Origin of the sequence: Saccharopolyspora indica (assembly GCF_027853965.1) — a bacterium.
In the GTDB taxonomy this organism is placed as follows: Bacteria; Actinomycetota; Actinomycetes; order Mycobacteriales; family Pseudonocardiaceae; genus Saccharopolyspora; species Saccharopolyspora indica.
Genome location: NZ_JAQGLB010000011.1, coordinates 230687 through 277967 on the forward strand (window position 1 = coordinate 230687; position 47281 = coordinate 277967).

Annotated in this window: 46 protein-coding genes (1 of these 46 only partly in view); 15 read left to right on the forward strand and 31 right to left on the reverse strand. The window is 71.9% G+C overall.

Features of this window, described 5'->3' with window-relative positions; translation table 11 throughout:
• The 6 genes from OU416_RS24135 to OU416_RS24160 all read right to left on the reverse strand — a co-directional run.
• Window positions 1-569: the 5' portion of a GTP-binding protein gene (locus OU416_RS24135; RefSeq protein WP_270929304.1), read on the reverse strand. Its footprint begins 4 nt before the window's first position; 569 of the gene's 573 nt are visible here — the first part of the coding sequence; the start codon lies at window positions 567-569; its stop codon lies off the left edge, out of view.
• Window positions 550-909 carry a DUF742 domain-containing protein gene (locus tag OU416_RS24140; protein WP_270929305.1) on the reverse strand — a complete coding sequence of 120 codons (360 nt, stop codon included), beginning with the start codon at window positions 907-909 and terminating at the stop codon, window positions 550-552. The genes OU416_RS24135 and OU416_RS24140 overlap by 20 nt, the downstream gene beginning before the upstream one ends.
• Window positions 910-911: 2 nt before the next feature.
• The gene (locus tag OU416_RS24145) at window positions 912-1349 is read right to left on the reverse strand and encodes a roadblock/LC7 domain-containing protein (RefSeq protein ID WP_270929306.1); all 438 of its coding nucleotides are present in this window, start codon (window positions 1347-1349) and stop codon (window positions 912-914) included.
• Between the two features lie 44 nt (window positions 1350-1393).
• Entirely contained in the window at window positions 1394-3304 is a 1911-nt protein-coding gene (locus tag OU416_RS24150) for a sensor histidine kinase (RefSeq protein ID WP_270929307.1), read from the reverse strand.
• Between the two features lie 402 nt (window positions 3305-3706).
• On the reverse strand, window positions 3707-4642 hold the full coding sequence (locus tag OU416_RS24155) for an ABC transporter permease (protein ID WP_372907166.1): 936 nt from the start codon (window positions 4640-4642) through the stop codon (window positions 3707-3709).
• On the reverse strand, window positions 4639-7443 hold the full coding sequence (locus tag OU416_RS24160; RefSeq protein ID WP_372907165.1) for an alpha/beta fold hydrolase: 2805 nt from the start codon (window positions 7441-7443) through the stop codon (window positions 4639-4641). The genes OU416_RS24155 and OU416_RS24160 overlap by 4 nt, the downstream gene beginning before the upstream one ends.
• Window positions 7444-7910: 467 nt before the next feature.
• Between OU416_RS24160 and OU416_RS24165 the strand changes: the two genes are divergently transcribed.
• On the forward strand, window positions 7911-8948 hold the full coding sequence (locus OU416_RS24165; protein WP_270929308.1) for a TerC family protein: 1038 nt from the start codon (window positions 7911-7913) through the stop codon (window positions 8946-8948).
• An 84-nt stretch (window positions 8949-9032) separates the two neighbouring features.
• On the opposite strand, the gene OU416_RS24170 is transcribed toward OU416_RS24165, so the two are convergent.
• The 3 genes from OU416_RS24170 to OU416_RS24180 form a co-directional block, all read right to left on the reverse strand.
• Complete coding sequence (locus OU416_RS24170; protein WP_177242028.1) at window positions 9033-9689, reverse strand: RES family NAD+ phosphorylase; 657 nt, start codon at window positions 9687-9689, stop codon at window positions 9033-9035.
• Between the two features lie 40 nt (window positions 9690-9729).
• Window positions 9730-10314, reverse strand: coding sequence for a DNA-binding protein (locus OU416_RS24175; protein WP_270929309.1), 585 nt, complete (start codon window positions 10312-10314; stop codon window positions 9730-9732).
• Window positions 10315-10481: 167 nt separating this feature from the next.
• A complete protein-coding gene (locus OU416_RS24180) occupies window positions 10482-11462 on the reverse strand; it encodes a chitinase (RefSeq protein WP_270929310.1) in 981 nt (326 codons plus the stop codon).
• Window positions 11463-11672: 210 nt separating this feature from the next.
• Here OU416_RS24180 and OU416_RS24185 point away from each other — a divergent pair, with 210 nt between their 5' ends.
• The 3 genes from OU416_RS24185 (at window position 11673) to OU416_RS24195 (ending at window position 13881) form a co-directional block, all read left to right on the forward strand.
• Entirely contained in the window at window positions 11673-12428 is a 756-nt protein-coding gene (locus OU416_RS24185; protein ID WP_270929311.1) for an SDR family oxidoreductase, read from the forward strand.
• A complete protein-coding gene (locus OU416_RS24190; RefSeq protein ID WP_270929312.1) occupies window positions 12421-13194 on the forward strand; it encodes an SDR family oxidoreductase in 774 nt (257 codons plus the stop codon). The genes OU416_RS24185 and OU416_RS24190 overlap by 8 nt, the downstream gene beginning before the upstream one ends.
• Before the next feature lie 69 nt (window positions 13195-13263).
• Entirely contained in the window at window positions 13264-13881 is a 618-nt protein-coding gene (locus OU416_RS24195) for a TetR/AcrR family transcriptional regulator (RefSeq protein ID WP_270929313.1), read from the forward strand.
• A 97-nt stretch (window positions 13882-13978) separates the two neighbouring features.
• Here the strand turns inward: OU416_RS24195 and OU416_RS24200 are convergent, their stop codons facing one another.
• The gene (locus OU416_RS24200; RefSeq protein ID WP_270929314.1) at window positions 13979-14383 is read right to left on the reverse strand and encodes an SSI family serine proteinase inhibitor; all 405 of its coding nucleotides are present in this window, start codon (window positions 14381-14383) and stop codon (window positions 13979-13981) included.
• Between the two features lie 479 nt (window positions 14384-14862).
• Between OU416_RS24200 and OU416_RS24205 the strand changes: the two genes are divergently transcribed.
• The 4 genes from OU416_RS24205 (at window position 14863) to OU416_RS24220 (ending at window position 20071) form a co-directional block, all read left to right on the forward strand.
• The gene (locus tag OU416_RS24205) at window positions 14863-15642 is read left to right on the forward strand and encodes a polysaccharide lyase family 7 protein (RefSeq protein ID WP_270929315.1); all 780 of its coding nucleotides are present in this window, start codon (window positions 14863-14865) and stop codon (window positions 15640-15642) included.
• 183 nt (window positions 15643-15825) lie between these two features.
• Window positions 15826-17208 (forward strand): type VII secretion integral membrane protein EccD, encoded by a 1383-nt coding sequence (gene eccD, locus OU416_RS24210; RefSeq protein WP_270929316.1) that lies wholly within the window; start codon window positions 15826-15828, stop codon window positions 17206-17208.
• 1 nt (window position 17209) lies between these two features.
• Window positions 17210-18625 (forward strand): type VII secretion protein EccB, encoded by a 1416-nt coding sequence (eccB, locus tag OU416_RS24215; protein ID WP_270929317.1) that lies wholly within the window; start codon window positions 17210-17212, stop codon window positions 18623-18625.
• Window positions 18626-18673: 48 nt separating this feature from the next.
• Complete coding sequence (locus OU416_RS24220) at window positions 18674-20071, forward strand: serine/threonine protein kinase (protein ID WP_270929318.1); 1398 nt, start codon at window positions 18674-18676, stop codon at window positions 20069-20071.
• Here the strand turns inward: OU416_RS24220 and OU416_RS24225 are convergent.
• From OU416_RS24225 to OU416_RS24250, 6 genes are all read right to left on the reverse strand, one after another.
• Window positions 20068-22188 (reverse strand): transglutaminase-like domain-containing protein, encoded by a 2121-nt coding sequence (locus OU416_RS24225; protein WP_270929319.1) that lies wholly within the window; start codon window positions 22186-22188, stop codon window positions 20068-20070. The two genes, OU416_RS24220 and OU416_RS24225, sit on opposite strands and share 4 nt — an antisense overlap.
• Window positions 22185-23327 carry a DUF58 domain-containing protein gene (locus OU416_RS24230; RefSeq protein ID WP_270929353.1) on the reverse strand — a complete coding sequence of 381 codons (1143 nt, stop codon included), beginning with the start codon at window positions 23325-23327 and terminating at the stop codon, window positions 22185-22187. Before OU416_RS24230 ends, OU416_RS24225 begins: the two co-directional genes overlap by 4 nt.
• A 10-nt stretch (window positions 23328-23337) precedes the next feature.
• Window positions 23338-24309, reverse strand: coding sequence for an AAA family ATPase (locus OU416_RS24235; protein ID WP_334270936.1), 972 nt, complete (start codon window positions 24307-24309; stop codon window positions 23338-23340).
• Window positions 24294-26105 carry a fibronectin type III domain-containing protein gene (locus tag OU416_RS24240; RefSeq protein ID WP_270929321.1) on the reverse strand — a complete coding sequence of 604 codons (1812 nt, stop codon included), beginning with the start codon at window positions 26103-26105 and terminating at the stop codon, window positions 24294-24296. The genes OU416_RS24235 and OU416_RS24240 overlap by 16 nt, the downstream gene beginning before the upstream one ends.
• Before the next feature lie 146 nt (window positions 26106-26251).
• Window positions 26252-27499, reverse strand: a complete 1248-nt coding sequence (locus OU416_RS24245) for a sensor histidine kinase (RefSeq protein ID WP_270929322.1) — start codon at window positions 27497-27499, stop codon at window positions 26252-26254.
• A complete protein-coding gene (locus OU416_RS24250) occupies window positions 27496-28182 on the reverse strand; it encodes a response regulator transcription factor (RefSeq protein ID WP_270929323.1) in 687 nt (228 codons plus the stop codon). Before OU416_RS24250 ends, OU416_RS24245 begins: the two co-directional genes overlap by 4 nt.
• A 75-nt stretch (window positions 28183-28257) precedes the next feature.
• Here OU416_RS24250 and OU416_RS24255 point away from each other — a divergent pair, with 75 nt between their 5' ends.
• Window positions 28258-29034: an AfsR/SARP family transcriptional regulator gene (locus OU416_RS24255; protein ID WP_270929324.1), complete on the forward strand. Its 777-nt coding sequence runs from the start codon at window positions 28258-28260 to the stop codon at window positions 29032-29034.
• A 29-nt stretch (window positions 29035-29063) separates the two neighbouring features.
• Window positions 29064-29726: a response regulator transcription factor gene (locus OU416_RS24260; RefSeq protein WP_270929325.1), complete on the forward strand. Its 663-nt coding sequence runs from the start codon at window positions 29064-29066 to the stop codon at window positions 29724-29726.
• Between the two features lie 200 nt (window positions 29727-29926).
• Here OU416_RS24260 and OU416_RS24265 read toward each other — a convergent pair whose 3' ends face one another.
• Genes OU416_RS24265 through eccCa form a run of 3 tightly spaced genes read right to left on the reverse strand, consistent with a single transcriptional unit; the run spans window position 29927 to window position 35488 of the window.
• A complete protein-coding gene (locus tag OU416_RS24265; protein WP_270929326.1) occupies window positions 29927-31204 on the reverse strand; it encodes a hypothetical protein in 1278 nt (425 codons plus the stop codon).
• A gap of 1 nt (window position 31205) precedes the next feature.
• On the reverse strand, window positions 31206-31508 hold the full coding sequence (locus tag OU416_RS24270) for a hypothetical protein (protein WP_270929327.1): 303 nt from the start codon (window positions 31506-31508) through the stop codon (window positions 31206-31208).
• Window positions 31509-31534: 26 nt separating this feature from the next.
• Window positions 31535-35488 carry a type VII secretion protein EccCa gene (gene eccCa / locus OU416_RS24275; RefSeq protein ID WP_270929328.1) on the reverse strand — a complete coding sequence of 1318 codons (3954 nt, stop codon included), beginning with the start codon at window positions 35486-35488 and terminating at the stop codon, window positions 31535-31537.
• A gap of 174 nt (window positions 35489-35662) precedes the next feature.
• Between eccCa and OU416_RS24280 the strand changes: the two genes are divergently transcribed.
• Complete coding sequence (locus OU416_RS24280) at window positions 35663-36001, forward strand: WXG100 family type VII secretion target (RefSeq protein ID WP_270929329.1); 339 nt, start codon at window positions 35663-35665, stop codon at window positions 35999-36001.
• A 28-nt stretch (window positions 36002-36029) separates the two neighbouring features.
• Complete coding sequence (locus OU416_RS24285) at window positions 36030-36326, forward strand: WXG100 family type VII secretion target (RefSeq protein WP_270929330.1); 297 nt, start codon at window positions 36030-36032, stop codon at window positions 36324-36326.
• 70 nt (window positions 36327-36396) lie between these two features.
• Here OU416_RS24285 and OU416_RS24290 read toward each other — a convergent pair whose 3' ends face one another.
• The 10 genes from OU416_RS24290 to OU416_RS24335 form a co-directional block, all read right to left on the reverse strand.
• The gene (locus tag OU416_RS24290) at window positions 36397-36774 is read right to left on the reverse strand and encodes an SCO4402 family protein (protein WP_270929331.1); all 378 of its coding nucleotides are present in this window, start codon (window positions 36772-36774) and stop codon (window positions 36397-36399) included.
• Window positions 36771-37673 carry a WXG100-like domain-containing protein gene (locus tag OU416_RS24295; RefSeq protein WP_270929332.1) on the reverse strand — a complete coding sequence of 301 codons (903 nt, stop codon included), beginning with the start codon at window positions 37671-37673 and terminating at the stop codon, window positions 36771-36773. Before OU416_RS24295 ends, OU416_RS24290 begins: the two co-directional genes overlap by 4 nt.
• Window positions 37674-37681: 8 nt before the next feature.
• Complete coding sequence (locus OU416_RS24300; protein WP_270929333.1) at window positions 37682-38008, reverse strand: hypothetical protein; 327 nt, start codon at window positions 38006-38008, stop codon at window positions 37682-37684.
• Window positions 38005-38307, reverse strand: a complete 303-nt coding sequence (locus OU416_RS24305; protein ID WP_270929334.1) for a YbaB/EbfC family nucleoid-associated protein — start codon at window positions 38305-38307, stop codon at window positions 38005-38007. The genes OU416_RS24300 and OU416_RS24305 overlap by 4 nt, the downstream gene beginning before the upstream one ends.
• A 15-nt stretch (window positions 38308-38322) precedes the next feature.
• Window positions 38323-38655, reverse strand: a complete 333-nt coding sequence (locus OU416_RS24310) for a YbaB/EbfC family nucleoid-associated protein (RefSeq protein ID WP_270929335.1) — start codon at window positions 38653-38655, stop codon at window positions 38323-38325.
• Window positions 38656-38731: 76 nt separating this feature from the next.
• Complete coding sequence (gene mycP / locus OU416_RS24315; RefSeq protein ID WP_270929336.1) at window positions 38732-40027, reverse strand: type VII secretion-associated serine protease mycosin; 1296 nt, start codon at window positions 40025-40027, stop codon at window positions 38732-38734.
• Window positions 40024-40662 (reverse strand): hypothetical protein, encoded by a 639-nt coding sequence (locus tag OU416_RS24320; RefSeq protein WP_270929337.1) that lies wholly within the window; start codon window positions 40660-40662, stop codon window positions 40024-40026. Before OU416_RS24320 ends, mycP begins: the two co-directional genes overlap by 4 nt.
• 5 nt (window positions 40663-40667) lie before the next feature.
• On the reverse strand, window positions 40668-41681 hold the full coding sequence (locus OU416_RS24325) for a WXG100-like domain-containing protein (RefSeq protein WP_270929338.1): 1014 nt from the start codon (window positions 41679-41681) through the stop codon (window positions 40668-40670).
• A gap of 6 nt (window positions 41682-41687) precedes the next feature.
• Entirely contained in the window at window positions 41688-41993 is a 306-nt protein-coding gene (locus tag OU416_RS24330) for a hypothetical protein (protein WP_270929339.1), read from the reverse strand.
• Window positions 41990-42370: a YbaB/EbfC family nucleoid-associated protein gene (locus OU416_RS24335; protein WP_270929340.1), complete on the reverse strand. Its 381-nt coding sequence runs from the start codon at window positions 42368-42370 to the stop codon at window positions 41990-41992. Before OU416_RS24335 ends, OU416_RS24330 begins: the two co-directional genes overlap by 4 nt.
• Before the next feature lie 179 nt (window positions 42371-42549).
• Between OU416_RS24335 and OU416_RS24340 the strand changes: the two genes are divergently transcribed.
• Complete coding sequence (locus OU416_RS24340) at window positions 42550-43644, forward strand: type VII secretion protein EccE (protein ID WP_270929341.1); 1095 nt, start codon at window positions 42550-42552, stop codon at window positions 43642-43644.
• A complete protein-coding gene (locus OU416_RS24345) occupies window positions 43641-44309 on the forward strand; it encodes a helix-turn-helix transcriptional regulator (RefSeq protein WP_270929342.1) in 669 nt (222 codons plus the stop codon). Before OU416_RS24340 ends, OU416_RS24345 begins: the two co-directional genes overlap by 4 nt.
• 12 nt (window positions 44310-44321) lie before the next feature.
• Here OU416_RS24345 and OU416_RS24350 read toward each other — a convergent pair whose 3' ends face one another.
• Window positions 44322-45011: a type 1 glutamine amidotransferase domain-containing protein gene (locus OU416_RS24350; protein WP_270929343.1), complete on the reverse strand. Its 690-nt coding sequence runs from the start codon at window positions 45009-45011 to the stop codon at window positions 44322-44324.
• Between the two features lie 223 nt (window positions 45012-45234).
• Here OU416_RS24350 and OU416_RS24355 point away from each other — a divergent pair, with 223 nt between their 5' ends.
• Window positions 45235-46665 (forward strand): AbgT family transporter, encoded by a 1431-nt coding sequence (locus tag OU416_RS24355; protein ID WP_270929344.1) that lies wholly within the window; start codon window positions 45235-45237, stop codon window positions 46663-46665.
• A 118-nt stretch (window positions 46666-46783) separates the two neighbouring features.
• On the opposite strand, the gene OU416_RS24360 is transcribed toward OU416_RS24355, so the two are convergent.
• On the reverse strand, window positions 46784-47236 hold the full coding sequence (locus OU416_RS24360) for a MaoC family dehydratase (RefSeq protein ID WP_270929354.1): 453 nt from the start codon (window positions 47234-47236) through the stop codon (window positions 46784-46786).
• Between the last annotated feature and the right edge of the window lie 45 nt (window positions 47237-47281).

Genomic DNA, 47281 nt, shown 5'->3' on the forward strand with positions numbered 1-47281 from the left:
AGTGGACGGGCGGTCAGCACGTGCTCGGTGAGCTTCACCAGCACCGACGCCGCCGAGCGCCGGTCGCGCGCGTCGCAGGCCACCACCGGCACGTGCGGTTTGATGTCCAGCGCTTCGCGCACCTCCTCGGGCTGGTAGTGGAACCCGCCCTCGAAGTGGTTGAGCGCGACCACGAATTCGATGCCGCGCGATTCGAAGAACTCGACCGCGGCGAAGCAGTCCTCCAGCCGCCGGGTGTCGGCCAGGACCACCGCGCCGAGCGCACCGCGAACCAGGTCCTCCCACATGAACCAGAACCGGTCCTGGCCGGGCGTGCCGAACAGGAACAGCACGATGTTCTGCGGATCGAACGTGATGCGCCCGAAGTCCATGGCGACGGTGGTCGTGGTCTTCTCGCCGACACCGGTCAGGTCATCGGTGCCGATGCTGGCGACGGTGAGGGTCTCCTCGGTGGTGAGCGGTTCGATCTCGCTGACCGACCGGACGAACGTGGTCTTCCCGACGCCGAATCCGCCCGCGACTAGGAACTTGAACGCGGTCGGGAACAGCTCAGAGCTGTCGGAGACCATGCAGCAACGCCTCCAGTTGTTCTCGGTCCGGCATATCGGTGGGCACGCGCGTGGTGACGGCGCCCCAGTCGATGAGGTCGGACAGCAGTACCTTCGTGACCACCGCGGGCTGGCGCAGGTGGGCGGAGACCTCGGCGACCGAGGTGGCGAACCGGCACAGCTCCAGCATCCTGGCGTGCGTCGGCTCGACCCGGTCCGGGGCGAGACGGCCGGTCGACCGCACCAGCGACTGCAGCGACAGCGTCGCGGACGGTTTGGTCCGGCCGTTGGTGAGCGAGTACGGCCGCAGCAGGGGGCCGGCCTCGTTGTCCAGCCACATCTTCTCCGGAGGTCCCGACATCGTCACCTGCCCAGTTCGCCGACGCCTCGCGCGGCGGCCGGTTGCCGGGATGCGGTGCTCAGGTGCGCGGGCACCCGCTTGACGAGCTGGGCGATCTCGTAGCCCAGCACGGACGCGTCGGCCTCCGGGGTGGCGAGCACGACGAGCACCGCGCCCTGGCCGGCGGCGGAGACGAAGAAGATCACGTCGTCGAACTCCGCCACCACCTGCCGGACACCGCCGCCGGCACCGAAGCGGTAGCCGCCGTTGCGGGCCAGCGAGCACTGCGCGGCGGCCCAGGCGGCCAGCGCGTCGGCCTCGTCGGAATCCAGTCCGTGGTGGTATCGGCGCAGTCCGTCCGAGGAGGCCAGCAGGGCGCAGCGGGTGTGCGGAACCCGGCGCATCAGATCGGCGAGCAGCCAGCTCAGGTCGGATGCGGAGCCGGGCACGTCATTGGCCATCGGTAGAGAACTCCTTGGGTCAGAACGGGGGAGGAGTTAGCGGGTCAGCCCGACTGGTCATCGGGTCGTCGGTCGGCGACACCGCCTTCGACGCCTTGCCGGAAGGACGCCCACAAGCCGGGGTTGGGACCGCCGCGCGGGGTGTCGTCGGTCCGGGGACCGCCGGCGAGCTCCGGTGCGACGTAGCTCTTCGTTCGATCGCGCCGCGGCAGCGGCGGCCGCTTCTCGTCGATGAGCACCTTCTCTCCGGGGAACTGCCCGGTCGGGGTCGGCTCGCTCGGGAGCTGCGTTCTGGGGAACTGCGTGGTCGCGTCCGAGGCGTTCGGCCGGTCCGTGGGCACCACACCGGTGTGGCGTCCGTAGATCGATCCCGAATTCCCGTTGGAACCACCCGACATGCTCTCGACGGGAGCGCGGTGCACGCCGCGTCGAGTGCCGTTCTCGGGTGCGTGGACGGGCTCGGGCGGCGCGGGCCAGGCCTCGATCCGCTCCTGCCTGATCGCGGGCTCCGGCTTGGCGGCCGGCTCGGGCGCGGCGGCCGGCTCCGGCCTGGCAGCGGGCACCGGCCGGGAGGCCGGCTCCGGCCTGGGCGCGGGCTCGGGCCTGGGCGGCTCCGGCGCGGCGGCCGGTTCCAGCGCTGCGGCCAGACCCGACTGGGGAGCCGGTTCCGGTGCCACGATGGCGTCCACCGGGGAGCTCTCCGGCTCCTCGTCCTCCTCGACCTCGCCGAGCAGCTTGGTCGGGATCACCACGTGGGCGTCCGTGCCGCCGTACATGTTGTTCTCCAGCTCGACGGCGACCTCGTGCCGCTGACCGATCTGGGCGACCACGTACAGCCCGATCCGGCCGTCCTTGAGCCGCTCGTCGCGGTCCACGGCGCCGGGGTTGGCGAGCAGGTCGTTGAGCTGGGTGCGGTCGGCCGGGCTCATGCCCAGCCCGCGGTCGCGGATGTCGATCGCCACGCCCGCGGTGACCCGCTGGACGCTCACCGTGACCTGGGTGTCGGGCTCGGAGAACGAGGTCGCGTTCTCGACGAGCTCGGCCACCAGGTGGATGACGTCGGCGACCGCGTGCCCGTGCAGCGTGCCGTCGACCGGCGGGATCACCTTGACCCGGGCGTAGTGCTCGACCTCGGCGACCGCCGAGCGCAGCACTGTGTACATCGCGACCGGCTGGCTCCACTGGCGCCGCGGCATCGAGCCGCCGAGCACCGCGAGGCTCTCCGCCTGCCTGCGGACGCCGGTGACCAGGTGGTCGACGGCGAACAGGCCCTTGAGCAGGTCCGGGTCCTCGACGCGCTGCTCGAGGTCGTCGAGCCGCTGGATGGCGCGGTGCGCCAGCGACTGCACGCGGCGGGCGATGTTGGCGAACACCGCGACGCTCGGGTCGACGGCCGCACCGCTCTCGGTGAACTGCTGCATGCGGACCACGGCGAACTCGGCGGCGGCCTGCGCCTGCCGGATCTCGTAGGACAGCAGCTCGAAGGGGTCGCTGGACGCGCCGGGCTCACCGGTGGGCCACCTCGGCGCGGGCTGTTCGCCGGCCTGGACGCGTTCCACCAGCTGGGGAAGTTCTTCCCGGCCCTGGACGATCTCCTTGCGCAGGGTGTCGATCCACTGCCGCTCGCGGCGCGCGGTGTCGACGAGGGAGCGCTGCGCGTCCTTCGACGAGTCCTCGGTGCGCTCGTTGATCTCGGTGGCGGTGGCGGTGGCCTTGCGGAACCCGATGAGGAGGACGGCTATGCAGCCGAGCCCTCCGACCCCGAGCGCTGCGTAGCGCAGCTCGACGGGCGTGTCCAGGGCCAGCACCACGGCCACGGCGACGCCCAGCAGGGCCACCACCACCAGCGGGAGCATGACCAGTCGCTGCAGCTCGGGCCGCAGGTCTTCATCCGCGTCGGGCGACGACGCGGGTAACCGCTCGGGCTCCGATGCGGCTAAAGGGAACTCAGACATCAGCGTCCTTGGTCGGGGGAGACGGCGACGGGCGCACGAGGCGCCGGGGGGTCGGGGGCGTCACCGCGGGACTACTGGTGTTTCACTTGTTGATCAACTCATCACCGGAGTGATCCTAGCGACCCTAGTGGAGAATCAGTAGCGAGGGTGTTGACCTTCGGAAACGCTTGAATTAAGCCCGCAACGGGCGATGACGTGCGGGAAGTGCCCGAGCGCCCGCCCGAACCGGTCCGCGCCGGGCGATTCCGGGCGGGATCGGTCCAGTGCCGCGCGCCGGGCGATCCCGCTCCTCCGGAGCGTTGGGCTGACCTGTGCGAACGGGTCTCCTCTAGCACCCGAACGCGATCTTGAGGTCGTCCGTTCGGGTGATTCTTGTGACGGCGGACACGCGTGGTGCCCGGGTCAACTGGTGATGTCCTTGCGCTGGAAGCGCCAGATCGCCAGGACGGTGAACACCATCGCGTAGGCCAGCGCGGAGAAGGTGCCGTGCGCGACGTCGGTCCAGTCGGCCTCGGCGCCGAGCAGGTCGGCGTAAGCGGTCGAGTAGTGCGTCGGCAGGTAGGAGCGCAGGCTCCCGAGTGCGTTGATCTGGTCCAGGATCTCGGACAGGATCGACACCACGACCGCGCCGCCGACCGCGCCCAGCGGGGCGTCGGTGCTCACGCTGAGCAGCAGCGCGAGACCGGCGATCCAGGTCAGGTGCACGGCCAGGTAAGCGGTGGCCGCGGCCAGGCTCACCAGCCCGGCCGGGAACGGCACCGCCTCGCCGGTGATCGTCACCAGGTTCCCGGTGCCGTACCACAGCACGCCCACGCCCAGCGAGATCGCGGTCAGCAGCACCAGCCCGAAGACCGAGAGCATCCCGGCCACGATGGCCTTCTGCCGGAGCAGCCGGACGCGCGGGACCGGCGCCGCCAGCAGGTACTTCAGGCTCGACCAGGAGGATTCGCTGGCCACCGTGTCGCCGAAGAACAGCGCCACCACCACGACCAGCAGGAAGCCGGTCGAGACGAACAGCGTGAACACGGTGAAGTTCAGCCCGCTCTGGGTGGCCATGTCGGCCAGCGTCCGCCCGCGCCCGCCCGCGTCGCCGATCTCGAACGACAGCAGCAGCAGGACCGGCAGCACCACCAGGAAGCCCAGGGTCAGCCGGGTGCGGCGGCGGCGCAGCTGGCGGGCCAGCTCCACCCGCACCGGCAGCGTCCGCCGCGCCCGGTAGCCCTCGATGCCGCCGTCCGGCTGCGCCGGGTGGCTGCGCCCCGAGAGCACCAGCGCGGTTTCGGTGGTGTCCAGCTTCCCGACCTTCGGGGGCTCGCTGAACTGCGGCTCGTCGGTCACCTGCTCTCCTCTCCGACCAGCTGCAGGAAGGCGTCCTCCAGCCGTCGCCGCGGCCCGACCTGGTGCACCGAGATCCCGGAGTCCACCAGCACGTTGACCGCCACGGCCGCCTTGTGCCCGGACAGGTCGGCGTGCACCAGGTCGCCGTCGACCTCCACCTGACCCAGCCCTTCGATCGTGCGCAGCGCCGCGGCGGCCTGCTGCGGTTCGTCGACCCGGAAGGTCGCCGCGCCGTCGACCGCCACGATGTCGGCCACGCTGCCGGTGGTCACCAGCCGGCCGTTGTGCATCACGACCACGTGGGTGCAGGTCTGCTCGACCTCGGCGAGCAGGTGGCTGGAGACCAGCACCGACCGCCCGGTGGCGGCGTAGCGGCGCAGGATCTCGCGCATCTGGTGGATCTGCGGCGGGTCCAGCCCGTTGGTCGGCTCGTCGAGCACCAGCAGCTCGGGCAGCCCGAGCATCGCCTGGGCGATCGCCAGCCGCTGCTTCATGCCCTGGCTGTAGCCGCGGACGCGGCGGTGCGCGGCGCTGCCCAGCCCGGCGATCTGCAGCACCTCGTCGAACCGGGCCTGCAGCATCGGACGCCCGGTCGCGGCCCAGTAGTACCGCAGGTTGTCCACACCGGACAGGTGCGGCAGGAAGCCCGGGGTCTCCACCAGCGCGCCCACCCGGGACAGCACCGGAGCACCGGGCACCAGCCGGTGGCCGAACAGCCGGATCTGCCCGGAGCTGGGCTGCAGCAGCCCCAGCATCATCCGCAGCGTGGTCGTCTTGCCCGCCCCGTTCGGGCCGAGCAGGCCGACGATCTGGCCGCGCTCGACCCGGATCGACAGGTCCTGCACGGCGGCGGGCTTGTCCGGGTAGGACTTGGTCAGCCCGGCGATCACCAGGGGCGTGTCGGCCAGCATCGGGTCCAGGTCGTCGCTGCTCTTGCGGCGGATCCGCGAGATCACCCACGCGATCAGCGCCAGCCCGGCGAGGATCCCGGTGCCCAGCAGCGGGGCGGTCGGCACGGCGTCGGCGCTGCTGGTCGTCCCGCGCACCGACGGGATCGACACCGTGCCGTCGCCTGCCAGGCCGACCAGGTGCACGGCGGGTTCCTTCGGCAGCGAGTAGGCCTGGTCGGTGGTCGTCACCGCCAGCTCCAGCCGGTGACCGGTCTCCAGCGGGTGCACCACGCCGGGCAGCGCCACGTCGACCTCGACCGGGCTGCCGTCGGGCGGCAGGTCCGTCACGTGCAGCGGGGCGACCGCGTTGCCGATCAAGGTGCGCTTCTGCTCGGCGTCGACGTCGTAGAGCTTGGCGAACAGCACCGCGCTGCCGGTGCTGGGCTGGCCGGGCACCGAGGCCACCGACAACCGGGTCCGCGGTGTGCCGGAGATCAGCAGCTGGCTGTCCAGCGGATCGGTGCGGAACACCGCGGTCTGGCCGGGCAGGTCGCGCGCCAGCGACTGGCCGAGGCTGCCCGCCGCGTCGAGCACCTGCCCGGCGCCGGGCAGCGAGCTCGTCGCCGCCGGGCTGCCGCCGGGCGGGTTGACCACTTCGGCGGGCGATCCGCGCAGCTCCAGGGCGAAGCGCGGAACCCGCTCCTGGCCGCCCACGCCCGGGTAGGCGTCGGCGGTGACGGTGCGGACCGGGATCTCGCCGTTGCGCTGCGGGCGCCCGGCGATGTCGAAGGCGAAGGTGGTGCCGGGGTCGAGCCCCGGTTCGACCCCGCCGAGGTGGTGGGCGAACCAGTCGGCGATCTGCCGGCGCAGTTCGGGCCCGGGTTCGCCGCCGTCGTGACCGCCCGCGAACCAGATCGTCTTGACCGGCGTGCCCGCCGCGCTGATCTGCCGGGCGTTGGCATCGGCCTGGTCCAGCCCGAACAGGGTGTCCCGCTCGCCCTGCACCAGCAGCGTCGGCGCCTTGATCCGCGAGGTGACCGACTTCGGCGAGACCCGGTCGAGCAGGTCCAGCGCGGCCTGCCCGGCGCGCCCGGTCTGCGCCACCTCGCTGTAGGCGGCGCACACCTGCTCGGTGAAGTTCCCGCAGGTCAGCGACTGATCTTGCAGGCTGGTGGAGGTGTTCGGGGCGCCCCCGTCCGGCTGCTCGCCGGGTCGCGGCGCGCTCCCGGCGGCGAACAGCAGCCCGGCCCACGCCTGCTTGAACACGCCGTGGTCGTTGTCCGAGCTGCCCGCCGGGGTGGTGGCGGGACCCGCCTGCCGGGCGGCGTTGTTGGGCAGCAGCGCCTGGCCGAGGTCGTTGTAGGTCATCACCGGGGCGATGACGTCGACCCGCGGGTCCTGCCCGGCCAGCAGCAGGCTCAGCGCGCCTCCGTAGGACGTGCCGGTGACGCCGACCTTCGGGTCGCCGTCGCCGTTGCGGGCCACCTCGGGCTGGCGGGCGAGCCAGTCGAGCAGCTGCTGGGCGTCCTTGACCTCGTAGTCGGGGTCGTTGAGGGCGATCTGGCCGGTGCTGCGGCCGAATCCGCGGGAGGAGTAGGTGAGCACCGTGAAGCCGCGCAGCGCCAGTTCGCGCGCCTGCGCGGCGGTGTCGTCCTTGCTGCCGCCGAAGCCGTGCGCGAGCAGGATCGTCGGCGCCGGGGTCTCCTCCGGCTTGTAGAGGGTGACGTCGAGCTGGATCCGCTGGTCGTCGTCGGGTCCGTCCAGCACGTCGACCATCGCCTCGCGGGGAGGTTCCGGTGCGGTGCGGCGCGGCTGCTCGCCGGACCACAGGAGCGTGGTGAGCACCACCACGGCGATGCAGGACAGCGCGGCCAGCGCGAGGCGCGTGCGGCGGCGACGGGATGCGGACACGTTTTCGACAGTAGGGGAAGACGGAGGCACCGGTTCGTATCCAGACGAGTGCGAAGACAAGAAGCTATGAACCAGAGACCAAACAGCAACCGGACACCTCGTCGTGCCCGCTGCCGGGTCGTCGCCGCATCCCCGCGTGCGACCGGGTGCCGGTGATCATAACGGTGATCGGCAGCGGTGCAATGCCCGCTTCGGCCGCCGTCGGGGTGATGTGAGGGCTCTTCGCATTGCTGCGCGTGGACCCGCGCCGTACGGTCCCGTGCGTGATGTTCGTTGCTCATGCGCACCCCGCCTGGTGTCGAGGTGCGCGGGTAAGTGACAATCTTGGCAAGTGGAGGGGAGTATTCCTTCGCGGCGGTGTCGTCATCACGGAACTTGCCTGGACAAGCCCGGTGCCGTCGACCGGCCTCAGGCCGGTGGAAGAGACCTCCGGTCCCTTGGCGCGTGCCCTGAACCGGAGGTGATTCATGGGTGCCGACGTGACGTTGCTCGCCCAGCAGGCACAACGAGTGGTCGACAAGCTCGACGTCCCGTGGTGGGTCTGGGCCGCCACGCTCGGTGGTCTGGCCCTGCTGCTGCTGCTCGACCTGGTGATCGTGGACCGCAAGCCGCACGAGGTCACCACGGGTGAAGCGGCGAAGTGGGTCGCTTTCTACGTCGCGTGCGCGATCCTGTTCGGCATCGGTGTCTGGATCTTCGGCGATTCGCACTTCGCCATCCAGTACTTCACCGGTTACATCACCGAGTACTCGCTCAGCATCGACAACCTGTTCATCTTCATGGTGATCATGTCGAGCTTCGCGGTGCCGTCCATCCACCAGCACCGCGTGCTGCTGATCGGCATCCTGCTGGCGCTGGTCATGCGCGGCATCTTCATCGCGGTCGGCGCCGCGCTGATCGCGCAGTTCGTCTGGATCTTCTTCATCTTCGGCGCGTTCCTGATCTGGACCGCCATCAGCATGGTGCGCAAGAAGGACGAGGACGAGGAGTACGGCGAGAACGCCGTGGTCCGCTGGGTCCGCAAGGTGTTCCCGGTGACCGACGAGTACCACGGTCACAAGTCGATCGTGAAGATCGACGGCAAGAAGTTCCTGACCCCGATGTTCGTGGTGATCGTCGCGATCGGCAGCGCCGACCTGCTGTTCGCGGTGGACTCGATCCCGGCGATCTTCGGCATCACCCAGGACCCGTTCCTGGTCTTCGCCGCCAACGCCTTCGCCCTGATGGGGCTGCGGCAGCTGTACTTCCTGCTCGGCGGCCTGGTGGACAAGCTGGTCTACCTGTCGGTGGGCCTGGCCGTGATCCTCGGGTTCATCGGCATCAAGCTGATCATCCACGCGTTCCACGAGTACCACCTGGTGCCGGAGTGGCTGGAGATCACCAACTGGATGTCGCTGGGCTTCATCGTGGTGGTCCTGGCCATCACCACCTGGGCCAGCCTGGCCAAGGCGAAGAAGAACGGCAGCGAGTCGGAGTCCGCACCGGAGCAGGCCGAGAAGGCCTGACCCGCCGGAACCGAGGTGCCCGGGGCTCGCGAGAGTCCCGGGCACTTTCGCGTCGTGGAACGGACAGCAGTTCGAAAGCCGCGCTCAGTCCAGAAGCGTGTAGCTGAGTTCCTTGCACACCCGACCCAGCGGCACGTCCAGTCCCGGGTGGCTCAGGGGCAGCAGGACGTCGGGGGAGTCCGGCAGCGCTGTGGCCGCCGGTGGGTCCCAGAGGCACAGCGACGGGTTGCCCGCGTCCATCGAGGAGCGGTACCAGAGGCCGTCGAGTTCCGGGTAGGCCGCGCGGATCCCGCGGGCCCAGGCCTGGGTGCGGAGCTTGGGGCCGGTGGCGATCGCCTGCGAGGCTCCCGCGCGGGTCGGCCACAGCCCGGTCAGGTCCAGCAGCCGCAGCGTCCGACGTGGACGGAACAGCACCAGCTGCGGGCCGCGGGTGCGGCGATCCACTGTGGAAGTCGCTTGGAACACCTCTGCGATGCAGGTCTGCACCGACAGCGAGAAGTAGAGGACGCCGTGCTCGCGGGTGACCGTCGGCCCGCCCTGCGCGTTGGGCAGGTGCGGGTCGAAGCGGGCGTGCGGCAGCGGGCCGGCGTAGCGGAAGCTGTTCCACTGCTGGGGGTGGTTGCCCCCGGTGGTGAACACGCGCACCAGGCGAGTGCCGGCCGGCACCGCGATCACGTCTTCGGTGCGCCGGAGCATCGCCTGCAGCACAGCCGGCGCAGGCGGCTGGGGTAGCCGTGCCATGGACGTCCTGGGGTGGGGTCTCGAAGGGAGGGGGGAGCGCTCAGGCCGGGGTGCCGATGGTGGCGGCGAGCTCGGCCACCCGCTGCGGGTCGCCGCCTGCCAGCAGCCACTCGCGCGGGCTCGCGGGGCGGTCCCCGAGTTCGAGGTCCTCCTGCGGAGTCGTCATGAAGTTGGCCAGCACCAGCGCCGGCTGGTCCGCGGGCATCAGCGCGAGCACGCCGTCCAGCCCGGGGAGCACGTCGGTGTCGGTGAACTGCCACGCGGGCAGCCGCCATCCGCCGCGGTCCTTCCAGCCGATCAGCCGTCGCTCGCTGATCCGGTGCCGGATCCGGCTGGTGTCCACCCCGATGCGCTCGGCGGCCTGGTTGACCGAGAGCGCGGTGTCGCGCAGCACCGCCTGCTCGGCGACGGTGCGGGCGCGGGGGTCGGCTTCGGTCTCGGCGAGCGGCGTCAGGTCCAGCCCCGCCTCGCTCAGGGCGACCCGCTCCGCGTCGCTGAAGTGCGCGGCCGGGTTCCCCTGGGGCGAGGTGAGCTTCTTGGCTGCATCCTCGACCAGTGTCAGGAATTCGTTGGCCGTGACCTTTAAACCGGCACGTGCCAACACGGTCTCCAGCGCGGCTGACATGCCTCCAGGGTAGCGCTGTTCGCCGGAAATGTGTGCGCGAACGTGCGCCTGGTGCGAAAACTCACTTTTCGTAGCATGTGGATTGCGCACTGTGACGAGCGGGCGACTCCGGTCGGGTTGTGCGACCGCGTGGTCGTGGGCCGAATGCCCGACCGGAGTCGCGTTGATTACGGCAGTGCGTCCAAATGCGCCCGAACCGGGTTGGAGAATCCGTTGCCGCTGCTGGCATCCCAGTTGATGGACCACGTCATGACGCCGCTGAGCGCGGGGCTCGGCTGGGCCGGTGTGTACTGCCCGCAGCCCTGGGCCGCGGTCAGGCAGGTCAGCGCGTTGCCGATCACCGAAGGGTCGACGTAGCCGCTGCCCGCCGCCGACGGCGCGGCGGGCAGGCCCAGCGAGACCTGCTCGGGGCGCAGCACTTCCAGCAGGTAGCACGCCTGTGCGGTGATGAAGTCGACCGAGCCCTGGCTGTAGACCCCGCCGTCGCAGCCGTTCATCGAACCCGAGTTGTAGTACTGGGTGTGGACGACGGTGATGACGTCCTTGAGGTTGTTGATGAGCTGCATGTAGGAACCGCCGGGCTGCACGTCGAGCGTCTGCGGGGCCATGGTCAGCAGGAACCCGTCGCCCACCTTCGCGTGCAACTGCTGAACGGCGCTGGTGGTGTTGGGGACGTTGAGGCCGTGCTCCAGGTCGATGTCCAACCCGTCGATGCCGTAGTCGGTGAGAATTTTTCCAACCGAATCGACGAAGTTGGTCACGTTGGCCGGGGAGCTCAGGTCGACGTTGCCCAGTTCGCCGCCGATGGACAGCACGAACGACTTGCCCTCGGCCTTCTTCGCGGCGATGTCCGATTTGAGCTGCTCGTCGGTGTAGCCGCCGAGCGCCTCGGACAGCTTCGGGTCGACGTTGAAGGTGACCGCGCCCGGGCGGGCCGGGTCGGCGTTGGCGAAGGCCAGTGCGATCAGGTCGTAGTTCGGCGAGATGTCGCTGATCTTGAGCGGCTTGGCGGCGTTGACGAAGTTCTGCCAGTAGCCGGTGAGCTGGTGCTTCGGCAGGGCCTGCGGTGCCTCGGCTGCGGTGGCGGCCGGTGCGAGCGCGAGTGCGGTCAGGGCCGCCGCGGCCAGGGTGGCCAGGCGTCTCATCATCGAGACCTCCGGGGGATCGGTGCCGGATGCGTCTTCGCAAAATGGACTAGACCAGCTGTCCGGTCAACGGTTTGGCGAGGTTGCGAAGCGCCGGAGGGTTGACGCGGCCGGACGGGGGTCGTTGACTGGACGTACCGACTGGTCGGTCTCACCATGGGGCTCTGCGGTGACGAGATCCTGACGAGGGGCCGGAGGAGAGGAAGGGTGCAGATGAGCAAGCGCTTCGACGGCAAGGTGGCGATCGTGACCGGCGCCAGCCGGGGCATCGGTCTGGCCATCGCCGAGCGGCTGGTGGCCGAGGGCGCGAAGGTGACCGTGACCGCGCGCAAGCCCGAGCCGCTGGCCGAGGCCGTGGCCGGGCTGGGCGGCGCCGAGCACGCGCTGGGCATCGCAGGGAAGGCCGACGACGCCGAGCACCGGGCCGCGGCGGTGGCCCGGACCGTCGAGGCGTTCGGCCGGGTGGACCTGCTGGTCAACAACACCGGGATCAACCCGGCCTACGGCCCGCTGCTCGACGTGGACCCCGCCGTCGCGCGCAAGTCCCTGGAGGTCAACGTGCTCGCCGCGCTGGCGTGGACCCAGCAGGTCCACCGGGCGTGGATGGCCGAGCACGGTGGTTCGGTGCTCAACGTGTCCTCAGTGGCCGGTGTGCGCCCGGCGCCCGGGATCGGCTTCTACGGCGCCACCAAGGCGATGCTGGCCTACATCACCAAGGACCTCGCGGTGGAGCTCGGCCCGAAGGTCCGGGTCAACGCCATCGCCCCGGCGGTGGTCAAGACGAAGTTCGCCACCGCGCTCTACGAGGGCCGCGAGGACGAGGTCGCCGCGCAGTACCCGTTGCAGCGCCTGGGAGTTCCCTCCGACGTCAGCGGTGCGGCGGCGTTCCTGCTCTCCGACGAGGCGTCCTGGATCACCGGGCAGGTCCTGGTGCTCGACGGCGGCGTGACGCTGAGGGGCGGTGTGTGAGGTGCGGCTCGCCGATTCGGTCGTGGTGATCACCGGTGCGGGCAACGGCATCGGTGCGGCGATGGCCCGCAAGTTCGCCGCGCTCGGCGCGGACGTCGTGCTGGCCGATGTGGACACCGAAGCCGTTCAGCGGGTGGCGGCGGAGGTCGGCGGCCTGGCGGTGCCGGGCGACGCCGCCGGCGAGGACGGCGTGCGCGCGCTGGTCGGTGCCGCGCTCGGCGAGCACGGGCGCATCGATCTGCTCTGCGCCAACGCCGGGATCTCCCGCGGCGGCGGCCCGGAGGCCGACGAGGCGGCGTGGGCCGATTCCTGGGAGGTCAACGTGATGGCGCACGTCCGCGCGGCCCGCGCGGTGCTGCCGCACTGGCTGGAGCGCGGGCGGGGCCACTTCCTGGCCACCGTGTCGGCGGCCGGCCTGCTGACCATGCTGGACGCCGCGCCGTACTCGGTGACCAAGCACGCCGCGCTGGGCTTCGCCGAGTGGCTGGCGATCACCTACGCGGACAGGGGCATCACCGTGCAGGCCCTGTGCCCGCAGGGCGTGCGCACGAACATGCTCGGCAGCAGCGGCGACGCGGGCAAGACGCTGCTCGACGACGGGGCGCTGGAGCCCGAGCAGGTCGCCGACCTGGTCGCCGATTCGCTGGACGGCGGCGAGTTCCTGGTCCTGCCGCACCCGGAGGTCGCCGACTACTACGCGTTGCGCGCCGGTCAGCCGCAGCGGTGGCAGGCGGGCATGCGCAAGCTCCAGCGCAAGCTGGGCTGATCCCGCCGGTCCGCCGCGCGGCGGACCGGCGGCTCGATACGCTGAGCGGGACCGACACGGGAGGTAGACATGGCGCGGGTGGCCAGCGGCCGCACCACTGCCGCGACGGCAGCGGGGGACGAGCCGGTCCCGCAGCGATTGCTCTCGGTGGCGACGCGGCTGTTCGCCGAGCAGGGCTACGAGCTGACCTCGGTGCAGCAGATCGTGGATGCCGCCGGGGTCACCAAGGGGGCGATGTACCACTACTTCGGCTCCAAGGACGACCTGCTCTACGAGATCTACGCGCGAGTTCTGCGCGTCCAGCACGCGCGGATGGAGAGCGCGGCGGCCGCCGACGCCCCGGTGCAGGAGCGGTTGCACGCGGTGGCCGCCGACGTCGTCGCCACCACGGCGGCCAACCTGGACGACACGAAGATCTTCTTCCGCTCCATGCACCTGCTGCACCCGGACAAGCAGGCGGAGGTCCGCGCGGAGCGCCGCCGCTACCACGAGCGGGTGTGCGGGCTGATCGAGGAGGGCCAGCGCGCCGGGGTGTTCCGGGCCGACAAGTCGCCGGACCTGGTGGTGGACTTCTTCTTCGGCGCGGTGCACCACCTGGGCACCTGGTTCCGCCAGGACGGCGAGCTGACCGGGGAGGACGTCGGAACGCAGTTCGCCGACCTGCTGCTGGCCTCGCTGCGGCCCTGATCCCGGTACCGGTCAACGGTTTTCGGGATGACCGCCGCCGCGCGCGGAGGGCCTGGCAGGCCGAGGGGCGCGCCTGCCAGGCCGTGCTCGCCGCCGATCAGAAGTCGAAGATCGCTCCGAGCTCGGACCGCAGGACGCAGTCGTTGGGGAAGGTCTTCGAGTAGTCGATCGGCGTGCCGTTCCACAGGCCGGTGGTCGTCACGGCGACGGGCCGCCAGATCAGCGGGCACGTCGCGTTCGGGGACTGCGTGGGAACGTCGGCGATGTTGCCGGCCGCCTGAACGAGGATCGCGCAGGCATCGGACGCGGCCGGGTGCGAGCCGCCGGCCGGCTCGCAGGTGAGCGTGGCCGTCTCGGGTGCGGTCTGGCCGTGCAGGTCCTGGACGGTGAGGTTGAGCCGGGTCTCCGCACCTTCGGCGTTGGCGCTGGTGGGTACCAGGACCGCGCCGAGGAGCAGGGCGGCGACCGCGAACGAGCGGCCGATGAACTGGATCGCAGTCATCAGTACGTCTCCTCCTTGTGGGGTGAAAGCGGATCCTCGATTCGGGGTGTGCGCGAGGACCCGCATATCTAGACCCCCGAGAGAGGGGCGCAGTTGTGCGGAATTCCGCCAATCACTGGAACGGCTGGCGACCGAACTGGTGAGTTGATCATCACAGCGCGGTCGCGTTAATTTTTCCGTGCTGTGTAACGAATTCGACGATGCGGGACTTTTGCGTGAACCAGCGGTGTCCACAATGGATCTGACGGACCGCGCCCGATCGCTGGACGGCGTTGGCGTTGGTGCGCGCGGAAGAAGGCCGGGTTGCCGGTGGCCTGAAGAGGTCACGGCGCGGTCGGGTCGTGCCGCAGCGCCATATGGTGGCCCGGATCTTGTCGAACGGCGCTCGGTGGCGGGTTCGCCGGTATGGCGAACTCAGTGCTCGCGCATCGACATCTCGTGCTCAACCCGAATTCGGGTTCCAACGGAAGTGAGGTCCGATGACACAGGCTCGTCATGCGGCTCTGGTGGGCGTGCTCGCGGTCGGAATCGCCGGGATGCCGCACGCGATCGCGTCGGCGGCGGACAACCGGCCGCCGGTCGCGGCGGAAACCTGCGAGCACCCGGCCGAGGTGCTGGATCTGGAGAACTGGTACGTCGGGCTGCCGGTCGGCGATGACGAGGAGCCGACGAACGTCGAGCAGCCGGAACTCGCCACCTATTCGATCGATCCGTGGTTCACCGCGCGCCCGGACTGCTCGGCCGTGCGGTTCCGGGCCGCGGTCGACGGCGTCACCACCAGCGGGTCGGACTACCCGCGCTCGGAGCTGCGGGAGATGACGGATTCCGGGAGCACCAAGGCGGACTGGTCGTCGACCTCGGGCACCCACACGATGGTGATCGACCAGGCCATCACGGCGCTGCCCGAGGACAAGCCGCACGTCGTCGCCGGGCAGATCCACGACGACAGCGACGACGTCTCGGTGTTCCGGCTGGAGGGCAGCAAGCTCTACATCACCGACGGCGACGACAAGCACGTGCTGGTCACCGACGACTACGTGCTGGGCACCAGGTTCCAGGCGAAGTTCGTGGTCGCCGACGGCGAGATCGAGGCCTACTACAACGGGGAGCTGCGGGCCACGATCCCGAAGCGCTTCTCCGGCGGCTACTTCAAGGCGGGGGCGTACACGCAGGCGAACTGCGAGAAGTCGTCGCCGTGCAGCGACGACAACTACGGCGAGGTGGAGATCTACGGGCTGAGCGTCACGCACGAGGGGTGAGCCGGGGGGACGGTGGCCGGGAGGGGGCTTCCCTCCCGGTCATTCGGCGTGCGCGGGATCCGCGTGTCCGCTAGCTGCCGCACCGGTTCTCCGGCGGCGTTGATTCGGCGATCGTTGGTCGTGGCCCCGTTTTCGGGCCTGCGCCGGCGATCGCCGGCGTCGCGGACTTCAGGGAAGAGCGGCATGAACACGACGGGACTGGTCCGGGTGACCATCGCGGCGCCGGGTCGTCGGATCGACCTCGCGCTGCCCGAGCGTTCTCCGGTCGCCGAGATCCTGCCGGGGCTGGTCCGGCAGGCCGGTGAGCACCTCGCCGACCGAGGGGTGCGCACCGGCGGGTGGGTGCTCCGCCGCGCCGACGGTTCGGTGCTGGAACCGGCTCGCACGCCGGCCTCGCACCGGGTGGCAGACGGCGAGGTCCTGCACCTGATGCCCGCCACGACCGAGTGGCCGGAGCTGGAGTACGACGACCTGGTGGAGGCGATCGCGGCCGGCTCGGCCCGCACCCGCGGCACCTGGGGGCCGCGGCACACGCGGTGCGCCGGGCTCGCGGCCGGAGCGGTGGCCCTCGGGTCGGGTCTGGTCGCCGTGCTGCGCGCCGGTCCGCCGTGGCCGCCCGCCGCGTTGTGGGCGCTCGGCCTCGCGGCACTGGCGCTGGTGGCCGGTGTGGCACTGGCTCGGGCCCTCGGCGACGCCGGGGCGGGAGCGGTGCTCGGTGCGTCGGCCCTGCCGTGCGCCTTCATCGGTGGCGGGCTGCTTTTCGCCGGTGACCGGCCGTGGTTCGCGCTCGGCGCGCCGCACCTGCTGGCCGCCGGCGCGGCGCTGCTGCTCGCGGCGGTGGTCGGATTGCTCGGCGTGGTCGACCGGGCGGCGCTGTTCGTCGCGGCCGCGACCGTCGGCCTGCTCACCGCTCTCGGAGCTTGGCTGAGCACCGCGGATTCGATCGAGGGCCACGGGGCGGCGGCCATCGTCGCGGGCGCGGGACTGGCCTTCTCGCCGTTGCTGGCCCCGCTGGCCATTCGACTGGCCAGGGTTCCGATGCCGGTGCTGCCCCGGGACACCGCCGATCTGCTGCGCGACGACCCGCAGCCACCGCGGTCGGCGGTCTACGCGGCGGTCGTGCGCGCGGACGCGCTGCTCACCGGGATGATCGCCGGGCTGGCGGCGGTGATCGCGGCGTGCCAGGCGCTGCTGGTCCGCAGCGGTGATGGCGCGGCGCTGATCCTGGTCGCGGTGCTGACCGCCGGGCTCCTGCTCCGAGCCCGGCTCCACCCGGTCGCAGCCCAGCGGATCGCGGTGCTGATCGCGGGAGCGACCGGGGCGGTGCTGCTGGCCGTGGGTCCGCTGATGGCGGATCGTTCGAACCTGCTGCTGATCGCGGGGCCGGTCGTGGTGGTGCTGGGCGCGATGGCGGTGCTGGCCGGCCTGCGGTTGAGCACCCGCGATCCCAGTCCGTACCTGGGGCGCATCGCCGAACTGCTGGAAGTGGTCGTCGTGCTGGCGGTCCTCCCGGTGGTCTGCGCGGTGCTCGGCCTGTACGGCTACCTGCGCGGGCTGGGCGGCTGACATGGCGTCCAACCGCGAGCAGCTGCAAGCCCACCAGTTCCTGGTCCAGCGCGCGGTTTCCGCGCTCGTGACCCGCGAGACCGATCCGGAGCAGCCGCCGTTCCGCCGTCCCGGCGCCGCCGCGTTCGCCGGTCTCGGGCTGGCGGTGATCGCGCTCGTCGTGGCCGGTGTCTTCGGGCTGATCTTCCCGGGCGGGAATCTGGCCTGGCAGGACGGCAAGTCGGTCATCGTGGAGAAGGAGACCGGTACCCGGTACGTCTACCTCCACGGCAAGCTGCACCCGGTCGCGAACTACTCCTCGGCGCTGCTGGCCCTCGGCGAGCACGCCGAAACCCGGAGCGTGTCGGGCAATTCGCTGGCGGGCGCGCCGAGGGGGCCGCGGATCGGCATCCCGGACGCGCCGGACGCGCTCGCCGACCCGGACCGGCTCCTCGACGGCGGCTGGACGCTGTGCTCCAAGCCGGGCACGGACCTCACCGGTGCGACCGTGCACCGCTCCGCGCTGCTGGTCGGAGGGCAGCCCACCGGTGGTGCCGCCGGCGCGGGGGCGTTGCTGGTCCAGGTGCCCGGTGCGGACGAGCAGTTCTTGATCGCGGGCGGCTACCGGCACCGGATCAGCCGGGCCGACGCGGTCGTCGTCGGGCTGGCGCTGGGGGCGGGGCCCGCGCTGGAGGTCGGCCCCGCGATCGTCGATCTGATTCCCGCTGGCGAGCCGATCGGCCCGATCCCGGTGCCGGACGCGGGCCAGCCGTCCACCGCGGTGCCGAGCCGGCCGGACCTGCGGGTCGGGCAGCTCCTGGTGATGACCACCTCGGGCGGTGCGGTGCAGCGCTTCCTCGCCGAGCCCGACCGGTTGCGGCCGATCACCGGCCTGGCGTTCGACATCCAGCTGGCCCACCAGCCGACCACCGCCGCCTATCCCGGCGGCGAGCCGGTGGGCATCCCGCTGAGCCCGCTCGCGGTGGCCGAGGCGCAACAACGACCGGCCGCGCCCGCCGAGGCCGGTGCCCCGCCGAGCACCCGGCCCTCGTTCGCCACCAGCGCCGCGGGAATCGTGTGCCTGACCTTCGATCCCGGCTCGTTCGCACCGCGGTTGACGGTGGATCCGGTGCTGCCGCCGGGGAATTCGGCGATCGCCACACCGCGCCGGACCGGCGGCGGCGTCGCGCTCGCCGACGAGGTGCTGGTGCCGCCCGGTGGCGGAGCCGTGATCGAGGTGATGCCCAGCGCGCAGGCCCCGGCCGGGGCCCTCGCGGTGGTGACCGATCTCGGCAAGGCCTACCCGCTGGCGGACCCGGACCTGCTCGGCGCTCTCGGCTACGCCGGGACCCGGCCGGTCCGGCTGCCCGCCGGGCTGGTGGCCCGGATCCCGCACGGCCCCGGTCTGGATCGCGAGGCCGCGATGCAGCAGTGGTAGCGATGGCCCTGGCGGAACGGCGATGCGGACGTGAAGATGGGCAGCACCATGGCGATTTCTGAGGACATGTCCGGCGATCTGGTCCCGTGGGGCACCGGTCCGGCCGCCACCGTGCTGGCCGGTGAGCGGAAGGGCGCCGGTGAGGCGTTCGCGCTCAAGGTCTACCCGGGCGGCGTCGACCGGCGCACGAGGGCGCAGCTGACCGCCGAGCTCGGCGCCCTGGCCGCCCTCCGCGGGCGCGTCCCGGTGCTGGTGGCCGACGCGGCCGAGGACCTGCCCGACGGCCGGTTCGCCTTGCGCATGGAGCTGTGCTCGGAGTCGCTGGCCGAGCTGGTCGCCTCGTCCGGGCCGATGTCGGTGCCGGACGCGCTCGACCTCGGCGAGTCGCTCGCCACCGCGCTCGCCGCCGCGCACGGTGCCGGGGTCGTGCACGGCGGGGTCACGCCGGGCAACGTGCTGTTCCGGCCGTCCGGCGAAGCAGTGCTGTCCGACTTCGGCCTCGCGCTGCGCCGCGCGTTCCCGCCGGACCCGGAGCGGGCCGTCGACTTCCTGCCGCCGGAGACGGTCCGGGACGGTTCGGCGGACGAGCGTTCGGATCTCTACGGCCTCGGCGCGGTCCTCCGCTTCGCGCTGTCCGGAACCGCGCCGCACCCCGGACGGTCGGGGGAGCGGTCCGAGGAGCGGCTGCTGCGGGTGCTCGACGGCACTCCGGTGCCCGCGCTGGAGCGCACCGACCTCCCGCCCGGCCTCGTCCAGCTGCTCTCGGCTCTGCTGGCCAAGGACCCGCACGCCCGGCCGCTCGATGCGGCGGCGGTCGCCGTCCGCCTCGGTGAGCTGTCCGGTCTTGCCGCGGTGGCGCAGGACGCCGCGTTCGACGACTTCGGCGACCCCGGGGACGACCCGCCGACCGTGCCCCTCCCGGCGATCGTGCCCGCGTCCGCCCCGGCGCCGGGACCGCCACCGCTGGGCACCCCGATCCTGGAGTTCGGCCCGGCGGACGAGCCGAAACGCGCGTTCCGCACCGGGCGGGTCCTCGCGGGGCTGGGCGTGCTGTCGGTGCTCGCGGCCGCCGCGGTGCTGCTGGTGCGGAACCCGGAAGAGGTGGCCGTGCCGCAGGTGACCGCCGCTCCCGCGCTGCCGAGCACGGCGGGCGTCCCGGCGATTCCGCCCGTGGAGCTGGAACTGCTCGACGCCGTCGATCGCGGCAACTACGTGGAGCTGTCCTGGCGCAGCAGCGAACCGGTCGGCGGCGAGCCGCTGGACTTCGTGATCGTGGTGGCTGCCGAGGGCGAGCCGACCCGGCACGAGTACGTCCAGCGCGTCACGACCTACCGGCTGGCGGTGGACCCGGTGCGCAAGTACTGCTTCCGGATCCAGGGCGGCAACAGCCGCGGTGCTTACGAGAGCGAGTACAAGTCCATCCGCAGAGCCGTCTGCGCCGACTAGCGGGGCGGCCGGAGCGTTCTCGGGTCGAGCGCGGCCCGGAGCCGGGCGCGGAAGCCGCGGCGCGCGAGGCCCGCGCGGACGTTGCGCACCGCGGCCCACGCGGCGTCGCCGCTGCCCGGATCCCCGGCCGCGCCCGACCACAGCACCAGGTCCACCGTTCCGCCGAGGCGGTGTATTCCGTCCACTGTGGTCTGATCGGTGATCCGGCCCGCGGCGGCGGCCAGGTCTCGCACGGTCATTCCGGCCGACACCGCGACGCCGTGCGCCCGCAGCCGGTCGCGCACCTCTTCCCACGCGCCGATCACCGCACCGGCTCCGCTGCGGCGCCGCCTCCGCCGCGCGCGGATCGCCGTGGCCACCGGGACACCGCCGGGCAGCAGCAGGATCAAGCCCACCGGAACGCCCAGCGACCACAGCCGGAAGCCCGCGCCGTCCGCGCCGGAGCCGTCGTCCCGCTCGCCCGCTGGGACCGGCGGGTCCCGGAGGTCCTGCGATGCGGGCAGCCCGTCGCGCGCCCGCTCGGTCGCGGACCCGACCCCGCCCCGGGTCCTGCTGCCCGATGCGGTCGCGGTTCCCGTGGGGTCGAGCGGTACCCAGCCGACGCCCTCGACCGCGACCTCGGGCCAGGCGACGGCGTCGCCGTTGCGGACCACCCGTGATCCGTCCGCAGTGGACGCCGCCGGGTCGGCGTAGCCGACGACCAGGCGCGCCGGGATGCCCCTGATCCGCGCCAGCGCCACGTACGCCGCCGCGAACTGCTCGCTCGTGCCGCGCTTGGTCTGCAGGAGGAACCGGGTGAGCTGCGGCCACGAGTGCCCGGTCGGCAGGTTCTCCCCGGCCGCGAGCCGGTACTCCTGCCGGAAGTGGCGTTCCAGCTGGAGCGCGGCGTCGAAGGTCGGCCGCAGCCCCTGCACCGCCCGCTCCGCGAGCCCGGAGACGCCCTCCGGGACCGTGCCGACCCCGGCGAGGCCACCCGGTGCGTCCGGGTCGAGCTCGGCCCCGCGCAGCGCATCTGCGCTGATCTCCGGTTCCCACCAGGTCAGCGTGTACGCGCTCGCCGGGGCGGGGCCGGTGGCCAGGAGCGTGCCCTGATCCTCCTCGACGAGCGGGTCGGCGCCGCGGACGCCCGCGGGCCAGGTCTGGCTCGGCAGCCAGGGGCCGTTGATGCGGACCGGTTCGACGTCGGCGCTGCGCGGGCTGGTGGGCACGGTGACCGCGGGGCTCGGCCGCAGCTCGGTGCCGAGCCTGCGGTAGCGGCCACCGGGCGACCAGTTGGTGCCGTCGAACTCCGTCAGCACCACGACCGGCCACCGGCCGGCGTCCGCGCCGCGGACCCGGAACACCACGTCGTCCGGGTGCGTCATCCGGTGCACGAGTTCGTCGAGCGGGCTGGTGACGCGAACGTCGGACACCGGGGCCGACCAGTCGTCCTTGAGCGCGTAGCGGGGTGCTGGCGAGGGCACCAGCGCTCCCGCGACCACGGCGCACACCAGGGCGACCGCGGCCGACCCGGCCGATGGCAGCAGCGTGGCCGCGAGCCGGTTCGCGTCCTGATCATCGCGCACGGTCTCGCCGCGCACCGCAACGAGCAGCGCGCCCGCAGCCGCGGCGTAGGCCAGCGCGGCGAACACGGCCGCCCATCCCGAAGCCGCCGAGTACAGCTGCGCGAGCACCACCACGGCGAGGCTCGGCAGCAGTGCCGCGATCGGTGAGCGGAACCATTCGAGCAACGCCGTGCCGAGAGCGCTCGCCGCCACCACGAGCAGCGGCACGAACAGCGACAGCTGCGCGTCCGGCCGCGCGGGCCAGGTCGACTGGAGCGCGAGCTGCCACGAATCGGTCACCCCGAACGCCAGCGCGCGCAGCGTCTCCACCGTCGGCAGACCCGCGACCGTGGTGGACCACAGCATGCTCTCGACCACCACGAGGAGACCGACGCCGGCGAGCAGCAGCGGCAGCCACGTCGTCAGCCCGGCTCGGCGCGAGGCCAGCGCGGCCACCGCGACGAGCACCGCGGTGAGCACGCCGACCGAGAACACCAGCACGGACACGCCGAACACCGGCGCGAACATCAGCCCGGCCACCGCTGCCGCCAGCACCACGAACACCGAGCTCACCCGGCCACCTCGTTCCACAACCGGACGGCGTGCGCCGCATCGGCGGCGCCGAGCACCCGCACCCCGGCCACCGCGGTCGCGCGCGGCCCCGGATCGCCCACGGCGAACACGAAGATCGCGGAGAACCGGTGCCGGAGCAGGGAGAGCTCCGCCAGGTCGACCGCGGGCGATGTGATGAGCACCAGGCAGCCGCCAGTCCCGCGGCGGGCGGCCAGGGCGTCGGGCACCACCGCGGCGCCCGGAGCACCGGATTGCGCGAGTTCGGCGAGGGCGTCGAGCAGGGCGCGGGCCGCGTGCGCGCCGCCGGAGGTGGGCACGTCCAGCCCGGAGGACGCGACGAGCCTGCTGTGCCTGCCGGCGACGGCTGCGGCGGTGAGCAGCGACGCGCCGAGGTCCACCGCCTCCTCGAACGCGGCGGCGGGCAGCGCTCCCGGCCGCGTGTCCAGCAGCGCGGTGAACCGCGGCTGCTCGGGATCGGCGAGGGCGCGGACCATGAGCCGCCCGCTCCTGGCCGTCGCCTTCCAGTGCACGTGCCGGATCTCGTCACCGGGCACGTACTCGCGCACGTCCCGCAGGTCCAGCGAACCGCGCAGCGCGTCGTCGGTGCTCGCGCCTTCGTGGTGGTGCCGGGAGTGGCCGGCGGCGAAAGCCCGCGCCGGGTGCCGCTTCGGGTGCACCCGCAGCGTCGAGGTCGCCCCGGTGGCCAGCCGGTTGCGGGCGAGGCCGAAGAGGTCCTCCCGGTGCAGGACGAGCGGGCCGACGTCGAACTTGCCGCGCCTGCCGGTGGGCAGCTCGTAGTGGTAGGTCGCCTCGGTGCCGGGGCGCAGCGGCCGGATCCGCACGGTCTGCGGCAGATCGGCGAGACCGTCGGTCGCCAGCAGCGCGGGTTGGCGGGCGGAACCGGGGTTGCGGACGCGCAGGCGGGCGACGGCGATGCTGCCCCGCTCCACCCGGTCCGGGTAGACCGTGCGGCGAACCCCGACCCGCATCCCGCGCGCGGTGAGCACGACCGCGGCGAGCACCGTGCCCAGCAGCACCGCACCGAGCCCGCGCAGCACCGGGTAGCCGCCCCACTGGCCGCCCACCAGCAGCAGCACCGCCAGCACGAGCACGGCGGCGCCGCGCCGGGTCAGCTGCATCCTCACCCGCTCACCGGCCGGCCGCGTTGGTGGCCGGTGCCGGGGTGGCCGCGAGGACTTCGGCGATGACCTCCCCGGTGCTGCGCTGGTTCAGCTCGGCATCGGCGGTGAGGACGATCCGGTGCGCGAGCACCGGCACCGCGACGTCCTTGATGTCGTCCGGCGTGACGAACCCGCGGCCGTCCATGGCGGCCAGGGCTTGTGCGGTGCGGACCAGCGCGATGCTGCCGCGCGGGCTCGCGCCGAAGCGCGCGGCGGCGTGCTCGCGCGTCGCCGCGGCGATCCGGACCGCGTACTCGACCACTGCCGGGTCCACATGAGACCTCCGCACCTGCTCGATCGCCTGGCGCAGATCGCCGATGTCGACCACCGCGGGCAGCTCGTCGGGATTCACCCCGGCGCACTCGCTCATCACCACCAGCACCTCGGCGGCGAGATCCGGGTAGCCGACCGACAACCGCATCAGGAACCGGTCCAGCTGCGCCTCGGGGAGCCGGTAGGTGCCCTCCATCTCGATCGGGTTCTGCGTCGCCACCACGAGGAACGGCCTCGGCACCTCGTGCGCGACCGCGTCGACGGTGACCCGGCGCTCCGACATCACCTCGAGCAGCGCCGACTGCGTCTTCGGCGTGCCGCGGTTGATCTCGTCGGCCACCACCAGGTTCGCGAACACCCCACCGGGGTGGAAGCCGAACTCCTCGTCCTTCTGGTGGAAGACGTTGACGCCGGTGATGTCGCCGGGCAGCAGGTCGGGCGTGAACTGGATGCGGCTCCACCGCCCGCCGATGCTGCGCGCCAGGCAGCGCGCGAGCGTGGTCTTGCCGACTCCCGGCACGTCCTCGACCAGCAGGTGCCCCTCGGCGAGCAGCGCGGCCACCGCGAGCCGCACCAGCTCGGGCTTGCCGCGGACGACGTGCTGGACGTTGCCGACGATCAGCGCCGCGATCTCGCCGGTGCGCGCGTGGCTCACCCTGACTCCCATGTGTAGCGGGCGGATTCGTACCGCTCCCCGTTCGGCCCCTCCACCACGATCCAGACCTGCGCGCCGACCTTCCCGAAGTGGAACGCCTGGAAGCTGTAGGCCCCGTCGTCGTCGGTGGTGTAGGTGCCGCCGTCGTTGTCGTAGTTCGCCGTGGACTCCGGCCTGATGCGGTACTTCGTGCTGGGCTCGAAGCCGGTCAGCTTCACCCGCATCTTGCCGCACTCCGGTGCCTTGCAGGTGTCGTTGTAGGACTCCGTCTCGCCCCTGGTCACCGTGACCACCGGCCTGCGGGGCATGGTCACCCGGGTGGTGGCGGGCGTGCCGCGGCCCGCGCGGTTCTCCGCCACGACGGTGACGGTGTAGGTGGCACCGGAAGCGAGTCCATTGAGGACTGCCGAGTTGCCCGCGGTGCTGGAGCCGCCGCCGGGTCCGGTGGGCGAGGACCACGACACGTGGTAGGTGGTCACCGCGGCACCGTTGGGCGGCGCCGCGCCCCACGTGACGCGCGCGGTGCTGCCCTGCGGGGTCGCGGCCAGGCCCGGTGGCATGCCGGGCGGGCTCGCCGGAACGGGATTGCGCTGCGGGTTCCGCTCGGGCGTGGACGTGCGCTCCTCGGCCAGCACGCTGGTGTCGTTCCCCGGCGGCTCGGGCTCCCGCGTGATCACCGGGGGCGGCGGGGACAGGTGCCTGCCGGGTTCCCCGTCGGCGGGGTCCTGGCCGACGACCGGCACGCGGTCGACAGTCCCGTCGCCGTCGACGACGAGCACCTGCTGGCCGTCGGCTCCGTCGACGTACACGCGCTCGTCCTCGCCCCGGAACAGCCGGGGTTCGACCGTCCCGGCCGGGATCGGCGTCTCCGCGTGCTGCCTGCCGTCGCCGCTGTAGGTCAGCAGGGCGCCGCGCGCTTCGTCGAGCAGCACCACGGAACCGTCGCTGGCCGTCGGAGCGGCGTACTCGCCGTCGGGGAGCGCCTTCGTCACCGGCGGCTCGGCCGGCCTGCCGTCCAGCCCGGCGGCGTCCAGCAGGTGCAGCCGCCGGCCACCCGGGTCCAGGACCGCCACCCGCCCGGCCGCGTCGGCGGGCGCGACCCGCGCTTCGCCCGGCACGTCGAGCCCGATGCCGACCGGATCGCCCAGCCCTTCCGGGGACAGGCGGCGCAGCACGTCGCTGGTGGTGTCGACGAACGCGGCCACACCGCCGACGGTGGTCAGAGCCCCGGTGTGCCCCGACGGCGCGGCCGCGGGGCAGGAGATCCGGTCGGCGTCCTTCGGCAGCAGGCACAGCACCCCGGTGCTGACGCGGTGCAGCCACAGCGTTCCGTCCGGCGTGGCAACGGGTTCGCCGAGCACGTCGCCCGCGGCGATGGTCTTGGCCCGCTCGCCGAGCCGCACGACCTTGCCCGCCTCCCGGTACACCAGGTACGGGCCGCCCGCGGCCTCGACCGCGACCGGACGCTCGCCGGTCGGCGGGGTGATGGTGCTCTCGACCCGCAGGCTCGACTTGCCGAACTCGACGATGCGCGAGTCGCCGACCACGTAGCCGCTCGTCGGGCCCTGCACGACCTGGCTGCCCGGCTCGATGCCCGCCACCCCGGCCTGCGCGTCGACGGTCTTGGCGATGCCGTCGACGTGGAAGACCTGCCCGGTGGCCGGCTGGGCCACCCAGTGCCCGTCCTGCAGGAAGTCCAGCCCCGTCGTGGGGCGGGTTCCCGCGGACACGGCGGCGACCACTCCCGCAGCGCAAGCGATGACGACCAGCACCAGCGGGACACGCCGCCGCCACCCGGTTCCGACCATGCGCCGAGAATAGGGGACCAGGTACACGCGCGGTCCACGCTTTCGTCAACCGGCCGGGAAGTTCGCTGGAACGCCTCCTGCGCTGGTCCTTTCGCGCACGGCGCGCGAAAGGTCCGGCACCAGCAGCGGTTCCTCCGGCGCGGACCTCACTCGCTCGCCGGGAAGGCGAGCTCGAAGATCGCGCCGCCCTCGGCCGCGTTGTAGACCCGCAGCACGCCGCCGTGGGACAACGCCACCCAGCGCACGATGGACAGGCCCAGCCCGCTCGACCCGCCGGTGCTGGCGAAGCGGTCGAACTTCTCCTCGGCCACGGCGGGATCGATGCCCGGACCGTGGTCGGCCACGATGATCCGGCCGCCGGCGACGGTGATGTGCACGATCGCCTCCGCGCCCGGCTGGCGACCGTACCGCAGCGCGTTGTCCAGCAGATTTCCCACCGCGCGCTGGACCAGCGCCGGGTCGGCGACCACCGTGGTGGGCGCTTTCGTCAACGTCACCTGAGCGCCGCCGGTCGGGGTCTCCTCGACCACCGAGGCGACCAGTTCGTCCAGCGAAACCGGCTGGACCGCGAGCGCTTGCACGCCCGCCGCGAGGCGTGCGCGCATGAGCAGGTCGTTGATGATGTCGCCCATCCGCGCGGAGAGCTGCACGGTGCGCGGCAGCAGATCCGCGGTCTTGTCCGGGTGGCGCAGTGCGGTCTCGGCGAGCGAGCGCAGCCCCGCCACCGGACTGCGCAGGTCGTGCGCGGTTTCGGCGAGCAGCGTCTCGTGCTGCTCCATCGCCGCCGTCGCCGGCCGGATCGCCCGCCCGGCCAGCACGTAGCCCGCCCCCGCCACCGCCGCGATCAGCAGCGCGCACCCGCCGACGACGAGGAGCACGAACTCGGTGCGGGCCTCCTGCTCGGGCTCGGCGTCGCTGACCGCGACGACCGCGGCGATCCACCGGCCGTTGTCGTCGCGGAAGGGCTCCGCGCCGAAGCGGAGGCTCCTGCCGTCGGTGCTGCGCGTGTAGCCCGCCAGCCACGCCTTGCGCTTGATCGCTTCATCGGCGAGCTGCTGGTAGGTCTCGGCCGCGACCGGCACGCAGGACCGCTTGCTGAGGTAGGGCTCGAACCGCACGCCGCTGGCCGGCATCACCGCGAACTGCGGGCACTGCGTGTCGAGCGGGTCCTGCGCGACGTAGGCGGTGATGAGCACGTCGCCGTGCTGGAGCAGGCGCAGCACCGGAACCGCGACCAGCCGCAGCTCGGCGTCCATCCGGTCGTCGCGCTGATCCCGGTCCGCGACGAGCAGGAGCGTCGCCAGCAGGAGCAGCCCGGCGGCGTTGAGCGCCGTGAACAGCGCGGTGAGCAACCTGCGGAGTCTGCGCAGCCGGTCGGCCGCCGGGCGGTTCACCTCGCCAGCCGGTAGCCGACACCGCGCACGGCGTGGATGAGCTCCGGCTCGCCGAGCTTGCGCCGCAGCCGCTTGACCGCGACGTCGACCACGTTCGACAGCGGATCGGTGCTGGCGTCCCAGCAGTGCTCGATGAGCTTCGCCCTGGACATCGCCTGCTCCGGTTCGGCCAGCAGCATTTCGAGCACCGCGAACTCCTTGTCGCTCAAGGTGAGGAGCGCTCCGCCGCGGTGCACCTGCTTCCGCGCGCAGTCCATCTCCAGGTCGGCGTACCGCAGCACCGCGGGCCGGCCCGCCCCGGCGCGCCTGCACAGCACGAGCACCCGCGCGGTCATCTCGGCCATGGCGAACGGTTTGACGAGGTAGTCGTCGCCGCCGTGCTCGAAGCCCGCGACCCGGTCGGTGAGCGTGTCGCGGGCGGTGAGGAACAGGACGGGCACCGACCAGCCCGCCTTCCTGCGCAGGTGCACGAAGTCGACGGAGTCCTCGTCGCCCAGCATCCGGTCGAACACCGCGCATTCGAACGAGCCCGCCGACAGCGCCCGCTCGGCCGCGGCGAGCGAGGACACGCCCGTCACGGCGAGATCGTTGGCGGTGAGCTCCACGGTCACCGACAGGCGCATGTTCTCGTCGTCCTCGACGACCAGCACCCGGGGCTGCGCGCTGTTGTTCGCCGCTGTCATCGAATCCTCATGTCCGCACCGCGAGAGTGGGCACCGGACGACCGCTGCCGATGATGTTCAGGAGGTGTGCGCACGATGCTCTTCCATGTGCTGGGGCCGCTGGCGGTGCGTGGCCGGAACGGGGGCGTGATGCGCCTCGGCACCAGCAAACCCGCCGTGGTGCTGGCCACTCTGCTGCTGCAGCCTAACGCGTGGGTCGGCGTGGATCAGCTGATCGCGCGGACTTGGCCGGAAGCGGCCGTCCCGCCTTCCGCGGTGGCCAACGTCAAGACCTACGTGTGGCGGCTGCGCGGGATGCTGCCCACCGCCCGGATCGAGACCGGGCCGGGTTCCTACCGGCTCCGCGTCGCTGCGGGTGAGCTCGACACCGACCGCGCCGCTGACCTCGCCGCGGAGGCGGAGCGGTTTCTGGCGCGCGGCGACGCCACCGCGGCGGCCACGACCGCGGCGCGAGCGCTCGACTTGTGGCGGGGCCGCCCGTTCGACGGGCTGCACCTCCCCGGCGACTGGGCCGCCGAGCTCGACGAGCTGCACCGGGACCTGCGGCAGACCCTGGCCGAGGCGCGACTCGCGCTCGGCGACGCGCGGCGCGCGGTCGGCTCGCTGCGCGAGCTCACCGCTGAGGACCCGTTCCGCGAGGAGTCGTGGGCCGCGCTGATCGGCGCGCTGCACGTGCTCGGCAGGCGCGCGGAAGCGCTCGCCAACTACCGCGAGATCCGGAAGATCCTCGCCGACGAGCTCGGAGTGCCTCCGGGGCCCGCGCTGACCGAGGTGGGCGATCGGGTGCTCGGTCCCCGTGGCGCCCCGGACCTGTTCCGCGCTCGGGCGGCGTTGGCGGTAGTGGCCACGTAGCGCGGCCCGGAGGGCTACTGTCGGACCTCGTGCGCGTGCTGGTCACCGAGGACGACGAGAACATGCGCGTCAGCGTCGAGATCTCGATGCGCGGCGCGGGTTTCGCCGTCGACGTCGCCGCGGATCTGCCCGAGGCCGACGAGGCGCTGAGCGTCAACTCCTACGACTGCGCGGTGTTCGACCGGATCCTGCCCGCAGGCGACGCGCTGCGGTACGTGGAGCGGCTGCGCCGGTCCGGCTGGTCGGTTCCGGTGCTGTTCCTGACCGGTCAGAGCGGTGTCGGGGACCGGGTGGCGGGCTTGGCGTGGGGGGACGACTACCTGGTCAAGCCGTTCGCGATGGCGGAGCTGGTCGTGCGGGTGCGCAGCCTCTGCCGGCGCGGGGGTCCCGCGCCCACCCCGGTGCTGCGCTGGCAGGACGTCGAACTCGACACCGGCAGGCACGAGGCCCGGCGCGGCGGCGTGCCGTTGACCTTGACCGGCAAGGAGTTCCGGATTCTCGAACGGCTGCTGGCCGCGGACGGCGAACCGGTGCCCCGGGCGGAGCTGATCGCCGCGGCGTGGGACGAGCTGGTGGAGCCGACGTCGAACGTGCTCGACGTGGCCGTGCGGCAGCTGCGCGGCAAGCTCGGCCCGCCACCGGTGCTGCACACCCTGCGCGGATTCGGCCACCAGCTGCGCCCACCGTCCTGATGCTTCGGCGCGCTGGAGGAGTTGCGCGATTTCAATGGAAATCAGACGTCGAATTTCCATTGAAATCGCGCGGAATCCTGACGCACCTTCGGCGTGTCGGGTGCCCGGCACGCCGAAGGCGCGCGCAACTTCCCTTGAAGTCGAAGACCTGATTCCCATTGAAATCGCGGACCACTGCGGGCTGAGCGGCCACCGCGCGCTCAGCGACCGGTGGTCCACTTCGGTTTCGGGCGCTCGCCGCGGATCTCGGCCGGTGCCCGGTCGACCTGCCACATCTCCTCGTCGAGCTGCACCGCGTCGTCGGCCACCGGCTCCCGGCGCGCGGGCCGGGACAGCGGGGCGAACGCGGCTCGGTCGGTGCGGTCGGCCCTGCCCCGCAGGGACGCCGGAAGACCCGGCGTCGACGTGGGTTTGGCGCCCCGGCCGGTGGCCGTCGGCTTCGCCGCACCAGGACCCGGACGTCCGGTCGAGCCGCCCGCGCCGATACCGCCCATCATCGGCGACATCGGCGGAACCGCACCGATACCGCCCCGGGGTGCGCCGTGCGACGGCGTGGCCTGACCGGGGGATGCGGGCGGCTTCTGGCTGGTGGCCGCCGCTTCGGTCGAGACCGGGGCCGCCGCCTGGGGGATGGATCGCAGTCCGCCGCCGAGCCGGACGCCGGGAACACCGCCGCCGGTCCGGCCTCCGAGCAGGCCGACCGGTGGGACGAGCGGCGCGACGGACTGACCCGTCGGCGCGACCGCTGGTGGCGGCAGCGAAGGAAGTGCGGTCTGCGGCGGCGTCGAGGTCCCCATGCCCTGCAGCGTCGGGTCGCCCGCCAGATCCGGCGGGAGCTCTCCGGCGCTGGCGCTGGCGCCCGGACCCGAGGCCGACGCGGCCGAAGCCGCACTCGGGCCGGTGCCACCGCCAGCCGACGCCGACGCCGATTGCCCGCCGGCAGGCGGACTTCCGGTGGCCCCGCCCGTTCCGGAAGCTCCGCCGCCGGAGGAACCTCCCGGCCCGCTCCACGGGCGCCCCGGTGCGCCGGCCAGCGTCCCGGTCGCCCGCTGGAAGTCCGCGGCCAGTGCGTTGAGCAGCGCGCCGCCCGCCTTCTGGAGTTCGAGGAGAAGTTGGACCAGTTGGACCGCGGTCGCGGCTTGGAGCTGGGCCTTCAACTCCTTGAAGGCTGCGTCGGTTTCGGTGATCTTCCCCGCGAGGCCGGTGAGATCGGCGACGACGCCGTCGATCTTCTGCGTCCACGAGTCGATGTCGGCGCAGCTCTGGCGCCCACGCGCCTGGCAGGACCGGCCGGCTTGGTCCTGCCAGGCTTCCTCCAGGGGTCTGAGGTTCTGCTGCAGGGAGGTGGCGGACTTCGTCAGCTCCGCCTTCGCCGCCCGCCACATCTCGGCCGAGCTGGTGGCGAGCCGCGCCAGCGGCGCGGTTCTCTCCATCAGCGCCAGCTGGGTCTCGAACGGAACGCTCGTGTAGTTCGCCATGTCAGCTCTCTCCCAGGAACATCGGGATCTCCTGCTGGGCCTGCGAGACCGCATCGGCCCCGGCCCCGTCTCCGCGGAGGTAGTCCGTCGCGGAGCTCTGGACGATGTCGGTGTAGGCGGTGAAACCGCTCTGCACGTCGGTGACGAACTTCGCCAGTTCCTCCGCCGCAGCGCGTTCGGCCGCGGCGAACTCGTCGCCTTCGGGCATCCCGCCGCTGGCGGAAGCACCGCTGGCGCCGGTCACCGGACCGGGCGGGATCGGGTTGAACTTCTGCATCACATCGGTCGCGCCGTGGACGCTCATTCTCATCCTCCGTTCGGGTGGAGCGGTCATTCGCCGGGTGCCAGCCAGGCCAGTTGCAGGAGTTGCGGGGACTCGCGCCGGTTGATCAGCAGGCCTCGCCCGGCGGGCAGCTTCTCGGGCTTGCGGCCGCCGAGCAGCGGGCCCTCGTCCTTGTCGCCGGAGAGCATCAGACCGGGCGAGCCGACATCGCGCAGCCGCGCCACGAACGGCTCGAACAGCGCGCGGCCGGCACCGCCGGTCCGCCGCGTCAGCACCACGTGCAGCCCGATGTCGCGCCCCTGCGCCAGGTACTCCAGCAGCGGCAGGAAGGGGTTCTCCATCGACGTGGCGACCAGGTCGTAGTCGTCGACGAGGACGTAGAGCTCGGGGCCGGACCACCAGCTGCGGTCGCGGAGCTGTTCTGGCGTGATGTCGGGCCCCGGCAGCCGCTCGGCCATGGCCCTGGCGGACTCGGCGATCAGCCGCGTCGTGGTGGTGCGGTCGGTTCCGTAGCCGAGGAGGTGCTCCGAGCCGACCTCGCCGAGCAGACCCCGGCGGTGGTCGACCAGGATCACCCGCGCCTCGCTCGGCGAGTGGCTCTGCGCGATCCGGCGCGCGAGCACCCGCAGGAACGAGGTCTTGCCCGAATCGGCATCGCCGAGCAGCAGGAAGTGGGCGTCGGTGGTGAAGTCGAGCGCAACGGGCGCGAGGTCCTGTTCGGCGATGCCGATGGTGATGCGGTGCGCGCCCGCTTCGTCGCGCGCGGGCAGGGCTTCGTGGGGCAGCCGGGCGGGCAGCAACCGCACGCTCGGCGCCGGTTCTCCCCGCCACGCCTCGCCGATCGCGCTCACCGCCGCTGATGTCCCGGCCGGGAGGTCGTCGGTGCTGCTCCGGCCGTCGATGCGCGGCAGCGCCATCAGCAGCTGGTGCCCCGTCGTCGTGATCCCGCGGCCCGGGGCGTTCTCCGGCACTTGCAGCGCGCTCACCCGGTCCACCGCGGTGTCGACCGGATCGCCGAGGCGGAGCTCGATCCGGCTGCCGAACAGGTCCCGGACGTTCGGGCGGAGGTCGAACCCCCGCGCGCACGAGACGATCAGGTGGACGCCGTAGGAGAGCCCTCGCGCGGCGATGGCGCCGACCGCGTCCTCCAGGTCCTCGAACTCCTTGCGCAGCGTCAGCCACCCGTCCACGACCAGGAACACGTCACCGTGCTGGTCGTCGGTGATCGTGCCGTCGGCGCGCTGCGCCCGGTAGGCGGTCATGCCGTCGATGTCGTGCTCGGCGAAGCGGCGCTCCCGCTCGGCCAGCACCGCGGCGACCTCGGCCACGGTTCGACGCACCGCGCCGGGGTTGTGCCGTCCGGCGACGCCGCCGACGTGCGGCAGGTCGCGGATCGAGCCGAGCGCGCCGCCGCCGAAGTCGAGGCAGTAGAACTGGACTTCCCGCGGGGTGTGGGTGAGCGCGAGGCTGGTGACGACCGTGCGCAGCGCGGTGCTCTTGCCGGTGCGCGGCGCGCCCATCACGAGCAGGTGCCCGGCCGCCGCGGACAGGTCGAGCACCAGGGGATCGCGGCGCTGGTCCAGCGGCCGGTCGACCACCCCGGCCACCGCGCACAGCGACCCCGCCGGGTCCGCGACGGTGCGCCCGCGGGCCGGGTCGACGGCGAGGAGCTGGTCCAGCGCGGGCGATTCCGCCAGCGGCGGCAGCCACACCTGGTGCGCCGGGGTGCCCCGGCCGGCGAGCCGGTCCACCAGGACGTCCAGCAGGGTCTCACCGACCGCGTCGTCGGGGTCCTCGTCGGCTTCGGCCGGTTCGGGATCGTCCTGGTTCTGCGGCGCGACGTAGGCGGTCGAGTACTCCTGCAGGCCGATCGGCTCCGCCGCGCTGATGCGGCCCGGCCGCACGTCGTCACCCTGGTGCACCCCGGAGACGTAGGCCGACCGGAACCGGACCATCGGCTCGTCGCCGTACCGCATGAACCCGTGGCCCGGCGCCCGGGGCAGGGTGAACGCGTCGCTGGCGCCGAGCACCGCCCGGCTGTCCATGTCGGAGAAGGTGCGCAGCGCGATCCGGTAGGAGAGGTTCGCGTCCAGGCCGCGCAGCCTGCCCTCCTCGAGGCGCTGGCTGGCCAGCAGCAGGTGCACGCCGAGCGAACGCCCCACCCGTCCCATCTGCACGAACATGTCGATGAAGTCGGGACGGGCGGACAGCAGCTCGCTGAACTCGTCGCAGATCACCAGCAGGGTCGGCACCTCGGCCAGCGGCGCCCCGGAGGCCCGGGCCTTGTCGTAGTCGCGCAGCGAGGCGAAGTTGCCCGCCGCGCGCAGCAGTTCCTGCCTGCGGACCAGCTCGCCGTTGAGCGCGTCGGTCATCCTGTCCACCAGCGGCAGCTCATCGGCCAGGTTGGTGATCACCGCGCTGGTGTGCGGCAGCCGGTCCAGCCGGGTGAAGGTCGCACCGCCCTTGAAGTCGATCAGCGCGAAGTTGAGCGCGTTCGGCGGGTGCGTGATGGCCAGCGAGAGCACCAGCGTGCGCAGCAGCTCGCTCTTGCCGGAACCGGTCGCGCCGATGAGCAGGCCGTGCGGGCCCATGCCGTCCTGAGCGGATTCCTTGAGGTCGAGCTCGACCGGGGTGCCGTCGGGCCGGATGCCGAACGGGATCCGCAGCCGGTCCCGGCTGGGCCGTTGCACCCAGGTGTCCTCGGGGTCGAACGTGAACGGGTCGCCGATGTCGAGCAGTTCGGCGAGGCCGAGATCGGTGTTGAGCTGCTCACCGCCGGAACCACCGGCCGTGAGCCGCAGCGGCGCCAGCTGCCGGGCCAGCGATTCCGCCGCGACCACGGGCAGTTCGTCGGCCCGGCCCAGCTCCGTCGCGCCGTCGGCGGTCTCGCTGGAGAGCGTGCCATCGGCTTCGACGGTCAGCACGAGAGTGGTTCGCTCCACCGTCCGCGGCGGCACGGTGGTCAGGTCGATCACGGTGACGCCTTCGACCCCGCTGCCGGTCATCAGGTGGTCGGCACCGGCGAAGGAGCCGCCGTCGAGCACCACCACCAGGTGCGGGCCGGACACCGCGGACGCCGCCTGCGGGTCGAACCTCGGCCGGTCCGCCAGCACGTCGTCCAGCATCGCCTCGCACGTGGTGATCGCCGGGGCGACCAGCCGCAGCGGTCCGAGCGCATCGTTCTTCTCCGGGTGCAGCGCGTGCGGAAGCCACTTCAGCCACTCCCACTCCGCGAGCCGGTCGGCGCCGGTGCACGCCGCGATCCGCAGGTCGTCCGGTGAGTGCAGGGTCGCCAGCTGGGCGAGCACGGCCCGCACCAGGCCCACCGAGCGCGCGCGGTCGCCGTCCACGTGAATCCGGCTGAACCCGTCGACGGCCAGCGCCAGCGGCAGGTCGTCGATCGCGGAGAAGGTGGTGATGAACCGGCGCAAGGCCAAGGCGGACAACGGTTCCAGCTGCTCCAGCGGTTTGGTGTCCGGCGGGACCAGCGCCGTGGCGAGGCTCTGCCTGCCCAGTCCGATCCGGACCGCGCCGAAGTCCGCGTCCGACCGGCGGCGCTCCCACAGCCGGTAGCTCGCGGCCACCGACCACAGCGCGTTCGGATCGGGATGCAGGTACCACAGCGCGGTCCGCTGGCGGCGCGCCGTCCGCGCCACCCGCAGCCGGTGCTGGGCCAGACCGCGCAGGTAGTGCCGCCGGGCGATGGCCATCTCGCGCCTGCTCGGCCCGCCGCCGTTGACGAACGCCAGGACGACCATGCCGAGCATGGCCACCCCGAACAGGCCGAAGGTCACGTAGCGCAGCGGACCGGCGCCGCCGGAACCGCTGAAGACCAGCACCATCCCGGCCATCATGGCGATCATCGGCAGCATCATCAGCGCCTGCGTCCACTGCCTGCCCGAGGCCACCGGGATCTCGGGCGGCGCCTCCAGCACGAGCTCCCCGGACGGCATCTCCGGAGCGGGCCTGCGCAACGGCCTGCGCACCACGACAGTCGCCACCGTCCTGACCTCCTTCTGCCGATTCGCGGACACCGATCATGGCGGCGCGGCAACGGGTTCGGACGGTGCTGGCAGGAAGGTGTCGGCCACCCCGCCGCAGGAGTCGCCCGCCTTAGCTTCGGGAGGCGCGCACCGCTGGAAGGTGCGTGCACGCCAAGCGGAGAGGAGCAAGGCATGCCCACCGGCGACCAGCTTCACGGCGTGACCGAGACCCTGCAGCGAGCAGCGCAGATGGCCGGCACCGTGTCGGACGACATCCAGGCCCACCGCGCTGCGCTGCGGCCGATCGTGGACGCGCTCAAGGGGCAGTGGGAGGGGACGGCGCGACCGGCGTTCGACAACGCCCACGCGCAGTGGGAGGCCGGGATCGTCCGGCTCGTCGCGGCGCTGACCAACCTCGGCGAGAACACCCGGTTCTCCTCCAACGCCTACGACCAGGCCGACCAGACCAGCGCATCCGGGCTGAACTCGGTGCAGAGCGCCGCCCCGTTCGGCGGGGCGCTCCAGGCCTGATCCGCATCACCTGAAAGGAGATTCTTCGATGCTCATCAAGGGAAACTTCGGCCAGCTCGACGACCTCGCGGCCCAGATCATGAACACCGTCGGCAAGGTCCAGCAGGAGATGGACACCTGGCAGACCACCTCCGGCGCCACCTCCAGCGACTGGCTCGACGGCGCGGGCGGCCAGTTCACCGAGGTCAGCCAGGCCTGGAACCAGGTCTCCACGGCACAGCAGCAGATGCTGGAAGCCCTGCGCGGCGGAGTGGTCAAGGCCAACGGCGAACTCCAGCAAGCACTCGCCTCGGCCACGGCCCGGGTCGGCAGCGTGACCATCTGAGCCCGCACCAGAACGGCCCCTGCGCATCGGTCTTCGCGCAGGGGCCGTCTTGATGTGCGGTTCGGACAGGTCATGAACCCGCGTGTTCTCGCATCACGTCGCGCACCGCGGTCGCCCGATCCACAATTCCGGACCAACGACGATCTGCCAGGAACTCCTCGTCCGAAGCGTCCCCCAGATCGTCGAGGAGCTCATCCAGTGCGGCGCCCAGGCGCCGAAGAGGTTCGACTTCGTCCGGGTGCAGGACTGACCCGATCGCGTTCTCGGGCGCTGGCAGCACGAGGGTGTCGTCGTAGAGAAGATTCACGTTGAGCGTGAAGTCCTCGTAGTACCCGGGATGTGGGTAGTCCTTTTCAATCCAGATCCTCTGCTGGTGCTCGACGTCGGCGAGGGATTCGATCGCGTCGAGGACCTGGGCGCGCATCTCGGGAAACTCGATGTGTGTCATGGTGCGTTCCATCCCCACCATTGCTTCCACTCGCTGAGCGGAATATGGGCTTGTTCGGCATTTTCCTTGATCGAGCCGCTGATCGGCCTGCCGTCTCGGCCGATCACTTGGCCGTTGTGGCGGACGACCACGTGATCAACCCGTTGGCTGGGAGAGGGACTGTTCGGGTCTCCCTTGTCGATCCGAATGCCGTTGCCTTGGTTGTGCGGGTCGCTCCAGCGATGGCCGATTCCCTTCCTGTTGTCCGAACCGCGGCCCCATTCGCCGGGGATCTTGTCCCGCACGCCGTCCTGTTCCCAAGGACGTGGCTCTCTGGAGCCTCGCAATCCTCGGTTCGTCCTGGGGTCAACGGCCGCGTCCGGCGTGTCGGTGACCGGGTCGTAGCGAGGGGTGAAGACCGTGCGGGGCGGTTGTGGCACCCCTTGCCCGCGGGCGGCGATCCGTTCGGCCATCTGGCGGAGGAACAGGTTGATGGAGGCGGCGATCTCGGCGACCATCTGGCGCCTGCCGTCGGTGTCGCCGAAGAGGCCGAAAAGGCCGTTCATGTTGGTGTAGGTCTGATCGTTGGCCGCGATGAGCTTGCGGATCTCGGTCTTGGTGTGGCCGACGTCGTAGCCGTACTCCTGGGCCAACCAGCCGAGGTGGGTCATCTCCGCGCCGTTGTCCCAGACCAGGTTTCGCAGTGCGGTGATCTTGTCGCGGAACCGTTGCCCGTTGCCGTCGCGCCAGCCGTTGAGCAGGTGGGGGTCCGGAGGTTTCGCGCCCGCCCTCTCGAACGTCGAGCCCGCTCTCCCCCAGGCGCGGGCGAGGTCTTGCATGATGAGTTCGTCGGTCGCCGGCCACTCGGTGAGCGGTCTGACGTCGTTCCACAGGGCCGAGTCCGGTTCGGGAATCGCCATGCCCGGTCCTAGTTCAGCTCGAGGAACGGGATCGCGCTGTTGCCGTCGCCGCGGCGGTAGATCTCGACGCTGTCGTGGCCGGCTGCCACGAGTTCGCCGTACTGGCCCTGCCGTCGGTCGGCGTCCGGGCGCAGCCGCTGTGCGCGCGGTGCGTAGCCGGGGCGGAACGCCTGGTTGAGGGTGTCCGGTGGGCCGAAGTGGCTTTCCCCGTTCTTGATCGCCGAGGTCGCTGCGAGCCATGCCGCGTCGACCTCGGAGCGCTCCTCGGACAGGGCGTCGAGTGCCGGTCGGACGAGACTCTCGTCGAAGTGGATATCCGGTGACGGTGCACTCATGATCGTGGTCTCCCTTCGGGCAACGCGTGTTGCAGGTCAGCTGCGATCTGGGCGCGCACCTGGTCGATCGCCTCCCGCACGGTGGCCGTGATCTCGGTGGCGAGGCGGGTGGAATCGGAAACCCGGTAGATGCGCGGATCCAGCCGCAGGTCGAGCAGCTGGCCGCGGCCGCCGACGGTCGCGGTGATCAGGCCGGCCTCGGAATCAGCGGTGGCTGCCGCAGTTCGGACCTGATCGCGCAGGCTCAGCAGTCTCCGGCGCCACGCCCGAACGTCCAGCCCGGCACCGATGACGGGCAACGAGTCCTCCACTGCTCACCTCGATCCCAGGCGTCGGTCGAGCTCGTGGAGCGCAGGCCCGAAGAGCAGGTCGGCCTCGTCGGGGTTGGTTCCCGGAGGCAGCCGACCGGCTATGACTTCGAAAGCCGCGCGGGCGGCGGACTTCTCAGCGGCGCGCACGGCGGTCAGGATGTTCGCCGCCAGCGTCGCGGCATCCCGGCTGCGGTGGTGGCGCGGGTCCAGGTACAGCTCGCGCAGGTCGCCGAACGCGCCGACAGTGGCCTCGACCAGGCCGTCGGGTGATTCCGCAGTTGCCGCGATGTCGGCGACTTCTCGCTGCACGCGGTCGCTCGATTTGCTCGCTGTCATGCCCTACAGGGTGAAAGACGTTCAGCTGCAACGGTGTTGAGTTGTCCGCTAACGGTCACGGTGAGGCGCCGCGGCCTCAGCGCTGGGTCGGGCGTTCGGATGTCGGTGGTGGGAACAGGAACATCTGCTCCGGGGGTTCTTCCCGGGCCGGGACGGCCGGTGGGATCACTGTCCTCGTCGGACGCCACCGGCGGCGGTGTCCCCGCGCGGCGAGCCACGTCAGCGTCGAGACGGCCACGAGTGCGACGGCCACCGCTCCGAAGGCGAGCACGGCGGCGTTGCCCGCCTGCCGCCACCACCGGTGCTCCTGCTCGGCGGCGAGATCCGGCTGCGGTGTCGGGACGGCGGGCATGGCTTCCGGTGTGCCGGACAGGCCTTCGGTGACCGCGCGGTACGGGTCGACGACACCGGCGCCGTACTCGTGGCTGTCGCGGCCGCCTCGGGCGAGATCGGCCGTGGCCATCAGGCGCTGAGCCACCTGCGGGGCGGTCAGGTCCGGCCAGGCGGCGCGCACGAGCGCGGCCGCGCCGGACACGAACGGTGCCGCGAAGCTCGTGCCGTCCCAGTAGTCGTGCCCGCCGACCCGACCGGCCGCGAGCACGCTCTTGCCGGGCGCCACCAGATCGACGTACGGGCCGATCTGCGAGGCGCCGGTGCGGGCACCGGTGTTGTCGATCGAACCGACGCCGAGCACTCCGGGGTGCTCGGCGGGGTAGGAGGGGATGCTCGACGTTTCCTGCTGCCGGTTGCCCACTGCGGCCACGATCAGCGCATCCCGCTGCTGGGCGTAGGCGATCGCGTCGCGGATGGCGGGGAAGTCACGGTTCCCGGACAACGACAGGTTGATCACCTTCGCGCCCTGGTCCGCGGCATAGCGGATGCCCGCGGCGACCGTGTTCGGATCGATCGGGGTGGGCTCGCCGCTGTCGCTCTGCGGCCGGTCGGTCACCCGCACCGGCAGGATCCGGGCGCCGGGCGCGATCCCGCGGAAGCCGACCCCGTCGACCGGACCGCCGGCGATGATCGAGGCGACGGAGGTGCCGTGCGACACGCAGTCGTAGTTGCCGGGAAGGCTGCCGGTGAGGAAGAAGTCCCTCCCCGGCAGCACCTTTCCCGGAGCGTTCAGCTGCGGGTGATCGGCGTCCACACCGGAATCCACCACCGCGACGAGCACGCCCGCGCCGGTGCTGTGCGGCCAGACCCGTTCCGGAGCCAGGACCTGCTGCGCCCACGGACGCTCGGCGACCACCGGTCGGGCGGGGTCGGAACTGCTGCACGCACCGGCGGGCGGAGCGGCCGAAGCGCCGGGCGCGGCGAAGGCGAGCGCGACGACCGCGAGGACCGTGGCCGCGAGAGCATCGAGCCGCTTCATGGTGCGGTCCTGCTCCCCGCGGACTGACTTCCGGCTTCCCCGACGACCACCGGCTCCGGGAACGAAACCGTGCGGGCAACGGCCCTGAGCAGATCGACGTGATGCTCCCAGTCGTCGGTGTCCTCGGTGGACAGAGCCAGCGTGGCGATCCGCTTCCGGTCCGGGAAGGCGAGGAGGACCTGTGCGAGGCGCGCATGATTCGTCGAGCCGAGCGAGGTGTTCTCGACGATGAGCAGACCGGGACCGGCCGGGAACTCGTCCAAGGTGATCTCGCGCGGCTCGTCCAGTGCTGCCAGCTCGTCCGCGATCTCGTCGAACGGCCGATCCTGCGGCAGCGCCGCATCCTTGACCAGGACGCCGAACCGAGCAGCTGTCGGCCGGGAGGAATCGGCCTCGGAACGCGCGATGATGATGCCCACGTACACCGCGCCCTCCCGCACGAGGTTCGCCAACGTCCGCTCCTCCGCGGACACGATGTCCCAGCACTGCGCCGGAGTGAGGTCCGGTCGTGCCCGCAGCAGTGACTCGCAGGCTCGCGCCACCCGCTGCCGGGGCTCTTCGGCGAGCGGGATCCGGTAGGTCTGCTCTGGCACGCTGAACCGCAGTGCAGCGCGGTCGTTCGGCTCGGTGCGCACTGCTCTCACCGTCGCCGGAGCATTTCATCGAGCGAGGAGCGCGCTTCGGAGCTGGTGCCGTGCTTGAGCATGATCTCGCCTGCCTCGTTCTTGGTCTCGGTGACCGCGGGGTCGTCGACGAAGAAGTCGACCACGGTCGGTACCTGCGCTGTCAGGTTCACTCCGCCGCTCATCCAGTCCTTGGCGGTCGGGGTGCCCAGGGCGGCTTCCGTTATCTCGGTGTAGGTCCGGCCCATGTTCGCCGAGTCGCCGAAGGCCTCGACGAGCTTTCCGATCCCCTTCGCTCCGGGGAGCAGTCCCATGGCGTCGTTGCCGAGGGTGATCCAGGCGTTGGGGTCCTCCCACTTGCCGTTGGCGACCATGTCGACGCCGTGCAGGCCCATCGCCGCCGCCCCGGTGATGACCGAGATCGGGAGTGCGATCGGTGCGGCGGGAGGAAAGAGGGCCACGACCGACGCGACGGCGGAGATGACGCCCAGAACGTCGCCCGCCGTTTCCGCGTTATCGCTGCCAGGCTCTTTCGCGGCTGCGGGCGCGGGTGCGGGAACCGCGCCGCCTAGCGCGGCGGCCTTCGCCGCGATCATCGCGCCCAGCTGACCGGCGAGATCTGCAGCCAGCTTCGCCTGTGCTCCAGGGCCACCCGGCATCAGGGCGAGCTGGCGGTAGAGGGGCAGATGCTGTGCGATGCTCTGCGTGATGATCGTCTTGGCGTCGAGGAGTTCCTGCGCGTACCTGTCCGCCGAGCCGGCCAGTCCCGTCGCTCCCAGGCTGATCTTCTGCAGCGCCTGCGCGCCGCTGGTCAGCTTGGAACCGAAAGCGGACCCTGCCAGGTCCTGCCAGGACGCCGCCACCGCCTGGCAAGACGCTTCGACCTGCCCGGCGGCCTGTGTCGCGGCCTCGCCCGCAGTGCGCCAGGCACGCCCGAGCTCGCCGACGAGGGCCTCGTCATCCGGCGGCCAAGGATTCGAGATCGCCTTCACCGCGGCATAAAGCTCGTTGGCCGGTTCGGGAAGCCCCATGAGGCGCTACCTCCCCAGTCCAGCGGCCGCGTTGGCATCCGCCGCCTGGTAGTGGGCCGTGGAACTCCGGCCGGCCTCGACGGCCTGCCCGATCCCGCGCGAGACGTTGGCAGCTGCGTCGGTCAACTGCTGCGCAGCGGGCCGGTAGCCGGTCAGGAACGCTTGCCCCATCGGACCGAGCCCCAGTCCCGCGGCCGCCCCCTCGACGGCCGAACGGGCGCCCGACCAGGCGCCGTCGAAGCCGGTGCCTGCCGCCGCCAGGCCGTCCACCGCCGCTGTCGTGGCCTCGACGTCCATGTCGACGAAGCTCATCGGTCTTCTCCCCTCGCCCGGGACAGGCGATCGAGCTCGTGCAGCGCGGGATCGAAGTCCAGGTCGGTGCCGGCTCGGGTGGCGCCGCGGGGGAGCAGGGCGGCGGAAGCCTCGAACGCTCTGCACTGGGCGGCCTCGCGGGCGTCGCGGTAGACGTGGAGGACTTCCGCGGCCAGCGCCGAGGAATCCGGCTGCCGGAAGATCCGCGGGTCCAGCCGCAGGTCGACCAGTTCGCCGCGGGCGTCGACGGTCGCGGCGATCAGTCCGTCATCGGACTCCGACGTCTCGCTGATCCCGGCGATCTCGCGCTGCACCGCGCGGACCTGCTCGGCCATGCGCTCGTAGTCGACCACCATCGCCGCATCTGCCCTCGCCACTCGGGCCTCCTCGTGCCTGCACCACTCCGTCGGACGAAGTTTTGCCGCACCTGCCCGGGTTCCGGGCCGACGTGACCGTTTCCGGCCACACCCGCGCCGCGTGTCATCGAATCCTCATGCAGCGGGTGATGGCATGTGCTGCGTGGGCCGGAAGGGGCCACGACGACGGGAGGCACATCGTGGGCAGTCGCACGCATCCGCCAGCTGCTCCGGCGGCGGGCCGGATGCGGCCGGGACCGGTCGGCCCAGTGGCCGGGAACCAGCCGAGGCGGAAGCGGTGGAAGCCCGGCACCGGGCAGCTCCTGTGCTGGCAGTTCGCGCTCTTGATCGTGGCGCTGTCGTTGCGGCAGCCCTGGCCGGTGGTGGCGGCCGCGGTGGCCGTGGCCGCCGGGCTGGTGACCGCGTCCGCCGTGCGGCTCCGCGGCCGCTGGCTGTACGAGCTGATCCTGCTGGGCTGCCGGTTCCTGCTGCGCACCCGGCGGCACGATCTCCCGGAGCGCAGCGGTACCGCGTACGCGCTGCTCGGTGCGCTGCTGCCGGGTTCGACCACCCGGACGGTGGAGACCGGGCAGGGACCGGTCATGGCGATCAGCCACGACCAAGGGCTCACCGCCATCATCCGGCCGCGGACGCTCACCCCGGCGCAGCTCTCGTCCTTTCCCTCGCCCGCGGAGCTGCTGTCCGGCGACGTCCAGGAGTTCGGCGTCCAGATCGTGTTCCACGCCGGTGCGCAGCCGGGCACTCCGATCCGGCTGTGGCTCGCCGTGCACGCCCCGCGCACGGTCGGCACGGCCACCGACGAGGAACTGGCCCTGGCGCTGCGCAACAGGCTGCGCCGGATCCGCCGGGCGCTGCAGCGGGCGGGCGTGGTCGCCGATCCGCTGCCGGAGGACCTGGCGCTGGCCGAGCTCACCGGGCTCGCCCACGTCACCGGCGGCCGCACGGCGATCCGCGAGGACTGGCGCGCCTGGCGCACCGGACCGGTTTCGCAGGCGTGCTTCGCCATCGAACCCGCGGCCGATCTCCGGGTGCTGATCAACACGCTGCTCGGACGTCCCAGCGGCCTCGCGGTCACCGTGACCCTCTCCGCGCCGCCCGGGGCCGCCACCGGTCTGCTCCTCCGGCTCGCGGCGGCCACCGGGCCGGCGCTCGAAGCCGCCGCCGACCGGCTCACCAACGTGCTTTCCCGCAACGGTTTCCACCTCACGCGACTGGACGGAACTCACTCCTCCGGGGTGGCCGCGTCGCTTCCGATCGGAGGTTTCCCGCGATGACAACCGCTTTCCCGACCGACCGCCGCCCCCGCCCGGCTCGCGGCATCGACCCGCTGCTGGCCGCGGCGAGGTCCGAGGTGCTGCTGATGAGCACGCAGACCGTGATGGCCCCGAGCCCGCTCGGCGTGCTTCGCCGGGTGAACTTCGAGAACCTGCGCCGGGGCGTGCGCTACCGCGTCCTGGTGCCCGATCCCGTCCGAACCGCACCGGTGCTGGCCCTGCACCTGGCCAAGCTGGCCCGCGCCGGAGCCGACGTCCGGACGGTGCCCGAGGTCTCCGCCAACGCCCTGTTCGTCGATCGGGCGACGGCGGTGTTCCCGGCCGGGCACGCCGATTCCGGCCCGGCGGCCGATCTCGCGATGATCCGCCTCCCCGACGTGGTCGCCACCTCGATCGAGCTCTTCGAGCTGAGGTGGTCGGCGGCAGTGCCGCTGCTCCCGTCCGACCTGCCGGACACGGCCGAGCTGGAGTTCAGGGAACGGCGGCTGCTGTCGCTGCTCTCGCTGGGCTACACGGACGCGGCCGCGGCGGACGAACTGGACATCTCGGTGCGCACGGTCCGGCGCATGGTCTCGGGCATCATGAACCGGCTGGGCGCCCGGAGCCGGTTCATGGCCGGTGCCAAGGCAGCGGAACGCGGCTGGCTGCTGGGCGAGGCGGCCTGACGTCCCGCCGGCTCAGGCCAGCTTCGCGACCACGGCCTCCGCGACGGCCTTGGCGCTGCCCGGGTTCTGGCCGGTGATCAGGGTGCCGTCCTCGACGACGTGGGTTTCGAACGGCATGGCGGCGGTGGAGTAGTGCGCGCCGCGCTCGACCAGCTCGTCCTGCAGGCTGTAGGGCACGACCTGGTCGCGCCCGGCCAGTTCCTCCTCCGGCCAGGAGAACCCGGTGACGTTGCGGCCGCTGACCAGGTGTTCGCCGTTGCCGAGCTTGGCGCTGAGCAGCCCGCACGCTCCGTGGCAGACCGAGGAGACGACCTTGCCGGACTCGTGGAACTCGCGGAGCAGCCCGGCCAGCCGCTCGCTGCGCGGGAAGTCGAACATCACCCCGTGCCCGCCGGTGAGGTAGATGGCGTCGTGGTCGGCGGCGTCCACCTCGGCCACGGAGGCGGTGTCGCGCAGCAGGTCCATGAAATCGCGGTCGGCGTAGCGCCGGTCGGTGCCGAGTTCGGCGAGCACGTCGTGGCTCAGGCTCTCCGGGTCGAGCGGGACGTACCCGCCGTCGATGCCTGCGATGGTGCAGCTGTGGCCTGCGCGTTCGGCGACGTCGTAGAAGTGGGTCAGCTCGCCGAGCCACAGGCCGGTGCGGAACCCGGCCTGCTCGTACTCGCCGACGTTGGTCACGACGATCAGGATTCGCTTGGTCATGATCGGCTCTCCTCGCGGTCGTCCCGGCACACCACTGTCCCGTGCCGCGAGACTCCGCGCAGCGATGTGAACGATCGTCATCTCTTGCTGTGGCTTCAGTGCCGAGCGAAATCAATCCGAAGGCGATTCGGGTCCGCCAGGACCAGTTCGCCGTGGAGGGTTGCGCCGCGCGTCCGCGCGTGGTCGGGAAGGTTCGCTACCGCTTGCCCGCCACGTTCCACCGTTGTGCCGACCCCAGCCCAACCGCACCTCAGGGGACCGTGATGCAACCCAGCCACAAGAAACCCCCGAAACGCAAGATCGCTCCCGAACGCAACCACCACTGAAAATCGCGGAGAGGCGGGACAGGAACTTCATCGGGTTCCCGCCGCTGGAAACGGTCGTCACGATCATGCTCGCGGTGGGCCTCGCCGAGCGCACCGGGCTGCTCACCGCGCTGATCCGGGTCGCCTTCGGCGGGGCGCCGCGCTGGGTGCTGCCCTACGCGGTCGGGCTGGTGGGCATCGCGGCCAGCGTGATGGCGGACTCCTCGATGATCATCGTCCCGCCGCTGGCCGCGCTGGTGTTCAAGGCCGCCGGGCGGCACCCGGTGGCCGGGCTGCTGGGCGGGTTCGCCGCGGTGGGCGCGGGCTACTCGACCTCGCCGCTGGTGACCAGCCTGGACGCGCTGTTCGCCGGGATCAGCAACAAGGTCGCCGAAACCCTGCCGGATCCGGGCGCGGTGGTCACGCCGGTGTCCAACTACTACTTCAACCTGACGTCCTCGATCGTGCTCGGCCTGCTCGCCGGGTTCCTGATCGACAAGGTCATCGAGCCGCGCCTGGTGCGCACCGGCGTACCGCGCGAGGAGTCCGAGGCGGCTCCGTCGGTCAAGGCCGAGCTGGAACCGGCTGAGCGCCGCGGGCTGGTCCGCGCCGGGATCGCGTTCCTGATCACCGCCGCCGCGGTGCTGCTGCTGCTGGTGGTGTGGCCGGATTCGCCGCTGCGCAACGAGGCGGGCGGCTTCCTGCCGAAGTCGCCGCTGCTGGACTCGGTGACCACGCTGATCTTCCTGGGCTTCGTAGTGCCCGCGATCGTCCACGGCGCGGTGGTCGGCGTGCTGCGGCGGGCCGCCGACGTGCCGAAGCTGATGGCCGAGGCGATCCGGGAACTGGCCGGGTTCCTGGTGCTGGCGTTCATGCTCGGCCAGTTCATCGCGCTGTTCAACTGGACGAACCTCGGTGCGTGGGTGGCGGTTTCGGGCGCCGAGCTGCTGCGCGCGATCGGCCTGGACGGCTATCCGGCGTTCCTCGGGTTCATGGTGCTCGCCTCGGTGCTGAACCTGTTCATCATCTCCGGGTCGAGCCTGTGGACCCTGATGGCGTCGGTGTTCGTCCCGATGTTCGTGCTGCTCGGCTTCGAACCGGGCTTCGCGCAGGCGGCGTTCCGGGTGGGCGACTCGGCGACCCAGATCATGACGCCGCTGAACCCGTACATGATTATCATCCTGGGCTACCTGCGCCGCTACGAACCCTCGGCGGGCATGGGCACCCTGGTGGCCCGCATGACGCCGTTCGTGATCCCGTTCTGGCTGATCTGGGCCCTGATCCTCACGATCTTCTACTTCGCCGACCTCCCCCTCGGCCCCGGCACGGGCATCCGCATCACCCCGTGACGGAAGAGCCGAAAGCCACCCCTCACCCCGATGTCGATCGAGTGGCACCACCTGACCGGGTGAGCGGTGAAGGGCACCTTTTAGCAAGTAACTTGCTAAAAGGTGCCCTTCACCGGGGTCAGAAGACGACGCGGGTGAGGCCTTCGGCGACGCAGGCCGGTTTGGGGGCGCCTTCGATCTCGATGGTGGATTTGATCGTGAGCTGGACGCCGCCCTGGACCTCGGTGACGTCGGCCAGTTCCGCGACGGAGCGGATGCGGGCGCCGACCGGCACCGGGCTGGGGAAGCGGACCTTGTTCAGGCCGTAGTTGATCCCCATCTTCGCGCCCTCGAACCGGTAGTTCTGGGAGTTCAGCTTCGACAGCAGGCTCAGGGTGAGGAACCCGTGCGCGATGGGCGCGCCGAACGGTCCCTGCTCGGCCCGCGCCACGTCGACGTGGATCCACTGGTGGTCCAGGGTGGCGTCGGCGAACTGGTTCACCTGCTCCTGGGTGATGGTCAGCCACTCGCTGGTGCCGAGCGGTTCGCCCTTGGCGGCGACGATCTCTTCCTTGCTCGTGAACACGCGCACTGCGCGAACCTCCTGGGGGCTGGGGTCGTGGGGGGCGCCCCGGGG

Bases quoted from the DNA above. Each gene is read 5' to 3' on its own strand.
- OU416_RS24250 (WP_270929323.1), bottom strand. From the start codon at position 28,182: ATGACAGCGGCGAACAACAGCGCGCAGCCCCGGGTGCTGGTCGTCGAG.
- OU416_RS24265 (WP_270929326.1), bottom strand. From the start codon at position 31,204: ATGGCGAACTACACGAGCGTTCCGTTCGAGACCCAGCTGGCGCTGATG.
- OU416_RS24145 (WP_270929306.1), bottom strand. From the start codon at position 1,349: ATGGCCAATGACGTGCCCGGCTCCGCATCCGACCTGAGCTGGCTGCTC.
- OU416_RS24170 (WP_177242028.1), bottom strand. From the start codon at position 9,689: ATGGCACGGCTACCCCAGCCGCCTGCGCCGGCTGTGCTGCAGGCGATG.
- OU416_RS24280 (WP_270929329.1), top strand. From the start codon at position 35,663: ATGCCCACCGGCGACCAGCTTCACGGCGTGACCGAGACCCTGCAGCGA.
- OU416_RS24175 (WP_270929309.1), bottom strand. From the start codon at position 10,314: ATGTCAGCCGCGCTGGAGACCGTGTTGGCACGTGCCGGTTTAAAGGTC.
- OU416_RS24285 (WP_270929330.1), top strand. From the start codon at position 36,030: ATGCTCATCAAGGGAAACTTCGGCCAGCTCGACGACCTCGCGGCCCAG.
- OU416_RS24140 (WP_270929305.1), bottom strand. From the start codon at position 909: ATGTCGGGACCTCCGGAGAAGATGTGGCTGGACAACGAGGCCGGCCCC.
- mycP (WP_270929336.1), bottom strand. From the start codon at position 40,027: ATGAAGCGGCTCGATGCTCTCGCGGCCACGGTCCTCGCGGTCGTCGCG.
- OU416_RS24310 (WP_270929335.1), bottom strand. From the start codon at position 38,655: ATGACAGCGAGCAAATCGAGCGACCGCGTGCAGCGAGAAGTCGCCGAC.
- OU416_RS24350 (WP_270929343.1), bottom strand. From the start codon at position 45,011: ATGACCAAGCGAATCCTGATCGTCGTGACCAACGTCGGCGAGTACGAG.
- OU416_RS24330 (WP_270929339.1), bottom strand. From the start codon at position 41,993: ATGAGCTTCGTCGACATGGACGTCGAGGCCACGACAGCGGCGGTGGAC.
- OU416_RS24325 (WP_270929338.1), bottom strand. From the start codon at position 41,681: ATGGGGCTTCCCGAACCGGCCAACGAGCTTTATGCCGCGGTGAAGGCG.
- eccB (WP_270929317.1), top strand. From the start codon at position 17,210: ATGGCGTCCAACCGCGAGCAGCTGCAAGCCCACCAGTTCCTGGTCCAG.
- OU416_RS24345 (WP_270929342.1), top strand. From the start codon at position 43,641: ATGACAACCGCTTTCCCGACCGACCGCCGCCCCCGCCCGGCTCGCGGC.
- OU416_RS24205 (WP_270929315.1), top strand. From the start codon at position 14,863: ATGACACAGGCTCGTCATGCGGCTCTGGTGGGCGTGCTCGCGGTCGGA.
- OU416_RS24270 (WP_270929327.1), bottom strand. From the start codon at position 31,508: ATGAGCGTCCACGGCGCGACCGATGTGATGCAGAAGTTCAACCCGATC.
- OU416_RS24185 (WP_270929311.1), top strand. From the start codon at position 11,673: ATGAGCAAGCGCTTCGACGGCAAGGTGGCGATCGTGACCGGCGCCAGC.
- OU416_RS24300 (WP_270929333.1), bottom strand. From the start codon at position 38,008: ATGAGTGCACCGTCACCGGATATCCACTTCGACGAGAGTCTCGTCCGA.
- OU416_RS24220 (WP_270929318.1), top strand. From the start codon at position 18,674: ATGGCGATTTCTGAGGACATGTCCGGCGATCTGGTCCCGTGGGGCACC.
- OU416_RS24180 (WP_270929310.1), bottom strand. From the start codon at position 11,462: ATGATGAGACGCCTGGCCACCCTGGCCGCGGCGGCCCTGACCGCACTC.
- OU416_RS24255 (WP_270929324.1), top strand. From the start codon at position 28,258: ATGCTCTTCCATGTGCTGGGGCCGCTGGCGGTGCGTGGCCGGAACGGG.
- OU416_RS24200 (WP_270929314.1), bottom strand. From the start codon at position 14,383: ATGACTGCGATCCAGTTCATCGGCCGCTCGTTCGCGGTCGCCGCCCTG.
- OU416_RS24230 (WP_270929353.1), bottom strand. From the start codon at position 23,327: ATGCAGCTGACCCGGCGCGGCGCCGCCGTGCTCGTGCTGGCGGTGCTG.
- OU416_RS24240 (WP_270929321.1), bottom strand. From the start codon at position 26,105: ATGGTCGGAACCGGGTGGCGGCGGCGTGTCCCGCTGGTGCTGGTCGTC.
- OU416_RS24165 (WP_270929308.1), top strand. From the start codon at position 7,911: ATGGGTGCCGACGTGACGTTGCTCGCCCAGCAGGCACAACGAGTGGTC.
- eccD (WP_270929316.1), top strand. From the start codon at position 15,826: ATGAACACGACGGGACTGGTCCGGGTGACCATCGCGGCGCCGGGTCGT.
- OU416_RS24150 (WP_270929307.1), bottom strand. From the start codon at position 3,304: ATGTCTGAGTTCCCTTTAGCCGCATCGGAGCCCGAGCGGTTACCCGCG.
- OU416_RS24235 (WP_334270936.1), bottom strand. From the start codon at position 24,309: ATGGGAGTCAGGGTGAGCCACGCGCGCACCGGCGAGATCGCGGCGCTG.
- OU416_RS24290 (WP_270929331.1), bottom strand. From the start codon at position 36,774: ATGACACACATCGAGTTTCCCGAGATGCGCGCCCAGGTCCTCGACGCG.
- OU416_RS24195 (WP_270929313.1), top strand. From the start codon at position 13,264: ATGGCGCGGGTGGCCAGCGGCCGCACCACTGCCGCGACGGCAGCGGGG.
- OU416_RS24295 (WP_270929332.1), bottom strand. From the start codon at position 37,673: ATGGCGATTCCCGAACCGGACTCGGCCCTGTGGAACGACGTCAGACCG.